Raw genomic sequence first — 57,189 nt, 5'->3', positions numbered from 1 at the left:
GCATGGGGTCGTAGTGCTGCCCGGTGTGGACGATCTCGTGCTGCACCCCGGCGGCGGCCGCCGCGTGCGCGATCGGGGCGAGCTTGACGAACTGGGGGCGCGCGCCGACGACGCTGATGACCTTCACGGGCCTCGATTCTACGGTGACGGGCCGGTGCTAGCGTATTCGGGTGAAGGTCCTGGTCGTCACCACGTGGTTCCCGTCCGCGTCCGCACCGGCCTCAGGGGTCTTCGTCCGCCGCGACGTCGAACTGCTCCGGCGCACCCATGAGGTCGACGTGCTGCACCTGCACCCGCATGGTGCGGTGGGGCCGACGGATGCCGCGCCCGGCGTGCGCCGCCTGGCGATGTCGACGTCGAACCCGGTCGACATCCTGCGGGCCTCCCGCGCGCTGCGGGCCGGACTCGCGCGCTACGACCTCGTGCACACCATGTCGCCGTCGGCGCTGCTGCCCTTCGCCCCCCTGCGGGTGCGGATCCCGTGGGTGCACACCGAGCACTGGTCGGCCCTGCTCGATACGTCCACGGTCGGCCTTCCGGCACGCCTCGGCCTCGGTGCGGCGCTCCGGCTGATGCGGCGGCCGGACGTCGTCGTGGCCGTGAGCTCGGCGCTTGCGGAGCACCTCGAGGCGAGGCTGGGCCGGACCGTCGAGGTGATCCCGAATGCCGTCGACGCCCCGGCGCAGCCCCGACCGCGCCCGCCGGCCGGCGGACCGCTGCGTCTGGTCGCAGTCGGCGGACTCATCCCGCGCAAGGGCCCCGATCTCGCCGTCGAGGCGGTCGCCGAGCTGCGACGCCGCGGACGCGATGCGCGACTCCGGTGGATCGGGGACGGCCCGTCCCGCGCCGAGGTCGGTGCGCTCGCCAGGCGGCTCGGCGTCGACGACGTCGTGGAGCTGCCCGGCGGGTTGCCGCCCGAGGGCGTGGCCGCCGCGCTCGCGGAATCCGACCTGTTCCTGCTGCCGACCTCGGTCGAGACCTTCGGCGTGTCCATCGCCGAGGCGCTCCTCAGCGGCCGTCCGGTCGTCGTCGGGGCGAACGGCGGCCAGCGGGACTTCGTGGCCGAACCCGACGGCATCCTCGTGGCGGAGCGCACGGGGATCGCCTACGCCGATGCCGTCGAGCGCTCGCTGGAGCTCGCCCGGGACCGCTCGGCAGACGACATCGCCGCACCGCTCCGATCGCGCGTCAGTCCCGCGGCCCGTGCCGCGGCCTACGATGCGGCCTACCGCCAGGCGGTACTCGCCCATGGCTGAGCCGGACGTCGACGTCGTCATCGCCGTGCACGACCCCGCGCGGGCCATCGACCGGGCCGTGGCCTCGGTGCTGCGATCGTCCGCGGCGCTCCGTGTCACGGTCGTCTGCCACAACCTTCCGAGCGAGGCGATCGCGGGGCGGCTCGGGGCACTGGCCGACGATCCGAGGGTGCGACTCATCGAGCACCACGACGGCATCCCGAGCCCGACCGGCCCGTTCAACGCCGGCCTGGATGCCGCCACCGCCCGGTTCACCTCGGTGATGGGGTCCGATGACGAGCTGGAGCCCGGGGCGATCGACGCCTGGCTCCGCGTCGCCGACCGTGACGATGCCGACGTGGTCATCCCGCCGCTCCGGCACGCCGGCGGAGCGACGATCCCGACCCCGCCCGTCCGGCCCTGGCGCTCGCGGCGCCTCGATGGCGTCGCCGATCGCCTGAGCTACCGCAGTGCACCGCTCGGCCTGGTCTCGCGAGCCCGGTTCGCGGACGTGCGCATGGCCGTCGGACCCCGTGTGGGAGAGGACCTCGAGTACTCCGGTCGGCTGTGGTCGTCGGGCGCGGCCATCAGCCTCGCCCGGCGCGCGCCGGCGTACCTCGTGCACGACGACGCGCCGACCCGCGTCACGTTCACGCCGCGGCCGATCGCCGACGAGCTCGCCTACCTCCCGCTGCTTCTCGAGGCCCCGTGGCTGCTCGGTGCGCCGCGGCCGCACCGGACGGCCTGGGCCGTGAAGATGTGGCGCATCAACGTCTTCGGCGCCCTCTTCTACCGCAGCGGACACGCCTGGGCTCCGGAAGACCGACGTGACCTGTCAGTCCTGGCGATGGCGCTCGCGGCGTTCGCCCCGGACGCGTTGGAGCGGCTCTCCCGCCTCGAGCGCGCGCTCGTCGACGCGGCCGGCGACGAGGCGGTCGCCGACGACGATCTCAACCGGCGGGCGCGCGAGCGCCGGCGGTTCGCCAGCCCCGCCGCACTGCTGCCGCGCCGTCTGCGGTACCTCGGCGCCCGCGAAGCGCCGTTGCGCTACACGATCGCCACGGTGCTGGCGCGGCGGTGACGGATGCCGCGGGCCGCGGATCCGCGCGCACGCGGACGCCGCGCGGCATCCGCTCTGCTCAGGCCCGGCCGATGACCCGGTAGACCACGTCGTCGCCCCACGCCTTGGGGCTGCTCACGCGACGGCCGTCGATGAACGCGCGCACGCCCGGCAGGTCGGCCGGGGCCAGCGAACGGTACTCGGCGTGGTCGGCCTGCACGATGGCCGCGTCGATGTCGTCGCCCAGGTGGTAGGGCGTGAAGCCGAGACCGGCGAGCTCGTCGTCGGTGTACAGCGGGTCGTGCACCAGCACCTCGGCACCGCGGCGCTGCAACGACGCGACGGCGTCGAACACGCCCGAGAACGCCGTCTCCTTCACGCCGCCGCGGTAGGCGGCGCCGAGCACCACGACGCGGAGGCCGCCGAGCTCGCCGATCGCGCCCTCCAGCATGCCGACGGCGTAGTCGGGCATGTCGAGGTTGGCCTCGCGCGCCGCGCGGACGACGGTCGCCTCGGGGTCGTTCCAGAGGTAGAGCCGCGGGTACACGGGGATGCAGTGCCCGCCGACCGCGATGCCCGGCTGGTGGATGTGGCTGTACGGCTGCGAGTTCGACGCCTCGATGACCTTGTACACGTCGATGCCCGACTTCTGCGCGAAGCGCGCGAACTGGTTGGCCAGCCCGATGTTCACGTCGCGGTAGGTCGTCTCGGCGAGCTTCGCGAGCTCCGACGCCTCGGCGGAACCCAGGTCCCACACGCCGTTCGGGCGAGGGAGGTCGCTGCGCTCGTCGAAGTCCAGCACGGCCTCGTAGAACTCGATCGCGCGCTGCGCGCCGGCCTCGGAGAGCCCGCCGACGAGCTTGGGGTACTTGCGCAGGTCCTCGAAGACGCGGCCCGTGAGCACGCGCTCGGGCGAGAACACGAGGTGGAAGTCGCGGCCCTCGACGAGGCCCGAGGTCTCCTCGAGCATCGGCTTCCAGCGGCCCCGGGTCGTGCCGACCGGCAGCGTCGTCTCGTAGGCGACCAGCGTGCCGGGGGTGAGGTGCTCGCCGAGCGAGCGGGTCGCGGCATCCATCCAGCCGAAGTCGGGCCGCGCCTCGGCGTCCACGAACAGCGGCACCACGAGCACGACCGCGTCGGCGCCGGGGATGGCGTCGGCGTAGTCGGTCGTCGCGCGGAGGCGGCCGGCGGGCACCAGCTCCGAGAGCTGCTCCTGGAGGTGCGCCTCGCCGGGGAACGGCTCGATCCCGGCGTTGACGAGTTCGACCGTTCGCGGGTTCACGTCGACGCCGACGACGTCGTGGCCCTTCGAGGCGAACTGCACGGCCAGCGGCAGTCCGATCTTGCCCAGGGCGATGACGGCGATCTTCACAGTGATGCTCTCCTCTTGGTGTGTGCGACGCGGCTCAGCAGCCCGTCACCTCGTACAGTCTCGCGTCGCCCCGCTCGGCCAGCAACGAGAGGGCGGCGGGGTCGCGCGGCAGGTCGGTCAGGCCGGGGTACAGCTCGGCGCGCGCGTCGCCGATGAACAGCATGCGGTCGTCGGAGTCGATGACGTGGGTGACGCCGAGCTCGGCGGCCGCCGCGCAGGCCTCGGGCGCGCCGTCGGCGAGCCCCTCGGCGATCGCGCGGTGCGCCTCGGGGTAGGCGCCGCCGACGTGCGGGAACAGTGCCTGGCGCCCCGTGAACGCGTACACCAGCGCGCTGCCGTTCCACGGGTTCCCGGCGATCACCGCGTCCTCGGGGACCAGCTCGGCGACGTCGTCGAACAGGGCCAGCTCGTCCGGGTTCACCGAAGGGCTGTCGGCATCGAGGCGATAGGCGTCCGCGAGGTTGCCGTCGATGCTCCGGATCGCGCCGAACTGGGTGCCCACGACCGCGATCGCGGCGACGAGCGACAGCACGGTCGCGCGCAGGGCCGCCGACGGTTCCGCACCACGGCGTCGTGCCAGTCGGTCGAGGCCGGCGCCGGCCCAGTCGAGTGCGAGCACGAGGCCCACCACGGCCAGCGGCACGGCGACCACCGGGCCGAGGGCGGCCAGCCGGAACGCATCGTTGTACCAGAGCCCGGTGATCGCCGTGCGGAGCGGGCCCTCAGGCCAGCCGTTCGCGAACGCGAACAGCGTCGCGGCGAGCAGCCACGAGGCCACGAGCCAGCCCGGCGTGCGCCGGAGCAGCAGGCCGCCCACGACGCCGATGCCGACGAGCAGGGTGACCACCCAGCCGACGGTGATGTCGAGCGGGCTGTTGCGGAGGGCCTCGGCCAGCGAGACGTAGAACGGCCGCACCGACGGCCAGCCGTTGTCGCCCGTCTGGAACCGGGACCAGGTGAACGCCTCCACGGCGAACACCGCGAGCGTCGCTGCGACGATCAGCACCCGTCGGGACGGGCGCGTCGCGGTCCGGACGCCGCGCACGGCGGCCGCGATGACGAGCGGCGCGCTGAGCACGAAGATCGAGAACAGGGCGTTGGGGTGCGCGAGCGTCGCCGCGACGACCGCGACGAGGGTCGCGACGCCCCACGCGAGGGGCGATGCCCCGGCATCGAGGCGGGCGGGCGGAAGCCCCGCGTCGTCGGCCCGGCGCGTGATGCCGACGAGCCGGGGAGCGCTGCCGCCGACCGCGCCGACGAGCGAGCCCAGGGCGACGGGGACCAGCGCGATCGCGAGGGAGTTCGGGTAGAGCACGCCGTACCAGGCGAGCAGGTAGGGGAACGCGGCGAACCCGGCGCTGAGGGCTCCGGCCAGGGCGAGGACCAGCGGGCGCGGCCCGAACAGCATGCGGGCGAGGAAGACGCAGGCGACCGGCCACACGACGGCCGCGACGACGACGGCGAGCGAGTTCGCCGCGACGACCGGATCGGAACCGGCCGCGGGCAGCACGAGCGTGGCGAAGGCGTGCCAGGTCGTCGGGTAGAAGCCCGACGAGGCGCCGGGCGTCGTCATCGTCATGTGGAAGGGCGAGGCGTCGCCCGTGTCGGCGATCCACCGCACGGCGTTGAGGTGGAAGATCGCGTCGTAGGTCTGCGACGGGTTGCGCGGCGAACCCATGCCGGGCAGCAGCGTCGCCAGGATGAGCGCGGCCCCCGCGGCGAGACCCGCGGCGGCGGGCAGCAGCTCGGACCAGCCGCCGGCGTCCCGCGACGACGGGCGACGCGCCCAGCGACCCAGGGCGAATCCGACGAGGCCGGCGACGACCGCCAGGATGCCGACGGGCAGCAGGCCCCACTCGAGCCCGACGAGCGGCGCGGCGATCGACGCGGCGCCGACGATGCCGACGGATGCCGCGACGGACACGCCGAGGAACGCGACGCCGCGCAGCCCCAGCAGCAACGCGAACGGCGCACCGGGGACCACGAACAGCACGATCGCGACCGCGATCGCGGGCAACGCCTCGATCCAGCTCATCTGCGGGCGGGGACCTCGATCAGGCCCCGCCGTCGCCCGACTCGAGCGGGCCGGAGCCCTCGAGGAACGGACGCAGGCGGTTGTCGAACATGGTCAGGGCGGAACCGATCGCCATGTGCATGTCGAGGTACTTGTAGGTGCCGAGCCGGCCGCCGAACAGGACGTCGCGCTCCTGCTTGGCGAGCGTACGGTACTTCAGGAGCCGCTCGCGGTCGGCGGCGGTGTTCACGGGGTAGTACGGCTCGTCGCCCTGCTCGGCGAAGCGCGAGAACTCCCGCATGATCACCGTGCGGTCGGTGGGGTACCAGTCGCGCTCCGGGTGGAAGTGCCGGAACTCGTGGATGCGCGTGAAGGGGACATCGGCGTCGGGGTAGTTCATGACGCTCGTGCCCTGGAAGTCGCCCGTGGGCAGGACCTCCTCCTCGAAGTCGAGCGTGCGCCACTGCAGGGCGCCCTCGGCGTAGTCGAAGTAGCGGTCGACGGGACCGGTGTAGACGACGGGCACCTGCCCGACCGCGTTGCCCTTCGAGAACGGCTGCGACTCGTCGAAGAAGTCGGTGTCGAGGTGCACGTCGATGTTCGGGTGGTCGGCCATGCGCTCGAGCCACGCCGTGTAGCCGTCGGTGGGCAGGCCCTCGTACGTGTCGTTGAAGTAGCGGTTGTCGTAGGTGTACCGCACCGGAAGTCGGGAGATCACCTCGGCGGGCAGCTCGCTCGGGTCGGTCTGCCACTGCTTGGCGGTGTAGTGCTTGATGAACGCCTCGTACAGCGGGCGTCCGATGAGCTGGATGCCCTTGTCGTTGAGGTTCTGCGGGTCGGTGCCCGCGAGCTCGCCGGCCTGCTCGCGGATGAGCTCGCGCGCGGCATCCGGCCCGTACGCCGACCGGAAGAACTGGTTGATCGTGCCCAGGTTGATGGGCATGGGGAAGACCTCGCCGCGGTGCTGGGTGTACACCCGGTGCACGTAGTCGGTGAACGTCGTGAACCGGTTCACGTACTCCCACACGCGCTCGTTCGAGGTGTGGAAGAGGTGGGCGCCGTACCGGTGCACCTCGATGCCCGTCTGCGGCTCGTTCTCGCTGTAGGCGTTGCCGCCGATGTGCGGCCGGCGGTCGATGACGGTGACTCGGAGGCCGAGTTCGCGGGCCGCGCGATCGGCGATGGTGAGGCCGAAGAAGCCGGATCCGACGACGAGCAGGTCTGTGTTCACGGGGTGGGGGTTCCTCTCGGGACGACGATCAAGCGTACTCGACACCGCATCCGGGCTTCCCGTGAGGGTGCGACGGATGCCGCGGCTCACCGGCTCGCGGCCAGGACCGCGTCGGCGGCGGCGCCCCCGACGGCGTCGAGGGAGGCGTTGCGCTGCACCCAGCCGGCGCGGGCGGCGCGGCCCGCGTCGGTCTCGCCGGAGCGCCACGCGTCGATCGCGCGGATCATGGCCTCCGCCGCGGCCTCGGGCGTGAACGCGACGGCCTCGCCGAGGCCGTGGTCGCGCACGAGCGCGGCGCCGCTGCCGGTGCCGGCGAAGATCACCGGCGCCCCGCACGCGGCGGCCGCGTAGGTCTTGGTGGGTCGGGCGAAGTCGTAGCCGATCCCGGGCACGATGCTCACGAGCGCGGCGGCCGCCCCGCGGATCCACTGGGCCGCCTCCGTCGGGGGGACCACGCCGCCGAGGACGATCCGGTCCCCGCCGACTCGTGCCGCCTCGCTGCGGATGGCGGGCTCGGACGCGCCCTGCCCGAAGTAGCGCAGCCGGGCGTCGGGGTGACGCTCGAGCACGGCCGGCATCGCACGGGCGAACAGCTCGGCGCCCTGCCACTCCGACATGGTGCCGGTGTAGACGAGGTACGGGCCGTCGTCCTCCTTCGCGGCGCCGTCGGGCGAGAAGAGCCCGGTGTCGACGCCGTTGCCCACGGTCGCGATCCGGTCGCGGCGTGCGCCCAGCTCGACCAGCCGGTCGGTGACCTCGTCCGAGATCGACAGGACGCTCGCGGCCCGGCGGAGCACCGCGCCCTCGACGGCACGCATGATCCGCACCACGAGCCGTGGCGCGCCCATCGAGATCACGCCGTCGGTCCACACGTCGGCCGCGTAGTACGCGAACGGCTTGCGCCGCAGTGCGCTCACCACGGCCACGACGAGCCCCGTCGTGGGCGGCGCCTCGGCGACCGCGAGGTCGTAGCGCGCGAAGAGCAGGCGGAACACGAGCGGGATGTCGTAGCTCAGGTACTGCACGTAGCCGCGCACGTTCCCGCCGCGGTCGCGCAGCACGGGCACCCGCGAGACCTCGATCCCCGGCTCGTCGACCTGCTGCGCGGGAGCGGTCTTCGGCGGGGTGGTCGTCAGCACCCGCACGCGGCAGCCTCGCCGCGCGAAACCCCGCGCGAGCGCACGGAGCCGGAAGGCCCCCGCGCTCACCTCGGGAGCGAAGAGGCGGGAGGCGATGAGGATCCGGGGTGCGTCCGCCATCGCTCAGGCGGCCGCGAGCGACTGCGACTGGCCGGTGCGCGCGGACTCGACGACCGCCTCGGCGACGCGCAGGGTCGTGAGGCCCTCGCGCATGGTCACCGTTTCGGCCGACTTCCCGAGGATCGCATCGCGGAACGCCTCGTGCTCGGACCGCAGCGGCTCGCGCTTGGCGAGTGCGAAGCGGATCATCGAGCCCTCGGACACCCCGCGGAACGCCGCCACGGACTCCCACTCGGTGGTCTGGGTGCCGTTCTCGAAGAAGGTCAGGTCGGCGCTCACCGTGTCGGCGACGAACGCGCCGCGCTCACCGGTGACGACCGTCACGCGCTCCTTCATGGGCGAGAGCCAGTTGACGAGGTGGTTCGTGATCGCGCCGTTGGCCAGCTGGCCGGTGGCTGAGACCATGTCCTCGTGCGGGCGACCGCTGCGCGTCGTGGTGCGCGCGGCGATGCTCGTGTACGCCGACTGCGCCAGCCACGCCGTGAGGTCGATGTCGTGGGTGCCCAGGTCCTTGACGACGCCGACGTCGGCGATGCGCGCCGGGAACGGACCCTGGCGCCGCGTGGCGATCTGGTACAGGTCGCCGAGCTCGCCCTCGGCGAGCCGACGGCGCAGGTCCTGGAGCGCCGGGTTGTACCGCTCGATGTGGCCCACGGCACCGACGAGGCCGGCCCGCTCGAAGGCGGACGCGACGCGCTCGCCGGCGGCGCTGTCGCTCGCGATCGGCTTCTCGACGAGCGTGTGCACGCCGGCATCCGCCAGTTCGAGCGCGACCGCCTCGTGGTAGCCGGTGGGCACGGCGACCACGGCCGCGTCGATGCCCTGCTCGATGAGCGCCGCGACGGACTCGAGCACGGGCAGGCCCCCGGCCACGCCGTGCGGGTCGCCCTGCGCGTCGGCGACGGCGACGAGGCGCACGCCCTCGAGCTCGCGCGTGACGCGGACGTGGTGACGGCCCATCATGCCGAGGCCGATGACGCCGATGCGGAGTTTCGCCATCACGCACCCGCCTTCGCGAGCTCGTTCACGGCTGCGACGATGCGCTCGAGGTCCGCCTCGGACAGCGACGGGTGGACCGGCAGCGAGAGCACCTCGCGCGCGGCCCGCTCGGTCTCGGGGAGGTCGAGGTCGAGGCCGAACGAGGGGAGGCGGTGGTTGGGGATCGGGTAGTAGACGCCCGAGCCGATCTGGTACTGCTCGCGCAGCGCCGTCGCGAACCCGTCGCGGTCCTCGGGGACCCGGATCGTGTACTGGTGGTAGACGTGCTCGGCGCCCTCGGCCACCGGGGGCGTCACGACGCCCTCGAGGTTGGCGTCGAGGAAGGCGGCGTTGCGGCGGCGGGTCTCGGTCCAGCCGAGCACCTTGGTCAGCTGCACGCGGCCGATGGCGGCGTGGATGTTCGTCATGCGGGCGTTGAAGCCGACGACCTCGTTCTCGTACTGCTTCTCCATGCCCTGGTTGCGGAGGAGGCGCAGCATCCGCTCGACGCCGGCGTCGTCGGTCGAGACCATGCCGCCCTCGCCGCTCGTCATGTTCTTCGTCGGGTAGAGGCTGAACATCGCGAAGCGGCCGAACGTGCCGACGCGGCGCCCGCCGAGGCTGGCGCCGTGCGCCTGCGCGGCGTCCTCGTAGAGGGCCAGGCCGCGCTGGGCCGCGAGCTCCTCGAAGGCGGTCATGTTCGCGGGGTGCCCGTAGAGGTGCACGGGCATGATGCCGACCGTGCGCTCGGTGACCTTGGCGGCCACGTCGGCGGGGTCGAGGCAGAAGTGGTTCGGCTCGATGTCGGCGAAGACCGGCGTCGCGCCGGTGAGGGCGACGGAGTTGGCGGTCGCGGCGAAGGTGAACGACGGCACGATCACCTCGTCGCCCGGACCCACGCCGGAGGCCAGCAGGCCGAGGTGCTGGCCGGCGGTGCCCGAGTTGACGGCGACGACGGCGCGCCCGTCGAGGAGGACCTCGGAGAACTCCTGCTCGAACGTGGCGACCTCGGCGCCCTGCGCCAGCATGCCCGAGGCGAGGACCGCGTCGACCGCGGCCCGCTCCTCGTCGCCGACGATCGGCTTGGCGGCCGGGATGAACTCGCTCATGACTGCTCCTCCCGCAGGATCCCTGCGTCTTCGATGTAGCGTTCGCCGGTCTCGGGGCACACCCAGGCGTCGCCCTGCTGCTCGAGCGGCACGCCCGCGCGGCCGACCCAGCGGATGCGTCGCGCGGGCACGCCCGCGACGAGCGCGAAGTCCGGCACGTCCTTCGTGACGACGGCGCCGGCGGCCACGGTGGCCCAGCGCCCGATCGTGACCGGGGCGACGCACACGGCGCGTGCGCCGATCGATGCGCCGTCGCGGATGGTCACCCCGACCGGGGTCCAGTCGTGGGCGCTCTTCAGCGAGCCGTCGGGGCTGATCGCCCGCGGATAGGTGTCGTTGGTGAGCACCACCGCCGGGCCGATGAACACGCCCTGCCCGAGTTCGGCCGGCTCGTAGACCAGCGCGTAGTTCTGCACCTTGCAGTTGTCGCCCAGGACGACGCCGCTGCCGATGTACGCGCCACGGCCGACGATGCAGTTCTCGCCGAGGCGAGCACCCTCTCGGACCTGCGCGAGATGCCAAACCTTGCTGCCGTCGCCGATGACGGCGTCGTCTGAGACGTCCGCGCTCGGAGCGATCGTAGTCACGGGCATGTCCTTTCCGGCGCCGCGCCCGGTGGTGGGCGGGTGCCGCGATCAGTCGGGGGAGTCGGTGTCGGCGTCGTCGGGCCGGGACGCCCGCTCGAGGCGGTCCAACTTTACCTGCTGCAGCGCGACCTCCTCGGCGAGCGTTCGCGTGCGGTCCTCCAGGTCGGTGAGCTCGCCGGCGTGCTGGAGGCTCACGAGGAACAGGATCACGATGCTCACGAAGAAGACGAGGTTCGAGGGGACGCCGACGTTGAGCAGGTCGGCGACCCACGTCAGCAGGCTCGGGAAGAAGCCGATGACCAGGGCGCCGACCGCGGCGAAGAACCACCAGATCGCGTGCCGCTCGCGGAGCCGCCGGCGACGGAGCAGCTCGACGACCGCGGCGAACGCGATGAGCGCCGCGACGACGCCGAGGAGGTAGGTGCCCGTGCTCATCGGCTGCCTCCGGTCTCGGGGATGACCACCCGGGGGCGCAGCAGGGCGAACCCGAGCGCGACGAACGCGCGCACGAGGTAGACCGCCGCCTTGATCGGATGGTGCGAGGGCGCGCCGCCCTGGCGGGGCCGCATCGCGACGGGCACCTGGCGGATGCGCAGGCCCGCGCGGGCGGCGATGACGAGGGCCTCGACGGTGTCGCCCAGGTACTCGGCCGGGTAGTGCTCGGCGAACAGCGCGATGGCGCGGGGCCCGTTGGCCTTGAAGCCGCTCGTCGTGTCGGTGAGGCGAGTGCGGCTGATCCGGCTGATGACGCGCGAGAGCACGACCATCGCCCAGCGGCGGGGCCCGCGCGCGGCGTACTCGCCCTTGCCCGCGAACCGGGCGCCGATCGCGATGTCGCTGTGGTCGAGCGCCGCGATCAGCTCGGGCACCTCGGCCGGGTCGTGCTGGCCGTCGGCGTCGAGCTGCACGACCGTGCGATACCCCTCCGACTTGGCGTAGCGGAAGCCGGCGCGCATGGCGCCGCCGACGCCGAGGTTGTAGGGCAGGCGCAGCACCGTGGCGCCGGCCGCCGCGGCACGCTCGGCCGTGGCATCCGTCGAACCGTCGTCGACGACGAGGCAGGGCACGCCCGGCATCGCGCGCTGGATCTCCGCCAGCACCGCTCCGACCGAGGCCTCCTCGTTGAACGCGGGCAGCACGATGAGCGTGCCCTGGGGCCTCGGAAGCATGAAGGGATCGTATCAGCGGCGTCGTCGCGCATCCGGAACGCCGCAGGCGGCATCCGCCGTCTCAGCGGGCACGCACCGCCGGTGTGGGAGGATGACCCCCGCGACACGTGAGAGGAGAATCTGGTTCCGTGAAGCTCATCTGGCGGACCTTGCGCCGCCTGCTGCCCATCCTTCCCCCCGAGGAGCGCGCGTTCCTCTGGTGGTTCGTGGTCCTCTCCAGCGCGCTCGCCCTGCTCGACATCCTCGCCCTCGGCATCCTCGCGCTGTCGCTCGGCTCCATGGTGCAGTCGGCGCCCATCAACATCCCCGGCATCGGCCAGGTCGGCATCGACGGGTACGTGTGGGTGCTGCTCGCCGTGTCGCTGCTGATCATCCTGAAGTCCGCGCTGAACGTGCTGCTGCAGTGGGTCGCCACGCGCAAGTTCGCCAAGTACGAGCTCACGGTCGGCGATCGGCTGTTCGATGCGTACATCCGCGCGCCGTGGGTCGAGCGCATCACGCGCAGCACCTCGCAGCTCGTCCGGCTCGTCGACGTGGGCGTGGCGACGACCACGTCCGGCTTCCTCCTGCCGGTCATCACCCTGCCCTCGCTCATCACGACGTTCATCGCGGTGCTCGTGGTCGTGCTCGTCGCCGCACCGCTGACCGCGCTCATCACGGTCGTCTACCTCGGCGCCATCGGCCTGCTGCTCTACCGCTGGGTCTCGCGCCGCGCCGTGCAGGCCGGCCGGGTCAACCGCGACTACTCCATCCGCGCCGCGGCGATCATGACCGACATGGTCAACGCGCTGAAGGAGATCACGCTGCGCAACAAGGCGGCCGAGGTCGCCGCGAACGTGCACCGCAACCGCATCTCGTCGACGCGGGCGCGGGCGAACCTCTACTTCCTCGGCGGCGTGCCGAAGTTCGTGCTCGACGGCGCCCTCGTCGGCGGCTTCGTCATCGTGGGCGGCGCGGCGTACGCCGTCGGCGGGCTCTCGGAGGCGATCGCGGCGGTCGCGCTGTTCGGCGTCGCGGGCTTCCGCATCGTGCCGTCGATCATCTCCTTCCAGGGCCTCCTCACGAACGCGCAGGCGAACGCGCCGCACGTCGAGATGGTCGTGAGCGACGTGGAGGACGCCCAGGAGCACCTCCGCCGTGCCGAGGAGATCGGCCACGAACCGCTCCGCGGCGAGCCCGAGCGGCTCGTCCTCCGCGACGTGGCGTTCAGCTACCCGGACTCCGAGCGTCCGGCCGTCCAGGGCATCGACCTCGACATCCCGATGGGCTCCACCCTCGGGCTCGTCGGACCGTCCGGTGCCGGCAAGTCGACGGTCGTCGACATCCTGCTCGGGCTGATCTCGCCCTCGCAGGGCACGATCGAGGTCGACGGGATGCCGCTCGAGCGGGTGCTGGCGGCCTGGCGCGACCGCGTGGGCTACGTCCCCCAGCAGGTGGCCCTGTTCAACGGCACCGTCGCCCAGAACGTGGCGCTGTCGTGGGAGGGCGAGATCGATTACGACCGCGTGCAGCGCGCCCTCGAGCGGGCGCAGCTCTGGCCGGCCATCGCCGCTCGACCGGGCGGCATGGACTCGCGGATCGGCGATGCGGGCATCTCCCTCTCGGGCGGGCAGCGGCAGCGCCTCGGGATCGCGCGGGCCCTGTACAGCGAGCCGCTCGTCCTCGTCCTCGACGAGGCGACGAGCGCGCTCGACACGAAGACCGAGGCGGATGTCGCGCAGGCCATCCGCGCACTCGAGGGCAAGGTGACCGTCGTCTCCGTCGCGCACCGACTCTCGACCGTGCGCGACAACGACCTGCTCTGCTACCTCGACGACGGCCGGATCGTGGCGCAGGGCACGTTCGCCGAGCTCGTGTCCCGTGTGCCGGAGTTCAAGGTGCAGGCGGCGCTCGCCGGCCTGACATGAGCGGGGCGAGCGGATGACGCCGCCCTCCCTCGCCGCGCGCGTGCGGGCCGCGCTGCCCGGTGGGGTCGTGCGCGGCCTCGACCGGGCGATCTCGGCCGTGCCCGACCTTCGTCCGCCGCCCGCCCCGATGAGCCCGCCCGACGGCGCCCGTCGGCTGCTCGTCGCACCGGCCAACTTCGCGGGCCAGGGATGGGCGTGGGCTCGCGCCGCCGAGCGGCTCGACGGCGTCGGTGCCCGCAGCATGACCTATCGCGGGGCGGCGGGCTTCGGCTTCCCGAGCGACTACGCCGTCGACACGCGCACGTTCCTGCGCTCCCGCGCATGGCAGCGCACGTGGTTCGCGACCGTCTCCGGCCGATTCACGCACGTCCTGGTCGAAGCGGAACTGCCGATCTTCGGGCGCCTGTTCCGCGGCGACGTCGTCCGCGAGGTCGCCGCCCTGCGCGAGGCCGGGGTCGAGGTCGCCATGGTGGCCCACGGGTCCGACATCCGGCTGCCGAGCCGGCACCGGGCGAGCGAACCCGACTCGCCCTTCGCGCCCGGACGATACGAGGGCACCGACCAGCTCGAACGGTCGGCGGCGCGCAACCTCGACGTGCTGGCGCAGGTCGGCGCGCCGGTCTTCGTCTCGACGCCCGACCTCCTCGCCGACGCACCGGGCGCCACCTGGCTGCCCGTCGTCGTCGGCGAGGGGTGGCTCGCGCGCGACGCGGCCCCCGTGCTCGCGGGGGATCGGCCCCTGGTCGTGCACATCCCCAGTCGCGCCGGCCTCAAGGGCAGCGCCGCGATCGAGCCGGCCATGCGGCGTCTGCACGACGAGGGGCTCGTGCGGTACGAGCGGCACGAGGGCGTCGCGGCGGACGCCATGCCGGAGCTCTACAGACGGGCCGACATCGTCCTCGACCAGTTCTCGCTCGGCTCCTACGGCGTCGCGGCATGCGAGGCGCTCGCCGCAGGTCGCATCGTGATCGGCCACGTCCGCGAGGACGTCCGCGAGCACGTGCTCGGTGCGGGCGGCGGGGCGTTGCCCATCGTGCAGTCGCGCGCCGAGGACCTCGACCGCGTGATGCGCGACCTGCTCGCCGACCCCGCGCGTGCGCGCGCGGCGGCCGCGGAAGGGCCCCGGTTCGTGCGCGCGGTCCACGACGGCCGTCGATCGGCTGCGGTGCTCGGTGCGTCGTTCCTCGCGGACCGATCCGCCGCGCCTCCGGCATGATGGACGGGTGAGCCCCTCGACCCTGCAGCGCCGACTCGTCGCCCTCATCCCGGACGCCGTGCAGATGCGGCTCCGCCCGCAGCTGTTCGGCTTCACCGCCGCCGACATCCCCGCGCCGATCGTCGCCCCGCAGGGCCGCGTGCGACTGCTGATCGCGCCCGCGAACTTCGCCGGGCAGGGGTTCGAGTGGGCGCGCGCCGCCGAGCGCATCACGGGTGTGGGCGCGACGAACCTCTCCTACCGCAACCCCGGCGAGTTCGCGTTCCCGACCGACTACGAGGTCCCCACGGCGGTGTTCGCGAAGTCGCGCACGTGGCAGCGACGCCAGGTCCGCGCGGTCGAGCGGGGCTTCACCCACGTGATCATCGAGGCGGAGCGGCCGATCTTCGGTCGGCGCTACGACGAGGACGTCACCCGCGAGGTCGCCGTGCTCCGTCGCGCCGGCATCCGGGTCGCCATGCTGTGCCACGGCTCCGACATCCGGCTGCCCAGCCGGCATCGCACCCACGAGCCCGACTCGCCGTTCGTCGAGGGCGGCTACGCCGAGACCGACCGTCTCGAGGAGCAGGCCACGCGCCACCGGGCGCTGCTCGACCGGATCGGGTCCACGGTGCTCGTGTCGACCCCGGACCTCCTCCTCGACGTCCCCGAAGGCGTCTGGCTCCCCGTGGTGGTGGGCGAGCGCTGGCGGGAACGACCCGCTGCTCCCGTGCTGGAGCGGGACCGCCCGCTCGTCGTGCACGTGCCGAGCCGGGCCGGGCTGAAGGGGTCCGACCTGATCGAGGACACGATGCGCGCCTTGGACGCCGACGGCGTCGTGACCTACGAACGGCACGAGGGCGTCATCGCCGAGCGGATGCCGGAGCTGTACGGTCGCGCCGACATCGTGCTCGACCAGTTCTCACTCGGCATCTACGGCGTGGCGACGTGCGAGGCCCTCTCGACGGGGCGAGTCGTGGTGAGCCATGTCTCCGATCAGGTGCGCGACCACGTGCGCCGGGCGACGGGGCGGGAGCTGCCCGTCGTCGAGTCCCGCGCCGCGGACCTCGACCGGGTCATCCGCGGGATCGTCGCCGACCGGGAGCGTTACCGCTCGATCGCCGCCGACGGTCCCGACTTCGTCCGCGAGGTCCACGACGGGCGGCGCTCGGCCGAGGTGCTCGCGACGGCATTCCTCGACCACTGAGCCGGGATCGCCCGCACCGCACCGCTGGTGCGGCCGCGGGCGCTCCCGGCCGGGCGGTCAGCGCTCGAACGTGTCGCGCCACGCCTCGGGGGACGTGATGCGCGGGAGCGCGTCCCGGTACTGCTTCGACAGCTCCGGCCAGCGCCGCTTCAGTTCGCGGTGCAGCCTCCGGCTCTGCCGGACCAGCCGGCGGAACGTGCGCGGATCGCGCGTGTAGCGCACCTTGCCGGTCCCGTCGGCCGTGGACACGAGCGCACTGTCGTACACGGGCAGGCGGAACCAGGTCGCGTCGCGCTTGGCCAGCTCCACCTGCGGCGCGGCGATGTTGCGCGGCTGCGGCTTCGTGAACCACTGGCGCGCCACCATCCGCGCCGTGAAGAGCACGAGCGGGATGCCGCGGGGCCCCTTGCCGGGCTTGCCGTCGGGACCGAGCGGGAACACCTTCTTGCCCTCGACCGTCGCCGGGACCTCCTCCTCGGTCTTCAGCACCGTCTTCTCGGGGAACCGCTTCGCCTCGGCGCGGAGCTCGCCGAGGATGCTGCCGAGCTCGGCCTGCATGTGGTCCGGCCCGCGCAGGATGTCCTTCAGCGCCCGGTGCCGCAGCGTGACCGGGTAGTACTGCATCGACAGCAGGTGGCGCAGGTCCCAGCGCCAGCTGTCCTCGGCGAGCTGCCCGCCGCCCTCGTGCGGCGAGTGCAGCAGGGCCGCGACGAACCGGTTGCGCGCGTGGAAGTACGCCTGCCAGTCGATGGAGTCGTCCTTGTCGAGCCACGAGACGTGCCAGAGCGCGGCGCCGGGGAGCGTCACGGTCGGGAACCCGTGGGCGCGGGCGCGCAGGCAGTACTCCGCGTCATCCCACTTGATGAAGGCCGGCAGCGCGAGGCCCGCCTCGCGCAGCGCCGCCGTCGGGATGAGGCAGAACCACCACCCGTTGTAGTCGGTGTCCATGCGCGCGTGCATCCAGCGCGTCTGGCGGAGGTTGCTGAACCGGAAGTCGTGCGGCACCTCGTCGTGCGGCTGCGCGTGCCACATGAACGGGCCGAGGTCCATCGACTCGGCGAAGGCGTGCATGACCGGACGGTCGAGCAGGTCGAACATGTGGCCCCCGACCAGCACCGGCTGCGTCGCGTACCGCGCGAATCGCACGGAGCGGGCGATGCTCTCGGGCTCGATCGTGACGTCGTCGTCGAGGAGGATCACGTACTCGCTCGTGCCGGCCTCGAGGGTCTCGAGCATGGAGCGCGCGAACCCGCCCGAGCCGCCGAGGTTCGCCTGCTCGATGACCTCGAGCCGGTCGCCCATGCGCTCGGCGATGCCCGGGTACTCCTCGCGTGCGCTCACGAGCTGGGTGCCCTGGTCGACGACGTAGACCCGGTCGAGCACCTCGCCGACCGACGCGTCGCTCGCGAGCGCCTCGAGGGTGCGGACGCAGTAGTCCGGCTTGTTCATGGTCGTGATGCCGATCGAGGCGCGGCCGTCGCGGACGGCGGGCACGTCGGTCTCCCAGGCGGCGTCGCTCAGCACCACGTCGCCGCGGCCGGCGACGACGTCGAACCAGTACCAGCCGCCGTCGCCGAAGGTCGTCACGGGCAGGTCGACGTGCACCGTGCCGCCCTCGCCCGCGAACGACTCGGATGCCACGCGCTGCGGCACGCCCTGCGCGGTCGACCGGTACACGAGCAGCGTGCCCGAGCCGCTGAGCGTGGCACGGAGGCGGATGCGGTCGACCACGGTCCAGTGCTGCCAGTACGAGGCCGGGAAGGCGTTGAAGTAGCCCGCGAACGACATGCGCTCGCCGGATGCCACGCGGAAGCGGTCGCGCCCCAGCACGTCGTCGATGTGCGCGCGGTCGCTCACGCGCACCTCGCGGGTGCCGAATCGCGCCCATACGTCGGCGTCGACGTACAGGGGCAGGACGTCGGGGTCGCCGTCCTGCGGGAAGACGACGCGCTGCAGCTCGGTCCAGGTCGAGGTCACTCGTTGCTCTCCGGGGAAGTCGGTGGGGCCGACGACGGTCGGCCGCTACGAGCCTACCGCCACCGCAGGTCGCAGTCTGGGCGCCAGCTTCCAGAGCTGCACCGCGAGCACCGCCATCTCCGCCGCGGCGAGGCCCCAGGCCACGCCCGGCGCGCCGATGAGCAGCAGCAGCGGGATCATCAGCGCGGTGCCGACGACGGCGCCGGCGATGGTGCTCGTCGACAGGACGCGCGACATCCCGAGCGCCGTGAGGCACGCGAAGCCCGTCAGCTGCGAGGCCAGGATCGCGGCGAGGTTCACGCCCATCGGGATCGCGAGGTCCCAGCCGATCCGGAGGGCGCCGCCGGAGAGGATGTCGCCGGCCCACGGCGACAGGAGGGCGTACGCGAGGCCGCCGAGCACGCCCAGCGCGAGCGCGATGCCGGTGACGCGACGGGCGCGCGCCGCGAGGGCGGCGGGATCGGGGTGCGGCACCCAGCCCTGGGCGACCTGCACGATCGGGCGCGTCGCGTAGAGCGCCAGGCGCACCATCCGCTCGGCCAGGGCGTATACGGCGGTGGCGGCGGGCACGAACAGCTCGACGAGCACGATCGGGACGTTCACGTAGATCGACGACGTCGCCGACATCGCGACCGTGTGCCCCTGCCCCCTGAGGTTCCGCACCGCGCGGACGGGGGAGAGCGTCATCCGCCAGCCGTCGTACCGTCGCAGGATGTCGACGGTGCAGATGAGCGCCGAGACCACCACGCCCGCCAACTGCAGGGCGGCGAACCAGATCGCATCCCCCGTGGCGATCACCGCGCCCGCCCCGGCGAGCGTGCCCACCAGCCGCGGGGCGGTGTCGAGCACGAGGAACCGCAGCGGACTGCGCTCGCCCACGTAGAACCACCCGGCCCCGAGCGCGACGAGGATGCCGCTGATCGTCGTCAGCGCGGCGAGCACCGGCTGCGCGGGGGTGATGGCGATGGCGACGACGACGGCGACCGGCACGACGACGAGGCTCAGCCACGTACGGCTGAGGACCGAGTCGGCGAAGTACCGCCCGCGCTCCTCGACGGGACGCGACGCGACCTCGGTGGGGCCGACGACGCCCCAACCGTAGACGGCGAGCACGAACGCGAACCCGGACACGGCCTGCGCGACGGCGATGGTGGCCCACGACTCGGTGCCGGCCGCGATGATGACCGCGGGGATCACCATCAGGCTCACGATGCCGCTGAGCACGACCGAGAGGCCGTATCCGCCCAGTGCGCGCGCGATCACGCCCCTGCGCATGCGGTCCTCCTCACCGGTCGGGCGGCGCGCCCGTCGGCGTGCGCTGGAACCGCCGCCCCATTCTGCCGCATCATGCCGAGGGCTCTGGCCCCCGCGCGGCGGCGAGCGCATCGCGCCAGCTCATGTCGCGAGCGGCCTTGACGGCGCACACGACGAGGAGCATCCAGCCGCCTTCCTGCAGGGCGAAGCTCTCGGCGAAACTCGTCACCGCGATCGCCACCAGCACCAGCGCCGGCCAGAGGTAGACCACGCTCCGCCGGTTCGAGGCGAGCAGCCACGATCGCACGAGCGCGACGCCGACGAGGGCCGCGAACAGCAGCATGCCGATGACGCCGACCTGGAAGTAGGCGTCGATCCAGGCGCTGAGCGCCGAGGTGAGGTCGCGGCCGATCGCCCGCTCGATCCACACGTACGGGGCCGAGTCCGGCCAGCGGCCCATCCAGCCCCAGCCCTGCAGGGGATTCGCGGCGAGGTAGCGCGAGACCTCGCGCCACACCTCGAGCCGGACGTCGAACTCGCCACGCGCGTCGAGCAGCTCGATGATCCGGATCCGGAGCACCCACGCGGTCACGATCGCAGCCACCCCGGCGACGAGCAGGCCGAGCTGCCAGCGCCACCGGCTCGCCGCGGGGACGCGGCGGAGGCCGTAGAGCGCGGCGAGCGCGAGGAGCGACGCACCGAGCGCGATCCACGTGACTGGGGAGCCCGCGAGGAACAGGCACAGCGACGCGAGTACGACCGAGGCGATGGCGCGGGGTCGCTGCACGGACTTGGTGCGCCATTCGATGATGAAGGTGAGCAGGGCGATGAGCGCGACGAACCCGAGCAGGTTGCGCGAGCCGAAGAGGCCCTGGATCGGGCCCAGCGAGGCGATGTCGCCCTGGATGCCGAGGAACACGATCGGCAGGTCGAGCAGGATCCCCGACAGCACCTCGAGGGCGAGGGAGATCCCGAGCAGCACGCGGAAGACGTCGCCGAAGGCGCGGACGATCTGGATGGTGTCCCGCATGAGGGCCGTATAGAGGCCGAGCACGCCGAACGCCACGAGGTACGCCACCCGCAGGAGCGTGGTCCCGGGCGCCTCGCTCCAGAGGACGGATGCCGCGGCCCAGCCGACGAACACGAGGATGGTGAGCGGCAGGATGCCGTACCACTCGACGGCCCGCCACCGCGCCACGAGCGAGAGTCCGCACAGCACGAGCAGCGCCGCGAGCGCGGCGAGCAGGCCGGGCCACCCGATCAAGGCGCGCACGGCGTGGGTGGAGAACGCGAGCCCGATCGCGATGAGGGTGAGCGCCTGGGCGAAGCGCGCCGAGCCGGCGAACTCCCGCAGCGCCGACCTCACGGACGCACCCGCGGTCGGGCGAATCGGCGCGGCGAACGCGTGGGGGTCAGCGCGGGCAGCGGTTCGGGCGTCCACTGGCGCTGCTTGGTGCCCCACGCGATGGCGACGAGCAGCAGCCATCCCGATTCGATCAGGATGCGGCTCTCGGCGAGCGACTGGCCGACGAGGGCGACGAGGGCGAGCAGCGGGATGAGGGAGGCGGCCGTGTACGGCACGCGCGTTCCGCGATCGTCCATGGGCGGATCGACGGCGAGGAACCACGAGCGCCACAGCGCGCCGATGACGATCGAGGCGAAGGCGATCAGGCCGAGCACGCCGAGCTGCATCCACACGTCGAGCCACGCGTTGTGCGCCTGGAGGTACTCGACGCCCTTGCGCACGGCGAGGTCGTCGTAGGGTTCCACCCACGGCGCCCAGTAGCTCACCCAACCCCAGCCGAGCCACGGCCGCTCGGTCGCGAGGCCGATGACGGCCTCCCAGATGTCGAGCCGCCCGGTCAGGTCCTCGCCCTTGCCGAACAGCTCGAGCAGCGCGTTCCAGGAGAGCGCGAGCAGCGCCACGGATGCCGCGAGCGTCGCGGCCGCGGCCGCGTACACCCGTCGGCGCCGGTCGGGCCCGAGGCGCCGCGCCCACAGGGCGAACCCGAGGGCGACGAGCACGATGACGGCGACGAGGATGACGGTCGCCGACCGCGTGAGCACGAACACGAGGCCGGCCACGGTGAGCCAGCCGATGCCCTGGGCGCGGCGCATGCCGCCGCTGGCCAGCAGCGCGCCGAACAGGATGAGCGCGAGCAGGGCGGCCATCGCGAGGAGGTTGCGGCTGGCGATGACGCCCTCGATGGGGCCGCCCTCGAACAGCAGCGCGCGCGACCAGTAGAAGGCCATCGGGATCGACTCGGCATCCGGGTCGAAGTCGGGGAAGTTGGGCAGCAGCGGCTCGCGCACGAACACGGCCACCCACAGCTCGAACAGGAGCGACAGGGCGAGCAGCCACTTCAGCGCCCCGCCGAGCGCCCGCAGGAACCCGTGCCATCCGAGGGACAGCGCGAGCGAGAGGGCGACGAACGTCGTCGCGAGCGTGAGGGCGACGGCGACGGCGGTCGTGCCGGGGTAGTTCGACCAGGCCACGGATGCCACGGCGATGAGCAGGAACGCGAGCGTGGACTTGGGCACCCGCCGCCAGGACAATTGCGGACGTCGCGACCACCAGAGCCAGGCGGCGCCGGCCACGACGAGCAGCGCGATGACGCCGAACCCCCACCAACCGAGCAGGTTGCGCCAGAACTGGCCCGAGAACGCGGTGAACAACGCGAACGTCGCGTACGCGCCCTCGAGCGCGTGGCGTCGTCCGCTGGTCATGGGCACAAGGCTATCGCGGTGCGCGGCCGCGACCGCGGCCCGCACCGTGGGCCAGAATGGGCTTGGTCCGTCGGGAGGAGCGCGCGTGGAGATCTCGGTCGTCGGCTGCGGGTACCTCGGCGCCGTGCACGCCGCGGCGATGGCCGAGCTCGGTCACCGGGTCGTCGGCGTCGACACCGACGCCGCGAAGATCGCGAAGCTGACCGCGGGGACCGCGCCGTTCTTCGAGCCGGGCCTGGACGAGCTGCTCCGGGCGGGCATCGATTCCGGGCGGCTGCGGTTCACGACCGACCTCGCCGAGGCGGCGGGTGCCGAGGTGCACTTCGTCGCGGTGGGGACCCCGCAGCTGCCCGGCGCCGACGGCGCCGACCTGCGGTTCGTGAACGGGGCGTTCGACGCGCTCGCGGCCGTGGCATCCGCCGGCTCGCTCATCGTGGGCAAGAGCACGGTCCCGGTCGGCACGGCCGCCGACCTCGTCGGACGGCTCCGGCAGGCCGGCTCGGCGGCGCTCGTGGCCTGGAACCCGGAGTTCCTCCGCGAGGGCTTCGCGGTCGCCGACACGCTGACCCCCGACCGGCTCGTGTACGGCGTGGACGATCCGCGCTCGACCGATCTGCTCGATCGCGTGTACGCCGCCGTCCTCGAACGCGGCACGCCGCGCATCGTCACCGACTTCGCCACCGCCGAGCTCGTGAAGACCGCCGCCAACGCGTTCCTCGCGACCAAGATCAGCTTCATCAACGCGATGGCCGAGATCGCCGAGGCGACCGGCGCGGATGTCACGACCCTCGCCGACGCCATGGGCCACGACGCGCGCATCGGCCGCCGGTTCCTCAACGCCGGCATCGGGTTCGGCGGCGGCTGCCTGCCGAAGGACATCCGCGCGTTCACCGCGCGTGCCGAGGAACTGGGCCGGGCCGAATCAGTCGCGTTCCTGCGCCAGGTCGACGCGATCAACCTCCGCCGACGCGAGCGGGCGGTCGAGCTCGCGGTCGAGATGCTCGGCGGCTCCGTGTACGAGCGCCGCATCGCGGTGCTCGGCCTGACCTTCAAGCCCGACTCCGACGACACGCGCGACTCGCCCGCACTCGACGTCGCCGCCCGGCTGCACGGCCTGGGGGCGCTCGTGCGCGCGACCGACCCGCACGGCATCGCCAACGCCCGCCTGCGGCATCCCCAGCTCGACTACGTCGAGGCCGCGGAGGCCGCGCTGCGCGACGCCGACCTCGCCGTGCTCGTGACCGAGTGGCGCGAGTACCGCGACCTCGAGCCCGCCGCGGTGGCCGCGCTCATGGCCGAGCCGCGCATCATCGACGCGCGCAACGTGCTCGACCCCGCGGCGTGGCGCGCGGCCGGGTTCGCGTACCGCGGGCTGGGGCGGTCGTAGACGACGGATGCCGCGGCGGCGACGTGCGCCCCGCGGCATCCGTTCGCACCAGCACGCCCGATGCGGAGGCCCGGCTCAGACGAAGGCGGCCTCGCCCGTGATCGAGCGGCCGACGATGAGCGTGTTCATCTCGCGCGTGCCCTCGTAGGAGTACAGCGCCTCGGCGTCGGCGAAGAACCGCGCGACGTCGTAGTCGAGCACGATGCCGTTGCCGCCGCACGCCTCACGCGCCCAGGCGACGGTCTCGCGCATGCGCTCGGTCGTGTACGCCTTGGCCAGCGCCGAGTGCTCGTCGCGCTGCTCGCCGCGATCGAGCATCTCGGAGACGCGGACGACCATGCCGAGCGACGCCGTGATGTTGCCGAGGCACTTCACGAGCAGGTCCTGCACCAGCTGGTGCGCGCCGATGGGCTTGCCGAACTGCACGCGCTCCTTGGCGTACCGCACGGCCGCCTCGTACGCCCCGACGGCGGTGCCGACCGCCGCCCAGGCGACCTCGGCGCGGGTCTGCCGGAGCACCGCGGCGGTGTCGCGGAACGAGTTCGCGTTCTGCAGGCGCAGCGACTCGGGCACGCGCACGTCGGTGAGGGTGATGTCGGCGTTCTGCACCATGCGCAGGCTCACCTTGCCCTCGATCTTCGTGGCCTCGTACCCGGGGGTCGACGTGGGCACGATGAAGCCCTTGACCTGGCCGTCGGCCTCGTCCTTGGCCCAGATGATCGTGATGTCGGAGAACGTGGCGTTGCCGATCCAGCGCTTCTGCCCGTTCAGCACCCACTCGTCGCCCTCGCGGCGGGCGGTGGTGCGCAGGCCGCGCGCCGAGTCGGAGCCGGAGAGCGGCTCGGTCAGGCCGAAGGCGCCGAGCACCTCGCCCGAGGCGAGCTTCGGGATCCACTCCCGGCGCTGCTCGGCGGAGCCGGCCACGGCGATCGACCCGGTCGCGAGACCGTTCTGCACGCCCACGAAGGTGCTCACGGACGGGTCGACCCGCGCGAGCTCGAGCGCGACGAACCCTCGGAAGACGGCCGAGTTCTCGAACGGCCGCGTCTCCTCCCAGGCGTACGAGAGCGCGCCCAGCTCGGCGAGCGGCTTCACGACCTGCATGGGGAACTCGGCGCGCTCCCAGTAGCCGTTCACGATGGGCTTCACGTCGCGCTCGAGCCAGTCGCGGAGCGCGGCGAGCGCCTCCTGCTCACGCTCGGTGAGCTGGGATTCGTACGAGTAGAAGTCGCTCGCGAGCGGCTCGAAGGGCATGTCGGCTCCAATACGTCGTCGGATGGCACGAGCCTAGGCACGTCCCCGGGCGCACCGTCAGCCGTTGGTAGCCTGCTGCCAAACCCGAAAGGACTCCCTCACGCATGTTTGTCGCCATCCGCAACACGCCCCGAGACTATGCGTGGGGTTCCCACACGGCGATCGCGGAGTTCCGGGGGACCGAGCCGAGCGGCGGCCCGGAGGCGGAGCTGTGGCTCGGCGCGCACGCGGGCTCACCCGCCGAGGTCGTCGATGCGGCATCCGTCGGCGCCGCCGACCTCGCGGAGCTCATCGCGGCGAACCCGACCGCAGCCCTCGGCCCGGCGCTCGCCCGCGAGGGCGCGCGGCTGCCGTTCCTGCTGAAGGTGCTCGCCGCGGCGCGGCCGCTCTCGCTGCAGGCGCACCCGACGCCGGAGCGCGCACGCGCCGGCTTCGCCGAGGAGGAGGCGGAGGGCGTCCCGATCGACGCGTTCGACCGGAACTACCGCGATCCGTTCCACAAGCCCGAACTCATCGTCGCGGTGAGCGACGCCTTCGAGGCGCTGTCCGGGTTCCGGCCGCTCGACGAGGTGCGCGGCGTCGTGGCGGTGCTGCGCGCCGCGGATGCCGCGAGCGAGGAACCGCAGCCCGGTGCGCTCGACCTCCTCGATGCGCGACTGGCCACCGACGATCCGCTGCGCGAGACCGTGGGCTGGCTGCTGCAGGACGGTCGCGGCGGCGACACCGGCGAAGCCGCCTGGGTGGTCGAGCGCGTGACCGGACTCGCGGCCTCGGACGCCGCGCTGTCGTCGCCGTATGCGGCCTCCTTCCGCACGGTCTCCGATCTCGCGGACGAGTACCCCGGCGATCCCGGCATCGTCATCTCCCTGCTGCTCAACCGCGTGACGCTGCGACGGGGGGAGGCCCTCTTCCTCGCGGCCGGCAACATCCACGCCTACCTCTCCGGACTCGCGGTCGAACTGATGGCCGCGAGCGACAACGTGCTCCGCGGCGGCCTCACGCCCAAGCACATCGACATCCCCGAGCTGCTCGACGTGCTCGACTTCCGCGCGATCGAGCCGCCTCGACTGCAGCCGCTCGAGGTTGCGCCGGGCGTCGTCGAGTACCGTCCGCCGGTGCCCGACTTCACGCTGTACCGCGTGGAGCCGGCGGCGACGCCGGCGCGTCTGGCGCTCGCCGGGCCGGCGATCGTGCTCGCCGAGGGCGGCGACGTCGAGGTGTCCGCCGCGTCCGGTGCGACGCGCGTGCCGCGGGGCGAGGCGGTGTTCGCCTCACCCGACGAGGGCGTGCTGACCGTCGCCCCCGAGGCCGTGGCGTGGGTCGCGACGACGGGACGGCCGACCGCCGACTGAGCCGGGCGGCGGGTGTCCCGCCGGCGCCCGACCGATGTGGAAACGGATGGATCGCCCAGCCGGGGCGTGCGTACAATACCGCGCGATGCCCACGATCGAGTTCGCCCGTCTCGCCGCGCCGCCGCGCGTGCGGTCCGTCGCGCTCGATCTCGTCAGGCTCGTCGGGCTCGTCGCCGTCGTCCTCGGCCACGTCTCCGCCGAGGGGCTCCTGCGTCCGCTCCTCTACAGCTGGCACGTGCCCGTCTTCTTCGTCATCAGCGGGTACCTCTGGCGTCGGTCGCGGCCGCTCGGCGACGAGGTTGGCCGCCGAACGCGGTCGCTGCTCGTGCCGTACGCGCTCTGGCTGCTCATCGTCACGGCCGCCTGGGCGGCGATCACCTCGCTCGCCGGGGCGACGTCCATGCCCGACCCCGTCGCGCTCCTCACGGGCGGATCCGCCATCGGTGGACAGTACGCCGCCTTCTGGTTCGTGACGGCGCTGTTCGCCGCCGTCGTGGCGATGCGGGCGCTCTCCGCCGTCCGACCGTGGCTGCCGGCCGTGGTCGGGGTCGCCGCCGTGGCCGTCGCCACCGTGCGGCCCGAGCTCGTCGCCGAGCTGCCCTGGTCGGTGGGCGTCGGGCTCATGGCTCTCGTCTTCCTCGCGGTCGGCGAGTGGCTGCGGCAGGTGCGCCACCGCGTCCGCGCGCCGCTCGAGCTGGGCGTCGTGCTCGTCGTGGGCGGCCTCGCACTCGCCGGCTCGGGGCTCGTCGCCCCGGTCGACCTCAAGGTCGCCGACGTCGGCACGCCGGTCGCGGGCGTGCTCGTCGCCGCGGCGATCTCGTGCGGGCTCATCCTCGTCGCCGAGTCGCTGGCGCACCGCGTCCCCGAGTGGGTCGGGCGTGCCGCGACAACCGTCGCCGGCGTCGCGATGCCGGTGATCCTCGGGCACGCGCTCGTCATCATGGCCGGCCGGCTCGTGGGGGCCCCGTCGCTCCTCGTCTTCGCGACGGCGCTCGCGGTGCCGATCCTCGTCGGCCTGCTCCTCGCGCGCTCCCGGGCCGGCAGGATCCTGCTCTAGGCGGGACCGGCGTCAGCCCGCTTGACGCGGTCCGAACACGCGGCGGTACTGCGTGGGCGTGGTCTGGAGGACCTTCACGAAGTGGTGCCGCATGACGGCGGCGGCGCCGAAGCCGGTCTCGCGCGCGATCTCCTCGAGGGAGAGGTCGGTCTCCTCGAGGAGCTGCTGCGCGCGGAGCAGGCGCTGTCGGTTGAGCCAGGCGTTCGGCGTGGTGCCGGTCTCGGCGCGGAACTTGCGGGCGAACGTGCGCGGCGACATGAGGGCCTTGCGGGCGAGGCGGTCGACGGTGAGGTCCTCGTCGAGGTGCTCCAGCATCCACGTGAGCACCTCGGCGAACGAGTCGGAGCGGCACTCGGCGACCGGGGTCTGGATGAACTGGGACTGGCCGCCGTCGCGCTGGGGCGGGACCACCATGCGGCGGGCGATGATGTTCGCCGCGCTCGCGCCGAGCTCGGTGCGCACGATGTGCAGCGCGGCGTCGATGCCCGCCGCCGTGCCGGCCCCCGTGACGACGCGGCCGTCCTGCACGAACAGCACATCGGGGTCGACCTCGGTCTCGGGGAACATCTCGGCCATGCGCTCGGTGTACATCCAGTGCGTGGTGGCGCGCCGGCCCTCGAGCACCCCGGCGCGACCGAGCGTGAAGGCACCGGAGCAGACGCTCAGCACCCAGGCACCGCGGTCGACGGCGTCGCGGATCACCTCGAGCACCTCGGGGTGGGCCGGCTCGTCGATGAGCGAGGCGGGGACGGCCACGAGGTCGGCGGTCCGGGCGGCGTCGAGGCCCTCGTGCACGACGACGTCGAAGCCGAGCTTGGTCGGGATGGGCCCGGGCTCCGCGGCGACGACGTGGAAGTCGAATGTGGGGCCGCCCTGCTCGGAGCGGTCGATCCCGAAGACCTCGCAGATGACGCCGAACTCGAACGGGGCCATCTGCGGGACGGCGAGGCAGGCGATGGAGTGGAGCACGGAGGGCCTCCCGGTGCGGCCAGCATGCTGGCAGGAATGTGTCGATCAGTGGCGAGTCTGCCACTGTCGGCAGGATGTTGCAAGGAGCAGAATTCCTGCCATGGACATCATCTTCTTCCTCGTGCTGGCGACCCTCGCCGTGTGGGGTGTCGTGGCGACGCTGACACGCCTCGAGACCGACGGCTACGGCCGTCCCGAGATCCGCGATCGCGTGCGTCACGCCGAGAACCTCCCGCCGCGCAACGCCTGAACAGCCCCGCTAGCATCGTCACGACGCCGGAGGCACCGGCGACGGAAGGCGGACATGAGCTGGCTGGTCACCGGAGGAGCGGGGTACATCGGGGCGCACGTCGTGCGCGCGTTCCAGGCGCAGGGCATCGACACGGTCGTCGTGGACGACCTCTCCTCGGGCCGGAAGGGCTTCCTCCCGGAGGGTGCGCCGTTCGTCCAGGGGACCATCCTCGACGGCGCCCTCCTCGAGGACGCGATGCGCCGCCACGGCGTCCGCGGCGTCGTGCACCTCGCCGGGTTCAAGTACGCGGGCGTCTCGGTGCAGCGCCCGCTGCACACCTACCAGCAGAACGTCACCGGCACCGCCACCCTGCTCGGCGCCATGGAGGCGAGCGGTGTGGACCGCATCGTCTTCTCCTCGAGCGCCGCAGTCTACGGCACCCCCGACGTCGACCTCGTGACCGAGGCGACGCCCAAGCATCCCGAGTCCCCGTACGGCGAGTCCAAGCTCATCGGCGAATGGCTGCTCGCCGACCAGGGACGCGCGGCAGGCCTCCGCCACACCTCGCTGCGCTACTTCAATGTCGTCGGCTCCGGCACCGACGAGGTGTTCGACCCCAGCCCGCACAACCTGTTCCCGCTCGTCTTCGACGCCCTCCTCGAGGGGCGGACCCCGCGCATCAACGGCGGTGACTACCCGACTCCGGACGGCACGTGCGTGCGCGACTACATCCACGTGGCCGACCTCGCCGACGCGCACGTCGCGGCCGCCCGCCGGCTGGACGCCGGCGAGCCTCTCGAGCCGGTGTACAACCTCGGCTCGGGCGACGGCGTCTCCGTCGGCGAGATCATGCGCGAGGTCGCGAAGGTGACCGGCATCGACTTCGAGCCGGAGGTCGGGCCCCGGCGGGCGGGCGACCCCGCGCGCATCGTCGCCTCCGGCGAGCTCGCGGCCCGCGACCTCGACTGGCGCATGCGCCACAGCCTCGCCGAGATGGTCGAGAGCGCGTGGTCGGCCCGGCGCACGGCATCCGTCGACTGACCGCTGCATCACGAACCGGACACGTCGTCCGCGTGTCGCCGACCGCGACAAGCCTCGACGCGCTATTGAGGGTTGCGATTCGCGACTTGACTTCCACCGAATTACACCGATGTAATTGTCGTGACACGCCCTTACGGGATGTCGGTACAACTGGGTGGGAGACGATATGGGCAAGCCTGAATATCGTTCTGGGGTACCTGAGGATTGGTTCGTCGACCCCGTGCGGCTCGGCGTTCCAGGGGTTCGCGGGGTCGCAGACGACGACGACAATCAGCTGGCGTGGCAGACCGACGCGCTGTGCGCGCAGACGGATCCGGAGGCGTTCTTCCCCGAGAAGGGCGGCTCCACGCGCGACGCGAAGAAGATCTGCTCCGGATGCGAGGTGCGCGCCGAGTGCCTCGAGTACGCGCTCGGCAACGACGAGCGGTTCGGCATCTGGGGCGGGCTCTCCGAGCGGGAGCGCCGCAAGCTCCGCCGTCAGGCGGGATGATCACCGGTCTCGGGCGGGCCGAATCGAGGCACGCCCGAGGCCGCTGACGGATGCCACGGGACGCGCCGCCTAGGCTTGCCCCGATGTTCCCCAGAGTCACCGCCGTCCTCGTCGTGCAGCATGGCGGCGACCGCCTCCGTGCCACGCTCGACGCCATCCGCGCCCAGCGCCGGCCCGTCGACGCGCTCGCCGTGGTGCTGATGCGCAGCGATGACGCGACCCGCGCGCTCGTCGAGGCCGCCCACCCCGCACGCGTGGTGCAGGTCGAGTCGCCGCTGCCGTTCGGCGACGCGGTGCGCACGATCGAGACCACGCTCGATCCGCCCGGCACCGGTGACGACGCGATCTGGCTGCTCACCGAGGATGCCGCCCCCGAACCGGGCGCGCTCGAGGCGCTCTCCGCGGCGCTCTCCACCGCACGGACCGCCGGCATCGCGGTCCCCAAGCTCGTCGCGTGGGACGAGCCCGGACGGATCCTGCGCTTCGGACGCTCGGTCACGCGCGGCGGGCGCAGCCTCGCCATCGTGGAGGACGAGCTCGACCAGGGCCAGCACGACGACCTCTCCGACGTGCTCGGAGGCGACCCAGCGGGCATGCTGGTCCGGCACGAGCTGTGGCGGAGCCTCGACGGATTCGATCCCGCGCTCCCCACCGTCGACGACGGACTCGACCTCGGCGCCCGGGCCCGGCTCGCGGGCTACCGGGTGGTCGCGGTCCCCGAGGCCAGGATCCGATTCGCCGACGAGGGCATCGCCGGTCCGGGATCCGTCCGGGGCGGGCGCGCGGCCCGGCGCCGCGCGCGGGAGGCGCGCGCCGCCCGCCTCCACCGGCGGCTCGCCTGGGCACCCGCCGCCCTCGTGCCGCTGCACTGGCTGGCGCTCCTGCCGATCGCGATCGGCCGCTCCCTGCGCCACCTCCTCGTCAAGACGCCCGGGGCGATCCCGGGCGAGTTCCGCGCCGCGGTCGGCGTCATGGCCCGACCGGGCCGCGTGCTCCGGGCACGCAAGCGGGCGGCCACGACGCGGACGGCGCGCTGGTCCTCGGTCGCCCCGCTCCGCGTCCGCCGCGACGAGGTCCGCCTCCGACGACAGCAGGCCGCCGAGGCACGCCGGCAGCGTGCGCGAGGCCGCGTCGAGGACGTCCAGTTCTTCGCGACCGGCGGTGGGTGGGTGCTGCTCGGCGCGCTCGTGGCATCCGGAGTGCTCTTCGCCCCGCTGCTCGCCGCCGGCGGCATCGCCGGCGGCGCCCTGCTGCCGCTGTCCGACGACCTCCCGACGCTCTGGCGCAACGCCGCCTACGGGTGGCGCGACGTGGACGGCGGGTTCACCGGTGCCGCGGACCCCTTCGCGGGCGTGCTGGCCCTGCTCGGCAGCACCGCCTTCTGGAATCCGTCCTGGGCGCTGCTCGCCCTCTGGCTGCTCGCCATCCCGCTGTCGAGCCTCGGCGGGTGGTTCGCCGCCGCCAGGCTCACCGAGCGCACCTCGCTGCGCGTGCTCGGCGGGGTCCTGTGGGCCGCCGCGCCGCCGCTGCTCGACTCGCTGGCCGCCGGCCGGCCTGCCGCGGTCATCGTGCACATCCTGCTGCCGTGGCTCGCCGTCCTCATGTTCGCGGCCGCGACCTCGTGGGCGGCGGCCGCCGCGGCCTCGCTCGCGTTCGCGATCGTGATCGCGTGCGCCCCGAGCCTCGCCCCGGCGATGGTCCTCGCGTGGATCGCCGCGCTGCTGCTGAGCGGCCGGGCCGCGGTGCGCCTCGCGGGCATCCCGCTGCCGGCGCTCGCGCTGTTCCTTCCCCTGATCCTCGAGCAGGTCGCCCGCGGTACGCCGTTCGGGCTGCTCGCCGACCCCGGAGTGCAGCGCCCGTCGGCGATGCCCTCCCCGGGGCAGACCGCGCTCGGCCAGGCGTCGGGGACCTGGGGCCGTTGGGAGGACGCCTTCGGCGGCCTCGTCGCCGCGGCCGTGCCGGCCCCGATCGTGCTCGCCGCGCTGCTCGCCCCGCTCGCCCTCACGGCCGTCGCGGTCGTCGGCTCCAGGCGGTACCGGGGCGGCCTGCTCGCCCTGGCGCTCGCCGCCCTCGGCTACGCGACCGCCGTCGCCGCCGCGCATCTCGCGGTGGCCTCGACGGGCGAGCGTCCCGTCGCCCTCTGGACCGGCGCGGCGCTCAGCCTGATGTGGTTCGGCCTCGTCGCGGCCGCGGTGCTCGCGCTCGACGCGCTGCCGCGCGGCGCGGCACCCGTCGCGGCCCTGGTCGGCGTCCTCGCCCTCGCTGCGGTCGCCCCCACGCTCGTCGCCACGGCGCTCGGCCGCACCGCCGTCGGCCCCGCACCGGCGCGGATCCTCCCCGCCTTCGTCGTGGCGGAGGCCGCGAACGACCCGCGCGTCGGAACGCTCCGGCTCGAGCCCACGTCGGACGGCGGCATCCGCTCGACCATCGAACGCGGCAGCGGTGCGACGCTCGACGTGCAGTCGACGCTCGCCGCGACCCGCGAGCGGCTGACGCCGACGACCGAGGCCGTGGCCTCCCTCGCGGGCAACCTGGTCTCGCGCAGCGGCTACGACGCCTCCGCGGACGTCGAGCGGTTCGGCCTCTCGTTCGTGCTCCTCGCGTCGGCGGACGAGGACGCCGCGACCGCCGCCGTCGAACGCCGAGCACGGGTCGCCCTCGACGCGAACCCGCAGGTGCTCCCCGTTGGCGAGACCGACTTCGGCACGCTCTGGCGGTTCACGGGCGCCCAGCCCGACGCCCCGGGTGCGCAGATCCCGGAACCGCCCGCGTATGCGGCCTGGATCGTGGCCGGCCAGCTCGTGGTGATCGGCGCCGCGCTGCTGCTCTCGATCCCGACGGGCGGCGGTCGCGAACCGGACCGCCGACCGCCGCACCGACGACGTCCGCCGCGCGATCCGTCGCGGTCCCGCCGTCCCCGGTGGGCACGTCGAGGCAAGGGGGATGCGGCGGTTCCGCCGTCGGCCGAGCCGGCCGGGACGGTGCCGTCCGCCGACACGGCCCCGCCGGCCGACGGGGCGCCGCCCCCCGATGACGAGCCGCCCGCCGACGGGGTTCCGCCCGCTGAGGCCGCAGCCGTGACCGCCATCGACCCGAGGGGAGACGACCATGCGCGTGAACCGTAAGGCGCTCCTGCGCGGAACCGGGCGCGCCGCCGCCGTCGTCGCCGTCGCCGCGGCCGCCGCCGGTGCGGTCGTCGCGGGAATGCTCGTGACCCTGCCGTCGCAGGCCGTCGAGCCGCCCTCCGCCCTCGTGCAGCCCGCCGAGAGCCGGCAGCTGCGGGTGTGTCCCGGACCCCTGCTCGAACTCGCCGGCGACAGCGCCGACGCGACCTCGACCTCCTCGGTCGGCACGGCGGCGGTCGCCATCGCGGCCGATCCCGCCGACGCGGTGGTCGACCAGTCGCCGGTCGAGGCGCCCGACAACACCGCGGCCGACGTCGACGGCGGCCCCGTCGCGATCTCCGCCGAGCCGGGAACGGTCGCCGGCGGGATGCTCGCGGCCGCGCAGGCGCAGCGGGCGTCGGCGGAGTCGCTGTCGGGGCTCGCCGCCGCGGCGTGCGCGGAGCCGGCCGCCGAGTCGTGGCTCGTCGCCGGCGCGACCGACGTCGGGCGCTCCGGACTGGTCCTGCTCGCCAATCCCGGCCAGGTCGCCTCGACCGTTGACGTGCGCGTCATCGGCGAGACCGGCACCGTCGAGGCCCCGGGGGCCCTCGGGATCGTCGTCGCCCCGGGCACGCAGCGCGTCGTCTCGTTGGCCGGGCTCGCCCCGAACGTCCGATCGACGGTCGTCCACGTCACGAGCGCCGGCTCGCCCATCGCCGCATCGCTGCAGCACTCGGTGGTCATCGGCCTGGATGCCGCGGGCGTCGAGCTCTCCACCCCGACTGCACTGCCGGCCGAGCGCCAGGTCATCCCGGGGTTCACCGTCGTGGACGCCCGCGGCGTCGACCCCCAGGAGGATCATGCGGAGGGCGACGACCATCCGGCGGTCCGGCTCTACGCCCCCGGGGGCGGCGAGGTCGCCGCGGTCGTCCGCGTGCTCGACGCGACGGGCAGCGAGGTCGGACTGGTCGACGTGTCACTCGTCGACGGCCAGGTGAGCGACGTCCCGCTCGGCACGCTCGCCGCCGGGCGGTACACCGTCGTGGTGGACGCCGACGCCCCCGTCGTCGCCGCAGCCCGATCGACCGTCCAGCGCGCCGGGGACGCGCCGGTCATGGCCGACCTCGCGTGGCATGCGGCCACCGGTCCGTTGCTCGAGCGCGCCGCGGTCGCCGTGCCGCAGGCGCCCTCGCCGGTGCTCCACCTCGCCAACCCCGGAGCGGAGCCGGTCACCGCGACCGTCATCGCCGGCGCCTCCGAGCGCGAGCTCACCCTCGAGGGCGGCACGGCGAGCTCGGTCGAGGTCCAGCCGGGGGAGCGCGTCGTCCTCCAAGACGTGCAGGGACTGCACGCGAGCCTGACGTTCGGCGAGCCCGAGGCGATCGCGGCGATGCCGGTCGCCCCGCCGGGACCGCTCGACGCGCCGGTGCGCGTCTACCCGCAGTGACGGCCGGCGACCGTCACAGGTGGCGGTAGCGTCCGGGTGCCAGCTCCCACGGGTCCCGGCCGAGGAAGTCGGCGACGGCGCGGAAGACGCAGCTCTCGATGAGGAGCTTCTCGTCCTTCTCCTCGCCCTCCTGCGTGCGCAGGAACCGGACGATGGGCAGCCGGAAGAAGACGATGCGACGCTCGTCGTGGAGGACCTTCCAGCGATCGACGTGATCGTCGTGGATGGCCTCGGCCGGCGCGTCGGCCACCTGGAAGACCACGCCCTCGAGATCGGGCCAGAGCCCCCGGAGGTAGGCCGCCGTGGAGGCGACCGTCACGTCGAACTCCTCGATGCGCGTGCGGAGGGGCTCGAGGTGCGGTCCGGTGACCGGCGAGCGCATGCCGCGCCCGTGCCGATCGCGCGAGCGGCGCCGCGCCGAGGATGCCGAGGCGACACGGCGGGATCGGGGCATGAATCCACTCTAGCGGCGCGCCCGGTCGCTACGCTGGGGTGGCCATGAGACGTTGTTCGCGCACCGCATGCGCCGCCGAGGCGGTCGCGACGCTCACGTACGACTACGCCGATTCGATGGCCGTCCTGGGTCCGCTCGCCTTCACGCGCGAGCCCCATTCGTACGATCTGTGCGCCCGCCACGCCGAGCGCACGTCGGCTCCGCGGGGATGGCAGATCATTCGGCACGTGACCCTCGGTGAGGTAGGGTTCACCGCATGAATCCCGCCGTTTCCTCGGGCGCTCGAGCGCGCCTCGACGCCAGCGTGAAGGCCTACGACGTGCGGGGGATCGTGGGCGAGGCGTTGACCGACGACGTGGTGGAGGCCCTCGGCGCGGCCTTCGCCGACGAGGTCGGTGCGGCCGGCGGGCGCATCGTCGTCGGACACGACATGCGCGACTCGTCCCCGGGCTTCGCCGCGGCCTTCTCCCGCGGGGCGACGGCCCGCGGGGCCGACGTCGTGGCGATCGGACTGTGCTCGACCGACGAGACCTACTTCGCCTCGGGCTCGCTCGACGCGCCCGCGGCGATGTTCACGGCCAGCCACAACCCGGCCGCGTACAACGGCATCAAGTTCTCGCGCGCCGGCGCGCAGGGCATCTCGCTCGAGACGGGTCTCGCGGCCATCCGCGACCGCGCGGGCGACTACCTCGACGCCGGCGGCGTGCCGCCCGTGGCGTCGCCCGGCACGGTCCGCGAGCTCGACGTGCTCGCGGACTACGCCGCGCACCTCCGCTCGCTCGTCGACCTCGCCGGCATCCGACCCCTGAAGGTCGTGGTGGATGCCGGCAACGGCATGGGCGGGCTGACCGTTCCGGCCGTGCTGGGCGACGCCGCCGGACTGCCGTCGCTGCCGCTCGAGATCGTGCCCCTCTACTTCGAGCTCGACGGCACGTTCCCCAACCACGAGGCGAACCCCCTCGACCCGGCGAACCTCGTCGACCTGCAGCGCGCCGTCGTCGAGCACGGCGCCGACCTCGGCCTCGCGTTCGACGGCGACGCCGACCGCTGCTTCGTCGTCGACGAGCGTGGCGAGGCGGTCGACCCCTCGGCGGTCGCGGCGATCGTCGCACTGCGCGAGATCGCCCGCGTGCGCGCCCTCGGCGAGGAGCAGCCCACGGTGATCCACAACCTGATCACCTCGCGGTTCGTCCCCGAGGCGGTCGAGGCGGCCGGCGGCATCGCCGTGCGCACGCGGGTCGGTCACTCGCTCATCAAGGACCGCATGGCCGAGACGGGAGCCGTCTTCGGCGGCGAGCACTCGGCCCACTACTACTTCCGCGACTTCTGGAGCGCCGACAACGGCATGCTCGCCGCCATGCACCTGCTCGCGGAGTTCGGCAGCCAGCAGGCGCCCCTGTCGGAGCTCGCCGCGCGGTTCACCCCGTACGCGCTCTCGGGCGAGATCAACTCGACGGTGGAGGACGTCCCGGCGGCGTATGCGCGCATCGTCGAGGCGTTCACCGGTCGCGCCGACTTCGACGAGCTCGACGGGCTCACGGTCACGGGCATCACCGCCGAGGACGCCCCGTTCTGGTGGTTCAACGTGCGGCCGTCGAACACCGAGCCGCTGCTCCGGCTGAACGTCGAGGGCGAGGATGCCGCGACCATGGCCGCGATCCGCGACGAGGTGCTGGGCCTCATCCGGGCCTGACGTCCTCGCGGGGCGGCGCGCCTGCGAGAATGGAGCCCATGACGCTCGCCACCTCCACTGCGACATCCGCCCTGCCCTTCAAGGTCGCCGACCTCTCGCTCGCCGAGTCGGGCCGGCACCAGCTGCGGCTGGCCGAGAACGAGATGCCCGGCCTCATGGCGCTGCGCGAGGAGTTCGCCGCGTCCCAGCCGCTCGCCGGCGCCCGGATCGCGGGCAGCCTGCACATGACGGTGCAGACGGCGGTGCTCATCGAGACGCTCACGGCGCTCGGCGCGCAGGTGCGCTGGGCGAGCTGCAACATCTTCTCGACGCAGGACGAGGCGGCCGCGGCGGTCGTCGTCGGCCCGGACGGCACGGTCGACGACCCGAAGGGCGTGCCGGTCTTCGCGTGGAAGGGCGAGACGCTCGAGGAGTACTGGTGGTGCACCGACCGCATCTTCGACTGGTCGGCCGAGGCGGAGGCGGCGGGCGCCGACTGGATCGGGCCGAACCTGATCCTCGACGACGGCGGCGACGCCACGCTCCTCGTGCACCGCGGCCGCGAGTTCGAGGCGGCCGGCTCGGTGCCCGAGGCGACGGATGACGCGAGCGCGGAGTACCGCGTCGTGCTCGACACGCTGCGGCGGTCGCTCGAGGTCAGCCCCGACCGGTGGAGCCGGGTCGCCGACGAGATCCGCGGGGTGACGGAGGAGACCACCACGGGCGTGCACCGCCTGTACGAGCTGCACGCCGCGGGCGAGCTCCGATTCCCGGCGATCAACGTCAACGACTCGGTGACGAAGTCGAAGTTCGACAACAAGTACGGCATCCGCCACTCGCTGCCCGACGGGCTGAACCGCGCGACCGACGTGCTGATCGGCGGCAAGGTCGCCTTCGTGGCGGGCTACGGCGACGTCGGCAAGGGCGCCGCCGAGGCGCTCCGCGGCCAGGGCGCGCGCGTGATCGTCTCCGAGATCGATCCCATCAACGCGCTGCAGGCCGCGATGGACGGCTACCAGGTCGCGCGGCTCGAGTCCGTCATCGACCAGGTCGACCTCCTCGTGACGGGAACGGGCAACAAGGACGTGGTCCGCCTCGAGCACCTCCTCGCGCTGAAGCACCTCGCGATCGTGGCGAACGTGGGCCACTTCGACAACGAGATCGACATGGCCGCGCTCGAGTCGCTCGAGGGCGCCGAGAAGGTCGAGATCAAGCCGCAGGTCCACGAGTGGCGCCTGCCCAACGGCCGCAGCGTGCTCGTCCTCTCCGAGGGCCGCCTGATGAACCTGGGCAACGCCACCGGCCACCCGTCGTTCGTCATGTCGAACTCGTTCGCCAACCAGGTGCTCGCGCAGATCGAGCTGTGGACCCGGCCAGACGAGTACCCGGTCGGCGTGTACGTGCTCCCCAAGCACCTCGACGAGAAGGTGGCGCGCCTCCACCTCGACGCGCTCGGGGTCGAGCTCACGGTGCTCACGCCCGAGCAGGCGGCCTACATCGGGGTGCCCGTCGAGGGGCCGTACAAGGTCGACCACTACCGGTACTGATCCGGCCGGCGAACGGATGCCGCGGGCGCACGTCGCGCCCGCGGCATCCGTCTGCCTGCGCCGGTCGCCGGGTCAGCGCTCGGGGAACCCGACCGGGCGCGACTCGAGCACCGGTTCGAGCGCGTCGAGCCGTCGTCGCTCGAGCGCGAGGGCGGTGAGATCGCGCTCGCGACGGAGGGCGGCGACCGCCGCGAGGAACAGCTCGGGATCGGCCGCGGGCACGGGTGAGACGTACGGGGCGACCTCGGCGGCGAGCGATTGCGCGAGGCGCTGCCGGCTGCCCGGGGCCAGGTGCACGGCGTTGCGGAAGAACGCGGCGACGCGACGCGCCACCGGATCGGGGAGCCGGCCCACGTCGGCGGTGGCGGCCCAGCGCGCGAGGGGGGCCGGCACCCCGAACGCGAGCGGCTCGTAGCGCGGGACGCGCTCGACTTGACCGTGCGTGCCGGCGAGGATGTCGCCGAGGCGCTTCGAGTCGGGGTTGAGGAACCCGACGAGCACCGCGAGGCCGCCGAAGGTGAGCCAGATCTCGAGCACGCCCACCAGTGCGCGGATGAGGGCGTGCCGGAAGCCGATCGCGCCGCCGTCGTCGCGCACCACGCGGATGCCGAGGGCGAGCTTGCCGAGCGAGCGGCCGCGGCTGGCGGTCTCAACGGCCGTGGGCAGCACGACGAGCAGGGTGACGATCACCGCGACGCCGACCGCGCGGGCGGCGGCCTCGTCGAGGTCGAGGTTCACGATGGCGAGGAGCGCCGCGAGGCCGAGGACGACCGTGACGACCACGTCGATCAGGGCACCTCCGGCGCGCATCACCGCGCTCGCCGGTCGGACGTCGAGCGCCACGGCCTCCCCGGTGAGCACCGCCTCGTCGTCGACGCGCACCGCCGACCGGGCCGGGGCGGTCGGGTCGGGCATGGCTAGTATTCAAGCAGATGGACCTCGACGCGCTCGCCTCAGCCCGCCATGACGACTGGCAGCGGCTCGACGCGCTCTCCCGAACCGCCCGGCTCGACGGCGAGGGCGCCGACGAGCTCATCGAGCGGTACCAGGCCGCCGCATCCGACCTCTCGCTCGTGCAGGCCACCGCCGGGTCCACGGCGCTCGGCGACCGGCTGTCGATCTCGCTCGCGCGGGCGCGGCTGCGCTTCACCGGGGCACCCGAGAACCCGCTCCGGCAGCTCTCCCGGTTCGCCTTCGTCCACCTGCCCGCCGCCCTGTACCGGGTCCGCTGGCTGACGCTCGGCGTGGCCGTCGGCACGGTGCTCGTCGCTGCGCTGTACGCGCTGTGGGCCCTGTCCGACCCGCGGGTGATGGCGAACCTCGGCAGCGAGGAGGAGCTGCGGCAGATCGCCGAGGAGGGGTTCGTCGCCTACTACTCCGAGAACCCGGCGGCGTCGTTCGCGGGGGCCGTCTGGACGAACAACGCCTGGATCGCGGCGCAGTGCGTGGCCTTCGGGATCACCGGCGTCTGGGTGCCGTGGGTGATCCTGCAGAACGCGCAGAACCTCGGCGTGACGGCCGCGATCATGTTCGCGTACGACGAAGCCGACACGTTCTTCCTCTACATCGCGCCGCACGGCCTCCTCGAGCTCACCTGCGTGTTCGTCGCGGCCGCGGCGGGCCTGCGCATCTTCTGGGCGTGGGTCGCGCCGGGCGCACGCACCCGCGGTCAGGCGCTCGCCGAGGACGCGCGGTCGCTGTTCACGATCGCCGGGGGGCTCGTGTTCTTCCTCCTCGTCGCCGGACTCGTCGAGGGGTTCGTGACGCCCGCGCCGTGGCCGTGGCCCGTGAAGATCGGCATCGGCGCGCTCGCACTGGCCTGGCTGCTCGTCTGGATGCTGGTGCTCGGTCGTCGTGCGGCCCGCGCGGGGGAGACCGGCGATCTCACGGCGTTCGACGCGGGCGCCCGGCGGGCCGTCGCCGGCTGACCGCTCGGCGGCGCTCAGAGCTGCCCGGCGGCCTTGAGCGCGAGGTAGTGGTCCGCGAGTGCCGGGGGCAGGTCGTGCGGGGCCGCGCTGACGCTCGACGCACCGAGGCGCCCGACCGCCGCGGCGACGCGCTCCGCGTCGAGACGGGACCGCTCGGCCGCAGCCGCGGCGTACACGTCCGAGAGTTCGTCGCGTCGGCCGACCGCGCCTGCGAGCGCCGGATCGACGACGGAGGCGACGACGACCCGGTGGCGGGCCGTGAGCTGCGGGAGGGTGCCGAGCAGCCCGCGCGAGCTGCCGGGGGCGTCGGCGGCGGTGAGGAGCACGACGAGCGCGCGGCGGCTCGTCACGCGGCGCACCTGCGCGGGCAGGCCCGCCCAGTCCGCCTCCACGAGCTCGGCGTCGATCCCGGCCATCGTGTCGACCATGCGCGCGAGCAGTTCCGGCCCGGCGGCGCCGTGGACTCGGCCGCGGAGCCGACGGTCCCAGGCGAGGAAGTCGACGCGGTCGCCCGCGTGGCTCGCGAGCGCGGCCAGCAGCAGCGACGCCTCGAACGCCGTGTCGAGCCGGGGCTCGTCGCCGATCCGGGCCGCGGCCGTGCGCGAGGTGTCGGCGACGATCACGATCCGGCGGTCGCGCTCGGGCCGCCACGTGCGCACCATGAGCCGCATCGAGCCGGGCTGCTCCGGGTCGGATCGCCGGGCGGTCGCGCGCCAGTCGATCGAGCGCACGTCGTCGCCGCGCACGTATTCCCTGAGCGAGTCGAACTCCGTGCCCTGCCCGCGGATCAGCAGCGGCGTGCGACCGTCGAGCTCTCGCAGGCGCGTGAGGCGCGACGGCAGGTGGGCGCGCGAGTGGAAGGGCGGCAGCACGCGCAGCCGGCCGGGGGCGGCGAGCGTCGCCTGTCGTGCCCAGAGGCGCATGGGGCCGTAGGAGCGGATGGTGACCGCCTCCGTGCGACGGTCGCCGCGGCGGGTCGGGGTGAGCTGCTGGTGTATCCGGCGACCCTCGCGCGGCGCCACGTCGACGTTCGCTCGGTTCCGCCCGGACACGCCCGCGGACGGCGGCCAGCCGTCGCGCACGGTGGCGCGCAGCATCCGCTCGCCGAGGTTGCGCACCACCACGACGGACTCGACGGTCTCGCCGAGCCGCACCCGATCGGGCAGGTCGCGTGCGACGGCGACCCGCCGCGGCGACGCCGCGAGCGAGAGGTCGACCACCCCCAGGCCGATCGCGAGCACGAGCCACCCGCCGAGCGCCGCCCACGCCGCCGCGGCGTCGGCGCCGAGCAGGACGACGGGCACGACGCCGAGGGCGACGAGGAACGTGAAACGGCCGGTGACGGACATGGCTTAGAGCGGCACCTGCACCTGCTGCACGATGCCGCGCAGCACTTGGTCGACCGCCACGCCCTCGAGTTCGGCCTCGGGACGCAGCTGCACGCGGTGCCGCCACACGGGCAGGAGCATGGCCTGCACGTGATCGGGCGTGACCTTCTCGAATCCGGTGAGCCAGGCCCACGCCTTCGCGGCGGCGAGCAGGCCCGTCGCAGCGCGCGGGCTCACGCCGAGCCGCATGGACGGGCTCCGTCGCGTCGCGCGCGCGAGGTCGACCACGTACCCGAGCACGTCGTCGCCGACGCCCACGCGACCGGCGGCGGTCCGGGCCGCAGCGAGCTCGGCGGCGCCGACCACGGGCTCGACGCCCGCGGCCGCGAGGTCGTGCGGGTCGAAGCCGTCGGCGTGGCGACGCAGCACCGACACCTCGGCGTCGCGCTCGGGCACCTCGAGCACGAGCTTCATCAGGAACCGGTCGAGCTGCGCCTCGGGGAGCGCGTACGTGCCCTCGTACTCGATCGGGTTCTGGGTCGCGGCGACGAGGAACGGCGAGGGCAGCGGCCGGGTCACGCCGTCGACCGACACCTGCCGTTCCTCCATGGCCTCGAGCAGCGCCGACTGGGTCTTCGGCGGCGTGCGGTTGATCTCGTCGGCGAGCAGCAGGTTCGTGAAGACGGGGCCCTCGCGGAACGCGAACTCGCCCGAGCGGGGGTCGTACGCGAGCGACCCGGTGATGTCGCCCGGCATCAGGTCGGGCGTGAACTGCACGCGCCGCGTCTCGAGGTGCAGCGTGCGGCTCAGCGTGCGCACGAGCAGGGTCTTCGCGACGCCGGGAACGCCCTCGAGCAGGACGTGCCCGTCGGCGAGGAGCGCGATGATGAGGCCGGTGACGGCGCCGTCCTGGCCGACGACGGCCTTGCCGACCTCGGTGCGGACGCGGTCGAGCGCGGCGCGCAGCGCGGCGTCGTCGCGGGTCGCGTCGTGCGGCGTCGCCTCGTCGTGGAGCGGGTCGGTCATGGTCGCCTTCCTGTCGGTGCGGATGCGTCGGGGGAGTCGGGGCGGAGCGCCGCGCGCACGCGCCGCTCGAGGTCGTCGAGGTCGCGGGCGAGCGAGACCAGGTCGCGGTCGCCGCCGGGCAGGTCGTCGACGAGCAGGCGTCGAACGGATGCCGCGTCGCGGCCGATCGCGGCGGCGGCCGCCGTGACGACGACGTCGACGTGCGCGGACCTCGGCAGGCGCAGCAGGTCCTGCAGGCGCCGGACGGTGCCGATCCGCAGCTGGTCGAGGGCCCGGACCCGGGCGGACGAGCGCGCGTACAGCCGGGCGCGGCCCTCGCCCGTCTCACCGGCGGGCACGTGCACGGGGAGGTCCTCGACGACGAGCGGACCGAAGCGGCGTCCGCGCTGGATCCCCGCGGAGACGACCACGAGGGCGGCCAGGACGAGCACCGGGCTGACCCAGCCCGGGATGAGCTCCTGCAGGGTGGGCGCGGCCGCGACGTCGGCATCCGCCGGCCCCGGCAGGTACCACGCCAGCTCGTCGGTCGTGCCGAGGAGCCCGATCACGAGCGCGGCGTTGCCGGCCTCGCCGACGGTCTCGTTGACGAACGGCGCGGTCGATCCGACGAGCGCGACCTCGGCTCCGCCCGGTGCGGGGCCGGTGACGACGGCGTACGCCTCGTCGTCGGCGAAGCAGCCGGCGAATCCGGATGCCGCGGCCTCGTCGTCGACCGTGAGGAGCCCCTGTCCTGCCGACAGCCCGCCCGCGCGCTCTGCGGCCGGGAGGTCGCAGCCCACGTCGTCGAGCGCCCCGCCGGCGGCACCCGCGAGTCGCACCCCCGGCGCGAGCACCTCGAGGGCGGCGAAGTCGGGCCGCGCGACGACCAGGCGATCGGCGGCGCGCGCGAGGTCGGCGAGGCCGTCGCGACCGAGCAGTCCCTGCGCGTCGTGGAGGAGGACGGTCGCGCCGCCGCGCGCCGCACGCTCGGCCTGCTCGAGCGAACGGACCTCGACGACCTCCACGCCGCGCGCGGCGAGCACCTGGGCGAGCGCGCGGGCGCCTCCGGGTGCGGCGTTCTCGACGCTCATGGGCGTCCCTGCGGGGCGGGCGACGCCCTGGACGAACGCGAGCACGAGCGCGCCGAGCAGGACGGCGCCCGCGATGACGATCCAGGGCCGCCGCCGGCGCGCGAGCGTGCGGAGCCGAGGGGTGAGCGCGCGGTTCGCGCCGTCCGGCCCGGTGCCGTCGGGCTCCGCGCCGATCGGTCCGCGAACGGTCGCGGGTGCCGGCGCGCTCATGCGCCGCTCCTCGCGAGCGGGGCGGCGAGCTCGTCGCCGGAACCGGCCGGACGGGACGCGGCGAGGGCGGACTCGAGCGCCGTCACGCGGCGGTACTGCGCCTCGGTGCCCGAACGGCCGAGGTAGCGCACGGCGTCGAAGTCGGCCGCGGCGGACTCGAGCTCGGCGGCTCGGTCGGGGAACGGCCGGGACGCGGCATCCGCCATGCCGTGGGCCGTCGTGCCCGGGTGCACCCGCACGAGCTCGCGCTCGACGAGCGAGCGCACGATCGCGCGGAACCGCTCCTGGACGGCCAATGCCCAGTCGCCGGATGCCGCGGCCGCCTCGGCTGCGCGGCGCAGGGCGGCGGCGTCGCGCACGTCGCCGTCGTCGAACAGCGGCACGGGCGCCCCGGCCCGGCGGCGCAGCCGCGGCAGGCCGAACACGAGCAGGGCGACGCCCAGGAGCGCGGCGACGACGAGGACCGCGATGAGCGCGAGGGCCGGCATCGGGAGGCCGCCGGCGCCCTCGAAGAGGCCGACGAGCCAGTCGCGCACCGCCTGGGCGAACAGGTCGAACGCCGTCGGCTCCGCCGCGCGGTACTCGGGCTTCGCGAGCTCGTCCAGCACCCACCGTCGCGCCTCGGGCGCGTCGGGGTCGAGCGGCGGCTCCCACCGCACGGGGCCGGTCAGGACCACGTCGGCGCGGTGCCGGCAGTCGGCGGCCCGGCCGGAGCCGCGGGCACGGTCTCGTACGGATCGGACACGTCGCGTCCGGCGTCGCGGGCCTCGACGTGGCGTTCGAGCTCGAGGTCGAGCCCCTCGCCGCGCATCCGGAGGTCGATGTAGATGACGGCGATGAGGGCCGCCTGCACGACCGAGGTGATCGCGCCGATGAGGATCGAGAGGACGAGCGTCGCGATCGTGGTGGCGATCGAGATGGCCAGGTAGGTCTCGCCCGCGCCGGGGTCGAGCACGCTCGCGAGGATGGTGCCGAGCAGCGACACGGGCTGCACCACCACCTGCGCGGCGAACGACAGGATCAGCCCGACCAGGAGGATCAGGCCGAACGTGCGCCAGAAGTTGCCGTTCGTGAGGGCCCACGAGCGGCGCATGGAACGGCCGATGCCCGCGCGCTCGAGCACGATGACGCTCGGCACGAGCGCGAGCTTCGTGCCGAGCCACGCGCCGAGCACGACCAGTCCGAGCACGGCCACGACGGCGAGACCCGCCGCCGTGAGCGCCGCCTCGGGGGAGATGAACGCGGCCGCGATGACGCCGCCGAACACGAGCCCGAGCACGACGAGCACGACCGCGCCGACGAGGAGCGTCCAGCCGATCAGCGGGCCGATGCGGCGCGCGGCCCGGCGCCAGAGCTGTCCGAACGTGAGCTTCTCGCCCAGGGTGCCGCTCGCGACCTCCACGACCATCACGCCCTGCAGGAATGCGGCCGCGACCACCGAGACCGCGATCGGCACGAGCGAGAGCAGGACCACCCAGCCGACGGCGCCGGAGAGGATCGCGTCGAGGTCGGCCTCGCTCGCCGTCTCGACGCGCGAGAAGATCCAGAAGAAGAGGGGCACGAACACGGCGGCGGACGCGATCGCCGACACGAGCTGCACGACGAGGCCCGTCCCGAACACGGGCGCGGGGTTGCGGCGGAGCGTGCGGAAGGGGGCCCAGAGCAGCGTGCCGAACGACATGGGCCGCAGGGGGAGCAGGCCCGGCTTCGGCGGCGGCGTCCAGCCGGCCGGGCCGGGGGCCGCGCCGTACTGGCCCGGGGCCACGCCGTACTGGCCGGGGGCCGCGCCGTACGGCCCGGGAGCCGTTTCGTACGGCCCGGGAGCGGACGCGTATCCAGACGGCGGTCCGTAGGGCGGGGGTGCCGCGGGCGGGAGCGGGGGCGCCACCGGCGGCACCGGCGGGGTCGGACCGGGCGCGGGGCCTGCGCCCGTGGCATCCGTCGCGTCGTCGGGACCGCCGACGGGCGGCTTCCAGTCGTGGTCGGGCACGTGCGGCGCTCCTTCTCCGGGGTTGCCCCAATGCTGCCACAGGCCCGCCCCGGCCGGTCCCGGCTGTCGAGCCACTACGCTGGAGGCACCTGGTTCCCCGCCGGCGGCGCGCCGGCAACGACGGAGAGCAACGGATGACGCCACGCGTACTCGTCGTCGACGACGACACGGCCCTCGCCGAGATGATCGGCATCGTGCTGCGCACCGAGGGGTTCGACCCGTCGTTCTGCGCCGACGGCTCCGGCGCGGTCGCCGCGTTCCGCGAGACCAAGCCCGACCTGGTGCTGCTCGACCTCATGCTGCCCGGCATGGACGGCATCGAGGTGTGCGGCCGCATCCGTGCGGAGTCGGGCACGCCGATCATCATGCTCACGGCCAAGAGCGACACGGCCGACGTCGTGCGCGGGCTCGAGTCCGGAGCCGACGACTACATGGTCAAGCCCTTCAACCCGAAGGAGCTCGTCGCCCGGATCCGCACGCGCCTGCGGCCGGCGCCCGAGTCGGCGGTCGAGACGATCTCGATCGGCGACCTCGTGATCGACGCGGCCGGCCACGAGGTGCGCCGCGGCGACGAGCGCATCAACCTCACGCCGCTCGAGTTCGACCTGCTGCTCACGCTCGCGTCGAAGCCGCAGCAGGTGTTCACGCGCGAGATGCTGCTCGAGCAGGTCTGGGGCTACCACTACAAGGCCGACACGCGCCTGGTGAACGTGCACGTGCAGCGGCTCCGCGCCAAGGTCGAGCACGACCCCGACAACCCCCGCATCGTGATGACCGTGCGCGGCGTCGGCTACCGCGCCGGCGCCACCACCTGAGACGGGCGCGATGACCGCGGCGGCGAACCCGGCGGCGCGCAGCCTCGGCTGGATCCGCGCGCAGTCCCGCCGCATCGGCACGCTGTGGCGGCGCTCGCTGCAGTTCCGCACCGTCCTGATCACGCTCGGGCTGTCGAGCCTCGCGATCCTCGTGATCGGCTTCACGATCTCGTTCACCGTCGCCTCGAACCTGTTCTCCGACCAGGTCGACCGCGTGCTGGCCTCGTCCGCGACGGCGACGGTCGCGGCCCAGCGATACCTCGAGTCGTCGGATGCCGCGGACCGCGCCTCGGTCCAGGCCGTCACGAGCTCGGCGCTGCAGACCGTCACCGGCGTCTCCGGCAGCGCCGACATCGCGCTGTTCCGCGCGCCGGGGACGCCGCCCGCGTCGATCGCCCCGCCGGACTTCCTGAGCCCCGACCTCGGCGGTCGCATCACCGCCGACCTGCGCGAGCGGGTGCAGGAGAACCCGACCGGCCAGTACTGGCAGTCGATCGAACTCGTCAACAGCCGCGGCGAGTCGGTGCCGGGCATCATGGTCGGCTCGCAGCTCGAGATCCCGGGCGCGGGCTTCTACGAGCTCTACATCGGCTACGACCTCGCGGATGCGGCGCAGACGCTCGCGTTCGTGCAGGCGACGGGCGCCGTCGGCGCCGTCGCGCTCATCGCCCTGCTGTCGGCCATCACGCTCGTCGTCGTGCGCTGGGTGATCGAGCCGATCCAGGCGGTGGCGGCCACGAGCCGGCGCCTCGCCGCGGGCGACCTCGGCGTGCGCCTGCCGGTCCGGGGCGAGGACGAGATCGCCACGCTCGCGGCATCCTTCAACGGCATGGCCGACACGCTGCAGTCGCGCATCCGCGAACTCGCCGAGCTCTCGGTCATGCAGCAGCGGTTCGTCTCGGACGTCTCCCACGAGCTGCGCACGCCGCTGACCACCATCCGACTGGCCGGCGACGTGCTCGACGGGCAGCGGGACGACTTCCGCCCGGCGACCGCCCGCACGGTGGAGTTGCTGCGCACCCAGACCGAGCGGTTCGAGAACATGCTCGCCGACCTGCTCGAGATCAGCCGGTACGACGCCGGCTCGGTGGAGCTCGAGACGGAGCCCACGAACCTCGTCCACCTGGCCGGCGAGACGATCGAGTCGATGCACGAGCTCGCCGTCGAGCACGGCAGCGAGCTCCGGCTCGAGGCGCCCGGCGGGCACCTCGACGCCGACGTCGACCCGCGCCGCATCCGCCGCATCGTGCGGAACCTGGTCGGCAACGCGATCGAGCACGGCGAGGGCCGCCCCATCGTCGTCTCGGTCGACAGCAACGAGACGGCGATCTCGCTCTCGGTCCGCGACTACGGCATGGGCATGAGCGAGGAGGACGCCGCTCGGGTGTTCGACCGGTTCTGGCGGGCGGACCCGAGTCGCCGTCGCAGCATCGGCGGCACCGGGCTCGGGCTCGCCATCTCCCTCGAGGACGCCGTCGCGCACGGGGGAACGATCGACGTGTGGTCGCGGCAGGGGCGGGGTACCGTGTTCCGGCTCACGCTCCCTCGGCGCCGCGGCATCGAGCCGGTCGTACCGCCGCTGTCGCTCGAGCCCGATGATCCGGATGCCACCGAGCCGAGGCCGCCATCGACCCATCCGACCGACACCGCCGCGATCCGGGAGGTCCACGATGCGTGATCTCGCCCGCCGCGCGGCCGCGATCGCCGCCCTCGCGATCGCCGCGACGCTCACGGGATGCGCGGCCATCCCGACGAGCGGGAACGTCAACGCGGGCGTCGCGCGCCCGGCCGACGAACCCGTGGACCTCGACGTGCTCGTCCGCCAGCCGCAGGGCGGTGAAACCCAGCAGCAGATCCTCGAGGGGTTCATCGAGGCGGCCGCGAGCCCCCGCGGCAATTACGACATCGCCCGCGAGTACCTCACGCCCGCCTTCGCGAGCGAGTGGGCGGCCGACGCCGGCACCACGATCGACGTGCTGGCCGACCGCACCTTCAACCAGTTCGGCGAGCGCGGCATCCGGGTCCAGGTGGTGCCGTCGGGCAGCCTCGCGCCGAACGGCCAGTACCTCGAGTCCGCGACCACCGCGCCGGTCCAGCTCCAGTACGAGTTCGAACAGGTCGACGGCGAGTGGCGCATCTCGGCCGCGCCGCCGGGCCTGCTGGTCGACGAGACCACCTTCCAGATCGTGTACCGCGACTACACGCTCGCGTTCTTCGATCCCCAGTACCGCTTCCTCGTGCCCGACGTGCGCTGGTTCGCCGGGCGGGAATCCGCACAGACGAGCATCGTGCGCGCCCTCCTCGCCGGGCCGGCGGAATGGCTCGCGCCCGCGGTGGTGTCGGCGATCCCCGAGGACGTGACGCTCGATCCCGCGACCGTGCCGGTCACCGACGGCGTCGCCGAGGTCTCGCTCGTCGGCGCGGCCTTCGACAACCTGCTGACGGTGCAGCGCATGCAGTACCAGCTCGAGCAGAGCCTCGCCGGGGTTCGGAACGTCCGCAACGTCGAGCTCGCGCTGAACGGCGCGCCCGTGGAGGCGCCCGACCTCGCGCAGGAGCCGCAGCGCACGCTGCGCATCGACCCGAGGCCGGTCGTGTACGACGGCGAGGCGTTCGGCTTCCTGTCGAGTGGCGACGAGCTCTCGCCCATACCGGGCGTCTCCGAGCAGGTCGTCGCCCTCGAGCCGACCGGAGCGGCGCTCGGTCCCGGCGACGACGCCGCCGCGGTGCGCGCCGCCGACGGGGTCTGGCTGGTGCGTGCCGACGAGGAGCCCGTGCGGCTCGACCCGCGCGACGGGCTCGTGGTGCCGGCGCTCGACATCGACGACGTCGTGTGGTCCGTGCCGGGCGACGCGCCCGACGCGCTCGCCTGGTTCGCGGTCGACGGCTCGGCCGCCGAGCAGATCCCGGTTCCGTGGAGCGGGTCGCGCATCGCGGCGATCGAGGTGTCGCGCGACGGTACGCGGCTCGCGGCCCTCCTGGCCGACGGGGCACGATCGCGTGTGGTCGTCGCGTCGATCCAGCGCGACGAGGCCGGGCTTCCGGTCGCCCTCGGGCCCGTGGTTCTCGAGCTCGCGGGGGCGGTCGGCGAGCCGCTCGACCTCGCCTGGCTCGACTCGGGGTCGATCGGCGTGCTGACGGCGTCGGCGTCGGGGGCGCGGGTCGGCCTGCAGGAGGTCGGTGCGCCGGACACCGCGGGCGAGGGGCCCGAGGGCGCGGTGCAGCTCGATGGCGCGAACAGCCAGCGCGACCTCCGGGTCCTGACGTCGGAGGGCGACCTGGCCACCCGGGCCGGCGCGACGTGGCAGGTCCAGGACCGCGGCATCCGCTTCCTCGCCACGCAGCAGTCCGGCTGACTCGTCCTCCACGGGTCCGGTGCGCCATGCGGGTGTCCGCGTCCCGCCGAGGCGAGCGGATGCCGCGGGCGTCGCGGTTCACGATGGCCGGGTGCCTCCGCTCGCCCGTCCCGTGCGCGCCGCCGTGCTCGACGCCCTCGCGCTCGTGCTGCCGGTCGACTGCGCCGGGTGCGGCGCGCCCGATCGCTCGGTGTGCGACGCGTGCCGTGCCGCGCTCGAGCCCGCGCCGGTCCGCACGAGCCGGGCGGCCCTCGGCGGGACCGACGGCATCGCCGTGTGGGCCGGGCTCGAGTACGCGGGCATCGCCTCGAGCGTCATCCGCTCGATGAAGGACGCCCAGCGAACGGATGCCGCGGCCGCGCTCGCCCCCGCCCTGCGCGCCGCCCTCGCGGCGGCCTGCCGCGACCCGGTCGGCGGGATGCCGACGACGCGGCTCGAGATCGCCGCGGTGCCGTCCACCCGGGCCGCGCGGCGCGAGCGCGGGTACGAACCGGTCCGCCTGCTCCTCGGCCGCGCCGGCTACCGCGCCCCGGCGGTGCTCCGCACGCGGGAGGGACGGCTCGACCAGGCCCACCTGGGTCGCGAGGCGCGGCGGGCGAACGCCGCGGGATCCATGGCCCCGCTGCGCCGCCTCGACGGGCGCACCTTCCTGGTCGTCGACGACGTCGTCACCACCGGCTCGACGCTCGCGGAGGCGGTCCGCGCCATCCGTTCGGCGGGCGGCACCGTGCAGGCCGCGGCGGTCGTGGCCCACACGCCCAGGCGCGTCCCGGAGATCTCCCTGCCAGTTGGTGAACGGCCCGTGACATCGGCGGGCGGGCGGACTACGGTGTCAGGACAGGCGTGGTCGAACCACCCTTCCAACCCGGGTGACACGCCGGTGGATGGAGGTCGTCATGGAACTGAACATCGTCGGACGCAACCTGGAAGTGACCGATCGATTCCGCGCCTACGCGGCTGAGAAGGCCGAGAAGGTGTCCAACCTCTCGGACCGTGCGATCTCGCTCGACGTCAAGGTCAGCAGGCACAACGAGAAGAACGGCAACTCCGGGCTGGACCGCGTCGAGCTCACCCTCGTCGGCAAGGGGCCCCTCGTCCGGGCCGAAGCCGACGGCTCGGACAAGTACGCGGCGTTCGACGTCGCGCTCGGGCGGCTGCTCGAGCGCATCCGACGGGCCAAGGACCGTCGCAAGGTCCATCGCGGCGGCAGTCGCCGCCCCACCTCCCTGCGCGAGGCCACCGAGGGCGGCTTCGCGGGCGTCGGCGTGCAGGCCGCCGACGTCGAGGTGCTCGAGCGCGTGCGCACCGGCGAGATCCCCATCGTCCGGGAGAGCTCGGACGCCTCCGCCGAGGAGGCGCCGTACTCACCGGTCGTGATCCGGCGCAAGGTGTTCAACGCCACCCCGATGACGGTCGACGACGCGCTGTACCACATGGAACTCGTCGGCCACGACTTCTACCTCTTCATCGACGCCGAGACGCACCGGCCGAGCGTCGTGTACCGCCGGAAGGGCTGGGACTACGGCCTGATCGGCCTCGACGAGCACGGCAACGCCGACGCGACCGCCGAGTCGGGACAGGCGGACCTCGCCCGAGCCGGCGCCTGACCCGCGTCACTCCGACCCGTCGGCCCGGCGCCCGGCGACTCCTGCCGGGCACCGGGCCGACGCCCAGTCCGCAGCCCAGTAGCATGGCTATGATGACCGTCTGCACAGGCGGATCCTCCGGCGTGCGCGGGTGCCCCACCCCGCCGTCGCACGCCTGACGACAACGGGAGAGCAGTTCGTGGCTTCGATTCTGGAAAAGGTCCTCCGCGTCGGCGAAGGTCGCACCCTCAAGCGGCTCGAGAACTACGCCGCCGCGATCAACGCCCTCGAAGACGACTTCCGGGCGCTCAGCGACGACGAGCTCAAGCACGAGACCGTCGAGCTCCGCGAGCGCTACGGCAACGGCGAGTCGCTCGACGACCTTCTGCCCGAGGCGTTCGCCGCGGTCCGCGAGGCGAGCCGCCGCACCCTCGGCCTCCGCCACTTCGACGTGCAGCTCATGGGCGGCGCGGCCCTGCACCTCGGCAACATCGCCGAGATGAAGACAGGCGAAGGCAAGACGCTCGTCGCGACGACCGCCGCCTACCTGAACGCACTCACGAGCCGGGGCGTGCACATCGTCACGGTCAACGACTTCCTCGCGAGCTACCAGTCCGAGCTCATGGGCCGCGTCTTCCGCGCGCTCGGCATGTCGACCGGATGCATCGTGGCCGGCCAGACGCCCGCGGTCCGTCGCGAGCAGTACGCCGCCGACATCACGTACGGCACGAACAACGAGTTCGGCTTCGACTACCTGCGCGACAACATGGCGTGGCAGGCGTCCGACATGGTCCAGCGCGGCCACTACTTCGCCATCGTCGACGAGGTCGACTCGATCCTCATCGACGAGGCCCGCACGCCGCTCATCATCTCCGGCCCCGCCTCGGGCGAGGCGAACCGCTGGTTCACCGAGTTCGCGCGCCTCGCGCAGCGTCTGGTCCCCGGCGAGGACTTCGAGGTGGACGAGAAGAAGCGCACCGTGGGCGTCCTCGAGCCCGGCATCGAGAAGGTCGAGGACTACCTCGGCATCGACAACCTCTACGAGTCGGCGAACACGCCCCTCATCTCGTTCCTCAACAACTCGATCAAGGCGCGTGCGCTCTTCAAGCGCGACAAGGACTACGTCGTGATGAACGGCGAGGTCCTCATCGTCGACGAGCACACCGGACGCATCCTCGTCGGGCGCCGCTACAACGAGGGCATCCACCAGGCGATCGAGGCGAAGGAGGGCGTGCAGGTCAAGGCCGAGAACCAGACCCTCGCGACCGTCACGCTGCAGAACTACTTCCGCCTCTACGACAAGCTCTCGGGCATGACCGGTACGGCCGAGACCGAGGCGGCCGAGTTCATGTCGACCTACAAGCTCGGCGTGGTCCCCATCCCGACGAACAAGCCCATGGTCCGCATCGACCAGCCCGACCTCGTCTACAAGAACGAGGAGGCGAAGTTCGCCCAGGTCGTCGAGGACATCGTCGAGCGGCACAAGAAGGGCCAGCCCGTCCTCGTCGGCACGACGAGCGTCGAGAAGAGCGAGTACCTCTCGCGGCTGCTCGCCAAGAAGGGCGTGCGCCACGAGGTGCTGAACGCGAAGAACCACGCCCGCGAGGCCGCGATCGTCGCGCAGGCCGGTCGACTCGGTGCCGTCACCGTCGCGACGAACATGGCCGGTCGCGGTACCGACATCATGCTCGGCGGCAACGCCGAGTTCATGGCGGTGCAGCGGATGCACGAGCGAGGGCTCAGCCCCGTCGACACGCCCGACGAGTACGAGGCCGCCTGGGACGCGGTGTTCGACCAGACCAAGGCCGAGGTCGAGCGGGAGGCCGAGAAGGTGCTGGCCGCCGGCGGGCTCTACGTGCTCGGCACCGAGCGTCACGAGTCGCGTCGCATCGACAACCAGCTCCGCGGCCGCTCGGGCCGCCAGGGCGACCCCGGCGAGAGCCGCTTCTACCTCTCGCTCACCGACGACCTCATGCGGCTGTTCAACGCGGGAGCCGCCGAGAGCCTGATGTCGCGCGGCGTGCCCGACGACGTGGCCATCGAGTCGAAGGTCGTCACGCGCGCCATCCGCTCGGCGCAGTCGCAGGTCGAGGCGCGCAACGCCGAGATCCGGAAGAACGTGCTGAAGTACGACGACGTCCTGAACCGCCAGCGCGAGGCGATCTACTCCGACCGCCGGCACATCCTCGAGGGCGACGATTTGCACGACCGCGTGCAGTCGTTCCTCGAGGAGGTCATCGACGAGGTGCTCGACGAGCACACCGCCGAGTCCAGCCCCGACGAGTGGGACTTCGACGCGCTCTGGGCCGAGCTGAAGACGCTGTACCCGATCGGCATCACGATCGACGAGGTCGTGGCCGAGGCCGGCGAGAAGGGGCGCGTCAACCGCGACTTCGTGCGCCGCGAGATCCTCTCGGACGCCAAGCTCGCCTACCAGCGCCGCGAGGAGCAGCTGGGCAGCCCTGCCATGCGCGAGCTCGAGCGCCGGGTCGTGCTCTCGGTCATCGACCGCCGCTGGCGCGACCACCTCTACGAGATGGACTACCTCAAGGACGGCATCGGCCTGCGCGCCATGGCCCAGCGCGACCCGCTGGTCGAGTACCAGCGCGAGGGCTACGCCATGTTCCAGCAGATGATGGGACAGATCCGCGAGGAGACCATCGGCTTCCTCTTCAACCTCGAGGTCGAGGTCGCGCAGCAGGGTGCCGCCCCGCGCATCGAGGCCAAGGGCCTGCAGCGCCCCACCGCCCCTGAGGACAAGCTGAGCTACTCCGCCCCGAGCGACTCGGGCGGCGTGGAGGTGCGCAACCAGCGCGGGCAGATCCAGCAGGCGGCCACGCAGCGCGCGCGCCGCGCCGTCGCCGCACAGCAGCAGCAGCCGCAGCAGCCGCAGCAGCCCGCGGCGCGCGGCGCGTTCGGGCAGCGCACGGAGGGCGACGCCGCGCCGATGAACCGGCAGGAGCGTCGCGCCCAGGACCGCAAGGGGCGCTGACCGCGACCACGACGAACGGCCCGGGCGACGCCCGGGCCGTTCCGCGTCCCGGCGCGTCGCGGTACGCCTCGGGCGAGGTCGTCTAGGCCGATCGTCGCGACTCGAGGAACCAGGTGTGCACGGTGCCGATGCCCTTCACGTCCACGGGACCCCGGGGCCGCAGCCGGAAGCCCTCGGCGAGGCGGTCCGCCACCGCCTCGGTGACCTGGATCGAGTCCGGAGGTGCGGTGGACTCCATGCGGCTCGCGGTGTTGACGGTCGCGCCGTAGACATCCCACAGGAAGCGGGAGGCGCCGATGACGCCGGCGACGATCGGTCCGACGGCGATGCCGATCCGGAGGTGCACCGCCGGACGTTCGCCGATCGCGTGCGAGACGGCCAGTGCCCGGGCGTCGAGCGCGAACCCCGCGAGGGCGTCGAGGTCGGCCTCGTCGCCCAGCCCGCCCGTGATCACGAGGTACGCGTCGCCGATCGTCTTGACCTTGGTGAGGCCGTGCCGGGCCGCGAGGTCGTCGAGTGCGCCGAACAGGCGATCCAGGTCCTGCACGAGGGCGTCCGGAGAGAGCGTCTCCGAGAGGCTCGTGAAGTCGACGATGTCCGCGATGAGGACCCCCACCCCGTCGAGGCGATCGGCGATCGGGTGCTCGCCCGCGACGAGTCGATCGGCGATCGCGCCCGGGAGGACGTTCCGCAGGAGCCGGTCGGAGCGGTCCCGCTCCTCCGCCAGGGCGGCGGCGAGTCGGTCGCGCGAACGGACGTACGCGCGCATCGCGACGAAGACGATCGTGGACACCGAGACGATGTTGACGGCGAAGAACAGCGTGACCACGCGGGGGTCGAGGTCGGGAGCGGTCGCACTGAGCACGCCTTCGAGTGGCACCATGGCCGCCACGATCGCCACGTAGAGGGCGAACACGAGCCCGGGTCGTCGTACGCGGCTGAACGAGAGCGCGCCGATCGGTGCGGATGCCGCGAAGAGGATGACGCCGCTGCTGTTCGCGAAGCCGCCCAGGGCGACGTGGACGAGCGGCGGCAGCGTGAGGAACATCGTCAGTTGGGACCGGCGGAACCACCGGTCGTCGCGGGCCGCGCGAAGGTGTGCGAGGCCCGCGATCGTGGCGACGATGTAAATGGTCGGGATGGCCGCGGCCACGGGGACCCCGATGGCGTAGTAGAACGCCGCCCAGGGCGCGACCACCACCGAGGTGAAGACGGCGGTGAATGTGAGGACCCGCTTCTCCATGCGGCGGCCGTCGTCGTCGCCCGGGGCCACGCCGAGCGAGGCGATGGCCGTGCCCGCCGCCGTGATGCGCCGGGCCGCCGAGCCGCGGTCCATGGCATGAGGCTAGGGGATGGGCCGGCGAGGTGCCATCACCCCGGGACCGGTGGGACCGGGGAGTCGCGGATCAGAGCACGCTGATGACGCTCGCTCGCCAGCGCTGGTCGAGGCCCTCCAGGCGGATGGCCACCGCTCGCGATCGGGCCCGCTGGTGCACCATGACCACCGCCTCGACGATGCCGTCGGCGGGCTCGTCGATCATCACCCGTCCGACGGTGAACGCGGGCCGCTGCGGGACGAGCCCCTTCGCTCGCCGTGCGCGGGCCGCCAGCACGACGCGCTTCGAGAGGTTCCGATAGACGTCGTCGGTCACCCAGCGTGCGAGCTGCTCGAGGTCGCGCGCACCCGCGAGGACCTCGATGACGCAGTGGGTCAGGTTGCGCAGCAGCTGTTCGGGGTCGTCGAGCTCGGCTCGCCCGGAGCGCTGGCGGGAGAACTCGTCGTCGTCGAAGAACAGGCGACGCGCGACGGCCCCTTCGACGACGGGGGTTCTGGGCGCGCTGGGAAGGCGAGCGGTCATGGATGCTCCAGTAGGGTGGGGCCCGTCAGCCGGCATGCGTCGACGCGGTGTCCCCTGTTCGGGGGGTAGGAGGGTCTGACTGAACGGTACGGTCGAGCGCTCACGGGTGTCAAGGAAAATCCGCGCCTGTGGAGAAGTGCGTCGGCTCCGGCCCCGCCGGGTAGCGTCGGCGCATGCGCTGGGACCAGCTGTTCGACGACCTGGAGTCGCAGCTCGACCGCGAGCAACGCGAGGAGGAGCGCGTGCTGGCGCTCGAGTCCGAACGGCTGCGGATGGCCCGGCTGTCGCTCCGGGAACGCATCATGGCGCTCGCCGCGGCCGACGGGGAACGCGGCGGCATCCGCCTCGAGCTCGCGGGAGGCTGCACGCTGCTCGTGCAGCCCACGACGTTCGGTCGCGACTGGTTGAGCGGGCACCTCGTCGTGCAGGGCGGCCGGAGCCAGTGCATCGTGCCCATGGACGCGATCGCCGCCGTCGCCGCGGGTCGTCGTCAGGTGGACGAGAGCCTCACGCGCGTGCCCGAGTCCGCCACCAGGATCGCCGAGCGCATCGGGCTCGCGTTCGTGCTCCGGGATCTCGGTCGGCGCCGTCTCCCCGTCGATCTCGAATCCCTCGACGGCCGGCACCACGGGACGATCGACCGGGTCGGCCTCGATCACCTCGACCTCGCCCTGCACGAACCGGGGACTCCTCGGCGCGAACGCGACGTCCGCGGCTACCGGTTGGTGCCGTTCGCCCGCGT

Annotated in this window: 49 protein-coding genes (2 of these 49 cut by a window edge); 24 read left to right on the top strand and 25 right to left on the bottom strand. The window is 73.3% G+C overall.

Features of this window, described 5'->3' with window-relative positions; genetic code table 11:
* Window positions 1–127, bottom strand: the beginning of a protein-coding gene (wecB, locus tag RH861_RS14860; protein WP_310521641.1) for a non-hydrolyzing UDP-N-acetylglucosamine 2-epimerase. 941 nt of this gene lie to the left of the window's left edge; 127 of the gene's 1,068 nt are visible here — the first part of the coding sequence; it begins with the start codon at window positions 125–127; its stop codon lies beyond the left edge, outside the window.
* Window positions 128–170: 43 nt separating this feature from the next.
* Between wecB and RH861_RS14855 the strand changes: the two genes are divergently transcribed.
* Both RH861_RS14855 and RH861_RS14850 read left to right on the top strand, forming a co-directional pair.
* Window positions 171–1,256 (top strand): glycosyltransferase family 4 protein, encoded by a 1,086-nt coding sequence (locus RH861_RS14855; protein WP_310521640.1) that lies wholly within the window; start codon window positions 171–173, stop codon window positions 1,254–1,256.
* Window positions 1,249–2,316 carry a glycosyltransferase family 2 protein gene (locus tag RH861_RS14850; RefSeq protein ID WP_310521639.1) on the top strand — a complete coding sequence of 356 codons (1,068 nt, stop codon included), beginning with the start codon at window positions 1,249–1,251 and terminating at the stop codon, window positions 2,314–2,316. The genes RH861_RS14855 and RH861_RS14850 overlap by 8 nt, the downstream gene beginning before the upstream one ends.
* Before the next feature lie 58 nt (window positions 2,317–2,374).
* Here the strand turns inward: RH861_RS14850 and RH861_RS14845 are convergent, their stop codons facing one another.
* The 9 genes from RH861_RS14845 to RH861_RS14805 form a co-directional block, all read right to left on the bottom strand.
* On the bottom strand, window positions 2,375–3,667 hold the full coding sequence (locus tag RH861_RS14845) for a nucleotide sugar dehydrogenase (RefSeq protein ID WP_310521638.1): 1,293 nt from the start codon (window positions 3,665–3,667) through the stop codon (window positions 2,375–2,377).
* Between the two features lie 34 nt (window positions 3,668–3,701).
* Entirely contained in the window at window positions 3,702–5,702 is a 2,001-nt protein-coding gene (locus RH861_RS14840; RefSeq protein WP_310521637.1) for a DUF6541 family protein, read from the bottom strand.
* A 19-nt stretch (window positions 5,703–5,721) separates the two neighbouring features.
* A complete protein-coding gene (gene glf / locus RH861_RS14835; protein WP_310521636.1) occupies window positions 5,722–6,912 on the bottom strand; it encodes a UDP-galactopyranose mutase in 1,191 nt (396 codons plus the stop codon).
* 86 nt (window positions 6,913–6,998) lie between these two features.
* Window positions 6,999–8,171, bottom strand: a complete 1,173-nt coding sequence (locus RH861_RS14830) for a glycosyltransferase family 4 protein (protein WP_310521635.1) — start codon at window positions 8,169–8,171, stop codon at window positions 6,999–7,001.
* A gap of 3 nt (window positions 8,172–8,174) precedes the next feature.
* Complete coding sequence (locus RH861_RS14825; protein ID WP_310521634.1) at window positions 8,175–9,170, bottom strand: Gfo/Idh/MocA family protein; 996 nt, start codon at window positions 9,168–9,170, stop codon at window positions 8,175–8,177.
* Window positions 9,170–10,258: a DegT/DnrJ/EryC1/StrS family aminotransferase gene (locus RH861_RS14820; protein WP_310521633.1), complete on the bottom strand. Its 1,089-nt coding sequence runs from the start codon at window positions 10,256–10,258 to the stop codon at window positions 9,170–9,172. Before RH861_RS14820 ends, RH861_RS14825 begins: the two co-directional genes overlap by 1 nt.
* A complete protein-coding gene (locus tag RH861_RS14815) occupies window positions 10,255–10,851 on the bottom strand; it encodes an acyltransferase (protein ID WP_067950139.1) in 597 nt (198 codons plus the stop codon). Before RH861_RS14815 ends, RH861_RS14820 begins: the two co-directional genes overlap by 4 nt.
* A gap of 42 nt (window positions 10,852–10,893) precedes the next feature.
* Window positions 10,894–11,280 (bottom strand): DUF2304 domain-containing protein, encoded by a 387-nt coding sequence (locus RH861_RS14810; protein WP_310521632.1) that lies wholly within the window; start codon window positions 11,278–11,280, stop codon window positions 10,894–10,896.
* Window positions 11,277–12,014: a glycosyltransferase family 2 protein gene (locus RH861_RS14805; RefSeq protein WP_067950135.1), complete on the bottom strand. Its 738-nt coding sequence runs from the start codon at window positions 12,012–12,014 to the stop codon at window positions 11,277–11,279. The genes RH861_RS14810 and RH861_RS14805 overlap by 4 nt, the downstream gene beginning before the upstream one ends.
* Window positions 12,015–12,142: 128 nt before the next feature.
* Between RH861_RS14805 and RH861_RS14800 the strand changes: the two genes are divergently transcribed.
* The 3 genes from RH861_RS14800 to RH861_RS14790 are packed head-to-tail and all read left to right on the top strand — an operon-like array spanning window position 12,143 to window position 16,323.
* Window positions 12,143–13,921, top strand: a complete 1,779-nt coding sequence (locus RH861_RS14800; RefSeq protein ID WP_067950133.1) for an ABC transporter ATP-binding protein — start codon at window positions 12,143–12,145, stop codon at window positions 13,919–13,921.
* Between the two features lie 13 nt (window positions 13,922–13,934).
* The gene (locus tag RH861_RS14795) at window positions 13,935–15,137 is read left to right on the top strand and encodes a glycosyltransferase (RefSeq protein WP_310521631.1); all 1,203 of its coding nucleotides are present in this window, start codon (window positions 13,935–13,937) and stop codon (window positions 15,135–15,137) included.
* A 7-nt stretch (window positions 15,138–15,144) separates the two neighbouring features.
* Window positions 15,145–16,323, top strand: coding sequence for a glycosyltransferase family protein (locus RH861_RS14790; RefSeq protein WP_310521630.1), 1,179 nt, complete (start codon window positions 15,145–15,147; stop codon window positions 16,321–16,323).
* Between the two features lie 57 nt (window positions 16,324–16,380).
* Here RH861_RS14790 and RH861_RS14785 read toward each other — a convergent pair whose 3' ends face one another.
* From RH861_RS14785 to RH861_RS14770, 4 genes are all read right to left on the bottom strand, one after another.
* A complete protein-coding gene (locus tag RH861_RS14785) occupies window positions 16,381–18,300 on the bottom strand; it encodes a glycosyltransferase (protein ID WP_310521629.1) in 1,920 nt (639 codons plus the stop codon).
* Window positions 18,301–18,345: 45 nt separating this feature from the next.
* Complete coding sequence (locus RH861_RS14780) at window positions 18,346–19,575, bottom strand: lipopolysaccharide biosynthesis protein (protein ID WP_310521628.1); 1,230 nt, start codon at window positions 19,573–19,575, stop codon at window positions 18,346–18,348.
* Between the two features lie 70 nt (window positions 19,576–19,645).
* Complete coding sequence (locus RH861_RS14775; protein WP_310521627.1) at window positions 19,646–20,920, bottom strand: O-antigen ligase family protein; 1,275 nt, start codon at window positions 20,918–20,920, stop codon at window positions 19,646–19,648.
* The gene (locus tag RH861_RS14770; RefSeq protein WP_310521626.1) at window positions 20,917–22,281 is read right to left on the bottom strand and encodes an O-antigen ligase family protein; all 1,365 of its coding nucleotides are present in this window, start codon (window positions 22,279–22,281) and stop codon (window positions 20,917–20,919) included. Before RH861_RS14770 ends, RH861_RS14775 begins: the two co-directional genes overlap by 4 nt.
* A gap of 85 nt (window positions 22,282–22,366) precedes the next feature.
* On the opposite strand from RH861_RS14770, the gene RH861_RS14765 reads away from it, so the two are divergent.
* A complete protein-coding gene (locus RH861_RS14765; RefSeq protein WP_310521625.1) occupies window positions 22,367–23,668 on the top strand; it encodes a UDP-glucose dehydrogenase family protein in 1,302 nt (433 codons plus the stop codon).
* A 75-nt stretch (window positions 23,669–23,743) separates the two neighbouring features.
* Here RH861_RS14765 and RH861_RS14760 read toward each other — a convergent pair whose 3' ends face one another.
* Entirely contained in the window at window positions 23,744–24,922 is a 1,179-nt protein-coding gene (locus RH861_RS14760) for an acyl-CoA dehydrogenase family protein (protein ID WP_310521624.1), read from the bottom strand.
* A 104-nt stretch (window positions 24,923–25,026) separates the two neighbouring features.
* Between RH861_RS14760 and manA the strand changes: the two genes are divergently transcribed.
* Together manA and RH861_RS14750 are read left to right on the top strand one after the other, a co-directional pair.
* Window positions 25,027–26,274: a mannose-6-phosphate isomerase, class I gene (gene manA / locus RH861_RS14755; protein ID WP_310521623.1), complete on the top strand. Its 1,248-nt coding sequence runs from the start codon at window positions 25,027–25,029 to the stop codon at window positions 26,272–26,274.
* Between the two features lie 85 nt (window positions 26,275–26,359).
* Window positions 26,360–27,331, top strand: a complete 972-nt coding sequence (locus tag RH861_RS14750) for an acyltransferase family protein (protein ID WP_310521621.1) — start codon at window positions 26,360–26,362, stop codon at window positions 27,329–27,331.
* 12 nt (window positions 27,332–27,343) lie between these two features.
* Here RH861_RS14750 and RH861_RS14745 read toward each other — a convergent pair whose 3' ends face one another.
* Complete coding sequence (locus tag RH861_RS14745) at window positions 27,344–28,300, bottom strand: GlxA family transcriptional regulator (RefSeq protein ID WP_310521620.1); 957 nt, start codon at window positions 28,298–28,300, stop codon at window positions 27,344–27,346.
* A 100-nt stretch (window positions 28,301–28,400) separates the two neighbouring features.
* Here RH861_RS14745 and RH861_RS14740 point away from each other — a divergent pair, with 100 nt between their 5' ends.
* From RH861_RS14740 to RH861_RS14720, 5 genes are all read left to right on the top strand, one after another.
* The gene (locus RH861_RS14740; RefSeq protein ID WP_157356855.1) at window positions 28,401–28,550 is read left to right on the top strand and encodes a hypothetical protein; all 150 of its coding nucleotides are present in this window, start codon (window positions 28,401–28,403) and stop codon (window positions 28,548–28,550) included.
* Window positions 28,551–28,604: 54 nt separating this feature from the next.
* Complete coding sequence (gene galE, locus RH861_RS14735) at window positions 28,605–29,573, top strand: UDP-glucose 4-epimerase GalE (RefSeq protein ID WP_310521619.1); 969 nt, start codon at window positions 28,605–28,607, stop codon at window positions 29,571–29,573.
* 166 nt (window positions 29,574–29,739) lie between these two features.
* On the top strand, window positions 29,740–30,063 hold the full coding sequence (locus tag RH861_RS14730; protein WP_082847296.1) for a WhiB family transcriptional regulator: 324 nt from the start codon (window positions 29,740–29,742) through the stop codon (window positions 30,061–30,063).
* 83 nt (window positions 30,064–30,146) lie between these two features.
* Window positions 30,147–33,188, top strand: a complete 3,042-nt coding sequence (locus tag RH861_RS14725) for a glycosyltransferase (protein ID WP_310521618.1) — start codon at window positions 30,147–30,149, stop codon at window positions 33,186–33,188.
* Complete coding sequence (locus RH861_RS14720; protein ID WP_310521617.1) at window positions 33,172–34,614, top strand: DUF5719 family protein; 1,443 nt, start codon at window positions 33,172–33,174, stop codon at window positions 34,612–34,614. The genes RH861_RS14725 and RH861_RS14720 overlap by 17 nt, the downstream gene beginning before the upstream one ends.
* Before the next feature lie 13 nt (window positions 34,615–34,627).
* Here RH861_RS14720 and RH861_RS14715 read toward each other — a convergent pair whose 3' ends face one another.
* The gene (locus tag RH861_RS14715; RefSeq protein ID WP_248598336.1) at window positions 34,628–35,068 is read right to left on the bottom strand and encodes a metallopeptidase family protein; all 441 of its coding nucleotides are present in this window, start codon (window positions 35,066–35,068) and stop codon (window positions 34,628–34,630) included.
* 44 nt (window positions 35,069–35,112) lie between these two features.
* On the opposite strand from RH861_RS14715, the gene RH861_RS14710 reads away from it, so the two are divergent.
* Genes RH861_RS14710 through ahcY form a run of 3 tightly spaced genes read left to right on the top strand, consistent with a single transcriptional unit; the run spans window position 35,113 to window position 38,287 of the window.
* On the top strand, window positions 35,113–35,328 hold the full coding sequence (locus RH861_RS14710) for a DUF3499 family protein (RefSeq protein ID WP_067946745.1): 216 nt from the start codon (window positions 35,113–35,115) through the stop codon (window positions 35,326–35,328).
* On the top strand, window positions 35,325–36,761 hold the full coding sequence (locus RH861_RS14705) for a phosphomannomutase/phosphoglucomutase (RefSeq protein WP_310521616.1): 1,437 nt from the start codon (window positions 35,325–35,327) through the stop codon (window positions 36,759–36,761). The genes RH861_RS14710 and RH861_RS14705 overlap by 4 nt, the downstream gene beginning before the upstream one ends.
* 38 nt (window positions 36,762–36,799) lie before the next feature.
* On the top strand, window positions 36,800–38,287 hold the full coding sequence (gene ahcY / locus RH861_RS14700; protein ID WP_310521615.1) for an adenosylhomocysteinase: 1,488 nt from the start codon (window positions 36,800–36,802) through the stop codon (window positions 38,285–38,287).
* Window positions 38,288–38,359: 72 nt separating this feature from the next.
* On the opposite strand, the gene RH861_RS14695 is transcribed toward ahcY, so the two are convergent.
* Window positions 38,360–39,202 carry an RDD family protein gene (locus RH861_RS14695; protein ID WP_310521614.1) on the bottom strand — a complete coding sequence of 281 codons (843 nt, stop codon included), beginning with the start codon at window positions 39,200–39,202 and terminating at the stop codon, window positions 38,360–38,362.
* Window positions 39,203–39,219: 17 nt separating this feature from the next.
* Here RH861_RS14695 and RH861_RS14690 point away from each other — a divergent pair, with 17 nt between their 5' ends.
* A complete protein-coding gene (locus RH861_RS14690) occupies window positions 39,220–40,215 on the top strand; it encodes a stage II sporulation protein M (RefSeq protein ID WP_310521613.1) in 996 nt (331 codons plus the stop codon).
* Window positions 40,216–40,229: 14 nt separating this feature from the next.
* Here the strand turns inward: RH861_RS14690 and RH861_RS14685 are convergent, their stop codons facing one another.
* From RH861_RS14685 to RH861_RS14665, 5 genes are read right to left on the bottom strand one after another with little or no spacing between them, the layout of a single operon-like run.
* A complete protein-coding gene (locus tag RH861_RS14685; RefSeq protein WP_310521611.1) occupies window positions 40,230–41,564 on the bottom strand; it encodes a DUF58 domain-containing protein in 1,335 nt (444 codons plus the stop codon).
* 3 nt (window positions 41,565–41,567) lie between these two features.
* Window positions 41,568–42,569 (bottom strand): AAA family ATPase, encoded by a 1,002-nt coding sequence (locus RH861_RS14680; protein WP_067946757.1) that lies wholly within the window; start codon window positions 42,567–42,569, stop codon window positions 41,568–41,570.
* Entirely contained in the window at window positions 42,566–43,849 is a 1,284-nt protein-coding gene (locus RH861_RS14675; protein ID WP_310521610.1) for a DUF4350 domain-containing protein, read from the bottom strand. The genes RH861_RS14680 and RH861_RS14675 overlap by 4 nt, the downstream gene beginning before the upstream one ends.
* A complete protein-coding gene (locus tag RH861_RS14670) occupies window positions 43,846–44,526 on the bottom strand; it encodes a DUF4129 domain-containing protein (RefSeq protein WP_310521609.1) in 681 nt (226 codons plus the stop codon). The genes RH861_RS14675 and RH861_RS14670 overlap by 4 nt, the downstream gene beginning before the upstream one ends.
* Complete coding sequence (locus tag RH861_RS14665; protein WP_310521608.1) at window positions 44,517–45,839, bottom strand: DUF7847 domain-containing protein; 1,323 nt, start codon at window positions 45,837–45,839, stop codon at window positions 44,517–44,519. The genes RH861_RS14670 and RH861_RS14665 overlap by 10 nt, the downstream gene beginning before the upstream one ends.
* 134 nt (window positions 45,840–45,973) lie before the next feature.
* On the opposite strand from RH861_RS14665, the gene mtrA reads away from it, so the two are divergent.
* The 6 genes from mtrA (at window position 45,974) to secA (ending at window position 54,588) form a co-directional block, all read left to right on the top strand.
* Complete coding sequence (gene mtrA, locus RH861_RS14660) at window positions 45,974–46,654, top strand: MtrAB system response regulator MtrA (protein WP_067945115.1); 681 nt, start codon at window positions 45,974–45,976, stop codon at window positions 46,652–46,654.
* A gap of 10 nt (window positions 46,655–46,664) precedes the next feature.
* Window positions 46,665–48,332: an MtrAB system histidine kinase MtrB gene (gene mtrB / locus RH861_RS14655; protein WP_310521607.1), complete on the top strand. Its 1,668-nt coding sequence runs from the start codon at window positions 46,665–46,667 to the stop codon at window positions 48,330–48,332.
* A complete protein-coding gene (locus tag RH861_RS14650) occupies window positions 48,325–50,010 on the top strand; it encodes an LpqB family beta-propeller domain-containing protein (RefSeq protein ID WP_310521606.1) in 1,686 nt (561 codons plus the stop codon). Before mtrB ends, RH861_RS14650 begins: the two co-directional genes overlap by 8 nt.
* Before the next feature lie 91 nt (window positions 50,011–50,101).
* Window positions 50,102–50,971 (top strand): ComF family protein, encoded by an 870-nt coding sequence (locus tag RH861_RS14645; protein ID WP_310521605.1) that lies wholly within the window; start codon window positions 50,102–50,104, stop codon window positions 50,969–50,971.
* The gene (gene hpf, locus RH861_RS14640; RefSeq protein WP_310521604.1) at window positions 50,907–51,617 is read left to right on the top strand and encodes a ribosome hibernation-promoting factor, HPF/YfiA family; all 711 of its coding nucleotides are present in this window, start codon (window positions 50,907–50,909) and stop codon (window positions 51,615–51,617) included. Before RH861_RS14645 ends, hpf begins: the two co-directional genes overlap by 65 nt.
* 178 nt (window positions 51,618–51,795) lie before the next feature.
* Window positions 51,796–54,588, top strand: a complete 2,793-nt coding sequence (gene secA, locus RH861_RS14635; protein WP_310521603.1) for a preprotein translocase subunit SecA — start codon at window positions 51,796–51,798, stop codon at window positions 54,586–54,588.
* Between the two features lie 82 nt (window positions 54,589–54,670).
* On the opposite strand, the gene RH861_RS14630 is transcribed toward secA, so the two are convergent.
* Both RH861_RS14630 and RH861_RS14625 read right to left on the bottom strand, forming a co-directional pair.
* Window positions 54,671–55,924, bottom strand: coding sequence for an adenylate/guanylate cyclase domain-containing protein (locus RH861_RS14630; RefSeq protein ID WP_310521602.1), 1,254 nt, complete (start codon window positions 55,922–55,924; stop codon window positions 54,671–54,673).
* 70 nt (window positions 55,925–55,994) lie between these two features.
* The gene (locus RH861_RS14625) at window positions 55,995–56,447 is read right to left on the bottom strand and encodes an Rv3235 family protein (protein ID WP_231878490.1); all 453 of its coding nucleotides are present in this window, start codon (window positions 56,445–56,447) and stop codon (window positions 55,995–55,997) included.
* 173 nt (window positions 56,448–56,620) lie between these two features.
* On the opposite strand from RH861_RS14625, the gene RH861_RS14620 reads away from it, so the two are divergent.
* Window positions 56,621–57,189: the 5' portion of a hypothetical protein gene (locus RH861_RS14620; protein ID WP_310521601.1), read on the top strand. It continues 22 nt past the right edge of the window; only the first 569 of its 591 coding nucleotides appear in the window; the start codon lies at window positions 56,621–56,623; its stop codon lies beyond the right edge, outside the window.

Source organism: Agromyces indicus, assembly GCF_031432295.1.
In the GTDB taxonomy this organism is placed as follows: Bacteria; Actinomycetota; Actinomycetes; order Actinomycetales; family Microbacteriaceae; genus Agromyces; species Agromyces indicus.
Note: the sequence above shows the minus strand (reverse complement) of the source record. Positions and strands in the feature narration are given on the sequence as shown.

Coding starts and splice junctions, on each gene's coding strand:
- RH861_RS14720 (WP_310521617.1), top strand. CDS start 33,172: ATGCGCGTGAACCGTAAGGCGCTCCTGCGCGGAACCGGGCGCGCCGCC.
- RH861_RS14710 (WP_067946745.1), top strand. CDS start 35,113: ATGAGACGTTGTTCGCGCACCGCATGCGCCGCCGAGGCGGTCGCGACG.
- RH861_RS14760 (WP_310521624.1), bottom strand. CDS start 24,922: ATGCCCTTCGAGCCGCTCGCGAGCGACTTCTACTCGTACGAATCCCAG.
- RH861_RS14780 (WP_310521628.1), bottom strand. CDS start 19,575: ATGCGCAGGGGCGTGATCGCGCGCGCACTGGGCGGATACGGCCTCTCG.
- RH861_RS14770 (WP_310521626.1), bottom strand. CDS start 22,281: ATGACCAGCGGACGACGCCACGCGCTCGAGGGCGCGTACGCGACGTTC.
- RH861_RS14705 (WP_310521616.1), top strand. CDS start 35,325: ATGAATCCCGCCGTTTCCTCGGGCGCTCGAGCGCGCCTCGACGCCAGC.
- hpf (WP_310521604.1), top strand. CDS start 50,907: ATGGAACTGAACATCGTCGGACGCAACCTGGAAGTGACCGATCGATTC.
- RH861_RS14715 (WP_248598336.1), bottom strand. CDS start 35,068: ATGCCCCGATCCCGCCGTGTCGCCTCGGCATCCTCGGCGCGGCGCCGC.
- mtrA (WP_067945115.1), top strand. CDS start 45,974: ATGACGCCACGCGTACTCGTCGTCGACGACGACACGGCCCTCGCCGAG.
- RH861_RS14815 (WP_067950139.1), bottom strand. CDS start 10,851: ATGCCCGTGACTACGATCGCTCCGAGCGCGGACGTCTCAGACGACGCC.
- manA (WP_310521623.1), top strand. CDS start 25,027: ATGTTTGTCGCCATCCGCAACACGCCCCGAGACTATGCGTGGGGTTCC.
- RH861_RS14795 (WP_310521631.1), top strand. CDS start 13,935: ATGACGCCGCCCTCCCTCGCCGCGCGCGTGCGGGCCGCGCTGCCCGGT.
- RH861_RS14685 (WP_310521611.1), bottom strand. CDS start 41,564: ATGTCCGTCACCGGCCGTTTCACGTTCCTCGTCGCCCTCGGCGTCGTG.
- RH861_RS14690 (WP_310521613.1), top strand. CDS start 39,220: ATGGACCTCGACGCGCTCGCCTCAGCCCGCCATGACGACTGGCAGCGG.
- RH861_RS14825 (WP_310521634.1), bottom strand. CDS start 9,170: ATGGCGAAACTCCGCATCGGCGTCATCGGCCTCGGCATGATGGGCCGT.
- RH861_RS14850 (WP_310521639.1), top strand. CDS start 1,249: ATGGCTGAGCCGGACGTCGACGTCGTCATCGCCGTGCACGACCCCGCG.
- RH861_RS14675 (WP_310521610.1), bottom strand. CDS start 43,849: ATGAGCGCGCCGGCACCCGCGACCGTTCGCGGACCGATCGGCGCGGAG.
- RH861_RS14830 (WP_310521635.1), bottom strand. CDS start 8,171: ATGGCGGACGCACCCCGGATCCTCATCGCCTCCCGCCTCTTCGCTCCC.
- RH861_RS14840 (WP_310521637.1), bottom strand. CDS start 5,702: ATGAGCTGGATCGAGGCGTTGCCCGCGATCGCGGTCGCGATCGTGCTG.
- RH861_RS14680 (WP_067946757.1), bottom strand. CDS start 42,569: ATGACCGACCCGCTCCACGACGAGGCGACGCCGCACGACGCGACCCGC.
- RH861_RS14805 (WP_067950135.1), bottom strand. CDS start 12,014: ATGCTTCCGAGGCCCCAGGGCACGCTCATCGTGCTGCCCGCGTTCAAC.
- RH861_RS14740 (WP_157356855.1), top strand. CDS start 28,401: ATGGACATCATCTTCTTCCTCGTGCTGGCGACCCTCGCCGTGTGGGGT.
- RH861_RS14650 (WP_310521606.1), top strand. CDS start 48,325: ATGCGTGATCTCGCCCGCCGCGCGGCCGCGATCGCCGCCCTCGCGATC.
- ahcY (WP_310521615.1), top strand. CDS start 36,800: ATGACGCTCGCCACCTCCACTGCGACATCCGCCCTGCCCTTCAAGGTC.
- mtrB (WP_310521607.1), top strand. CDS start 46,665: ATGACCGCGGCGGCGAACCCGGCGGCGCGCAGCCTCGGCTGGATCCGC.
- RH861_RS14630 (WP_310521602.1), bottom strand. CDS start 55,924: ATGGACCGCGGCTCGGCGGCCCGGCGCATCACGGCGGCGGGCACGGCC.
- galE (WP_310521619.1), top strand. CDS start 28,605: ATGAGCTGGCTGGTCACCGGAGGAGCGGGGTACATCGGGGCGCACGTC.
- RH861_RS14695 (WP_310521614.1), bottom strand. CDS start 39,202: ATGCCCGACCCGACCGCCCCGGCCCGGTCGGCGGTGCGCGTCGACGAC.
- RH861_RS14625 (WP_231878490.1), bottom strand. CDS start 56,447: ATGACCGCTCGCCTTCCCAGCGCGCCCAGAACCCCCGTCGTCGAAGGG.
- RH861_RS14820 (WP_310521633.1), bottom strand. CDS start 10,258: ATGAGCGAGTTCATCCCGGCCGCCAAGCCGATCGTCGGCGACGAGGAG.
- RH861_RS14725 (WP_310521618.1), top strand. CDS start 30,147: ATGTTCCCCAGAGTCACCGCCGTCCTCGTCGTGCAGCATGGCGGCGAC.
- RH861_RS14810 (WP_310521632.1), bottom strand. CDS start 11,280: ATGAGCACGGGCACCTACCTCCTCGGCGTCGTCGCGGCGCTCATCGCG.
- RH861_RS14730 (WP_082847296.1), top strand. CDS start 29,740: ATGGGCAAGCCTGAATATCGTTCTGGGGTACCTGAGGATTGGTTCGTC.
- RH861_RS14750 (WP_310521621.1), top strand. CDS start 26,360: ATGCCCACGATCGAGTTCGCCCGTCTCGCCGCGCCGCCGCGCGTGCGG.